Here is a 49,117-nt window from a genome sequence, read left to right as displayed (position 1 = left end):
GATTGTCCCATCGCGGCCTGTCGGCCGTATTCACTCGTCGCCTTGGGGAGCGATTCGATGGTGCGGGATACCTGCCCTGTAGGAGCGACGTCAGTCGCTACCGCTCTGCGGTGGGCCAATCTTCGAAAAGCGGTCGCGACTGACGTCGCTCCTACAACGTCTTCCCGCGGTTGTAGGAGCGACGTCAGTCGCGACCGGCAGCGCACCAACGGTTCCGGCGAAACACCACGAAAAAAGCCCCGCCAAGGCGGGGCTTTTCCGTTCGCGACGGCCACGGCGCGGCAGCTCAGCCCAGGCGCTGGCGCACCGCCTCGAACAGGCTCACGCCGGCGGCCACCGACACGTTGAGGCTCTCGATCTCGCCCGGCATCGGGATCTTCGCCAGGCCGTCGCAATTCTCGCGGGTCAGCCGACGCAGGCCGTCGGCCTCCCCGCCCAGCACCAGCGCCACGTTGCCGCGCAGGTCCAGCGAATACAGCGAGGCCTCGGCTTCGCCGGCCAGCCCGTAGATCCACACGCCCTGCTTCTGCAGGTCCTTCAGGCAGCGCGACAGGTTGGTCACCGCCACCACCGGGATGCGGTCGGCGGCGCCGGCCGAAGTCTTGCGCACGGTGGCGTTGACCGAGGCCGACTTGTCCTTGGGAATGACCACCGCGGTGGCGCCCGCGGCGGCGGCGCTGCGCAGGCAGGCGCCGAGGTTGTGCGGGTCCTGCACTTCGTCCAGCACCAGCAGCAGCGCCTTGCCTTCGGCGCCGGCGACCAGCCCCTCCAGCTCGTTCTCGCTCCAGGTGCGGGCAGCGGCGTAGCGCGCGGCCACGCCCTGGTGGCGTACCGAACCGGCCACGCCGGCCAGCGCCTGGGCATTGACCTTGCGCACGTCGATGCCCTTGCGCCGCGCGTTCTCCTCGATCTCGACCAGTCGCGGATTCTTGGCGCCGGCCTCGACCAGCACCTCGCGCACGTTCTCGGCGTCGTTCTCGATGGAGGACGCGACGGCGTTGACGCCGACGATCCACTGGCTTTGCTTGCTCATTGCGCGAAACGCCGGAAAGGTGGGGAGGGAATGGTAGGCGCTGGCGCAGGTCCGGGCCAGCCTTGCGGGACCCCCCGTAGAGCCGAGCCCGCTCGGCCAGGGCCTTCCCGCCGCGTAGAGCCGAGCCCGCTCGGCTGGGGCCTCCCCGCCGCGTAGAGCCGAGCCCGCTCGGCCGGAGCCTCCCCGCCGTGTAGAGCCGAGCCCGCTCGGCCGGGGCCTCCCCGCCGCGTAGAGCCGAGCTCGCTCGGCTGGAGCCTCCCCGCCGTGTAGAGCCGAGCTCGCCCGGCTGGGGCGTTCCCGGCCAAAAGGCAGCCGAGCGAGCTCGGCTCTACAGCGACGACGACGGCCAACGGGCGGTGTCGTGGTCCGGGTGCTGGTTCGACTCGATCCGCGCCAGGAACTCCAGCGCCACCATGTCCTCCTCGGTGCGCGTGCCCGGCAGCGCGTGCAGCGCGTCGACGAACGGCAGCCTGGCCTCCAGCCCGTACTGCAGCGTCGGCGGCAACCGGGCCGGCTCGTCGAACGCGCCGGCCGCGATCGCCATGCCGTCAGGCGCCTCGTAGGTCAACGGCGTGCCGCACGCGGCGCAGAAGCCGCGCGCGACCAGGTTCGAGGAGGCATAGCGCGCCGGCTCGCCGCGGGTCCAGGCGAACTCGGCCCCGCGCACCGACACCAGCGGCGCGTAGTAGGCGCCGAACGCCTTCTGGCACATCCGGCAGTGGCAGATCGAGGCGCTCAGGCGGCCGCGCACGTGGAAACGCACCGCCCCGCACTGGCACCCGCCGCTGTATTCGTCCGCCATCGCCGCCTCCTCAATACTTGCGCTTGGGCCGCTTGGCCGGCTTGCCGCGCGGCGGCAGGTCGCCCTCGCCCGCGGCCTTGCCGTCCGCCTGCTCGACCAGCCGGAAGTCGATCTTGCGCTCCTCCATGCTCGCCTTGAGCACCAGGATGCGCACGCGGTCGCCGAGGCGGAACTCGCTGCCGCGGCGTTCGCCGGTCAGGGTCTTGCGCACCGCGTCGAAGTGGTAATAGTCGTGCGGCAACTGGGTGACGTGCACCAGGCCGTTGACCTTGGACTCGTCCAGCTCCACGAACAGGCCGAAACTGGTCACGCCGCTGATGACGCCGTCGAACTGGCCGCCGACGTGCTTTTCCATCCACGCCGCGCGGTAGCGCTCGTCGACCTCGCGCTCGGCCTCGTCGGCACGGCGTTCGCGTTCGGAGCACTGCAGCGCCAGCGCCGCCATCTGGCTCGGCGAGTACAGGTACTTCTCCGGCTTGCCGCCGGTCAGCACGTACTTCAGCGCGCGGTGCACCAGCAGGTCCGGGTAGCGGCGGATCGGCGAGGTGAAGTGGGCGTAGGCCTCCAGCGCCAGCCCGAAGTGGCCGGCGTTGTCCGGCGAATACACCGCCATGCTCTGGCTGCGCAGCAGCACCGATTCCAGCAGCGTCGCATCGGGGCGCTCGCGGATCTTCTTCAGCAACCGGGTGTAGTCGCCCGGCTGCACCTTGGCCCACGGCGGCAGGCTCAGCTTGAATTCCTTCAGGAACTCCAGCAGGTCCTCGAACTTGGACTCCGGCGGCTTCTCGTGGATGCGGTACGGCGCCGGCACGTGTGCGGCCAGCAGGTGGCGCGCGGCCTGCACGTTGGCGGCGATCATGCATTCCTCGATCAGCTTGTGCGCGTCGTTGCGCACCAGCATCCCGGCCTGGGTGACTTCGCCGCGGTTGTCCAGCACGAAGCGCACTTCGGAGGATTCGAACTCGATCGCGCCGCGGCGCGCGCGCGCCTTGGCCAGCACCTCGAACAGCTGGTGCAGGCGCTGCACCTGCGGCAGCAGCGCGCCGATCTCGGCCTGCGCCTGCGCATCGTCCTCGCCCACCGCCTTCCACACCTGGGTGTAGGTCAGCCGCGCGTGCGAGTTCATCACCGCCTCGTAGAAGCGCGAGCCGGTCACCTCGCCCTTGCGGTCCACCTGCATGTCGCAGACGAAGCACATGCGGTCGACCTTCGGCATCAGCGAGCAGATGCCGTTGGACAGCGTCTCCGGCAGCATCGGCACCACGAAGCCGGGGAAGTACACCGAGGTGGCGCGCCTGGCCGCCTCCTCGTCCAGCGGCGTGCCCGGACGCACGTAGTGCGACACGTCGGCGATGGCCACCACCAGGCGGAAACCGTCGCGGTTGGGTTCGCAGTACACCGCGTCGTCGAAGTCCTTGGCGTCCTCGCCGTCGATGGTCACCAGCGGCATCTGCCGCAGGTCGACGCGATTGCCGATCATCGCCGGCTCCACCGCCAGCGGCACCGCGGCGGCCTCGTCCAGCACCTCGCGCGGGAATTCGTGCGGCAGCTCGTGGCCGTGAATCGCGGTCTCCACCACCAGCGACGGCGTCAGCTTGTCGCCCAGTACCGCGATGATGCGGCCGATCGGCGGACGCCGCGAATCCGGCGCGTGCACCAGTTCGCACACCACCAGCTGGCCATCGCGCGCGCCGCCGGTCTGGTCCGGCGGCACCTGCACGTTGCGCTGCACGCGCTTGTCGTCGGGCACCACGAAGTTGATGCCCAGCTCGACGCTGAAACGGCCGATCAGCCGGTTCATGCCGCGCTCGAGCACGCGCGCGATGCTGCCCTCGCGGCGGCCGCGGCGGTCGATGCCGGTGACGTTGGCCAGCACCCGGTCGCCGTGCATGACCTTGCGCATCTCGTACGGCGGCAGGAACAGGTCGTCGCCGCCCTCGCTCGGGCGCAGGAAACCGAAGCCTTCCGGATTGGCGATGACGGTGCCGGGGATCAGGTTGGTGACCTGCACCGGGGCGAAGCCGCCGCGACGGTTCTGCACCAGTTGCCCATCGCGCACCATCGCGCCCAGGCGCTTGCCCAGCGCATCGGCGCGATCGGGTTCGGTCAGGCCCAGGTGCGCGGCGATCTCTTCGGCGGTCTGCGGGCCGTCGCAGCGGTCGAGCAGCTGCAGGATGGCTTCGCGGCTGGCGATGGGCTGCGCGTAGCGCTCGGCCTCGCGGGCGGCATAGGGATCGGTGAAATCGCGGTCTGCGGTCGGTGCCGGGCGCTTGCGGCGGCTTCCGGAACCGGCCGGGGCGGGCGCGGGGCCGGCTCCGCCGCGCTTGCCGGGTCGTGCCGGCGGCTGGGCCAGGCTTTCCGGCATCCATCCCGGCAGCTTCTTCTTTGCGGTGCGGGCCTTGCCCGGTGCCTGGACCGGCGCTTTGCCGGAAGAGGACTTGCGGGCCTTGTCGGCCCCATTGGGTGTTTTGTTTTTCATCGACCCCCATGGTACCCCCTGCCGCCGTATAGAAACGGTGGTGGGCATACCGCGGCGGGCCGCGGGTGGTCGTTGACAAACCCGCCGGCGATCCCCAGAATCGCCGGCTCGCAAGGCCCAGGTGGCGGAATTGGTAGACGCACTAGTTTCAGGTACTAGCGGGTAAAACCGTGGAGGTTCGAGTCCTCTCCTGGGCACCAAGCGAGATCGAAGCAGAAACCCGCGCAAGCGGGTTTCTTCGTTTCCGCCCACCGGCGAGCGGCGCCGCCGCTCCGCTCTTGCCGGAATCGGGCAAGGACGTTGACAAGCTGCCTGCGCACCGGCACAATTCCGCTCCTGAGTCGCCCAGGTGGCGGAATTGGTAGACGCACTAGCTTCAGGTGCTAGCGGGGGCAACTTCGTGGAGGTTCGAGTCCTCTCCTGGGCACCACGACTCAAGAAGAAACCCGCGAAAGCGGGTTTTTTCGTTTCTGCCCGTCGCACGCGATGCCGGCGACAACGCACCCGCACAAGCACGTTGACAGGCCCGATCCGCACCGGCACAATTCCGCTCCTGAGTCGCCCAGGTGGCGGAATTGGTAGACGCACTAGTTTCAGGTACTAGCGGGTAAAACCGTGGAGGTTCGAGTCCTCTCCTGGGCACCACGACTCAAACGAAACAGACCCGCGAAAGCGGGTTTTTTCATGTCCGGCACAACCGCCTGCACATGACGAAAACCCCGCCTCGCGGCGGGGTTTCGCGTTTGCGGCGACGACGCGGGCCTCAGTGCCCGCCGGCCGAGGCCGCGCTGCCGGCACCGGCGCCGAACGGCGGCCTGGCCAGCCACAGGAAGGCGATGATCGCCAGGAACACCCAGCCCAGCAGGTAGAAGATGTCGTTGAAGCCCATCTGCGAGGCCTGGTGATTGATCGTGGTGTTGAGCAAGGCCGCGCCGTGCTGCAGGTCGCCCTGCCCCATCGCCGCCACCTGGTCCTGCATGCCCGGCGTGTAGGCCGAGATGTGCTCGGTCAGGTGCGCGTGGTGCTCCTGGGTGCGGCGCGCCCACAGCCAGGTGGTCAACGAGGCGGCGAAGCTGCCGCCCAGCGTGCGCAGGAAGGTGGCCAGGCCGGAGCCGGCGGCGATCTCGCGCCCGTCCAGGTCCGACAGCAGGATCTGCAGCACCGGCATGAAGAACAGCGCCACGCCCACGCCCATCAGCAGCTGCACCCCGGCCACGTGCTGGAAGTCCACCTGCAGGTTGAAGCCCGAGCGCAGGAAGCTGGTCAGCGACAGGAACACGAAGGCGATGGACGCCAGCATGCGCATGTCGTAACGGCCGGCGTACTTGCCGACGAACGGGGTCAGGATCACCGGCAGGATGCCGATCGGCGCGGTCGCCAGGCCTGCCCAGATCGCGGTGTAGCCCATGTCGCGCTGCAGCCACAGCGGGATCAGCAGCGCCACGCTGAAGAACGCCGCGTAGGCCACCACCAGCGCCAGCGTGCCGGCGCGGAAGTTGCGGTGGCGGAACAGGCGCAGGTCGACGATGGGGTCCTTGTCGGTCAGCTCCCAGATCAGGAACACCGCCAGCGCCACCACCGACACGCAGCTGAGCATCACGATGGTCGGCGAGGAGAACCAGTCCTCGTCGTTGCCCAGGTCCAGCACCAGTTGCAATGCGCCGACGCCGATCACCAGGGTGACCAGGCCGACGTAGTCCATCTTCGGCCGCTCGGTGTGCTCGGGCCGGCCCTTGAGCTGGCTGCCCACCACCAGCGCGGCGAAAATGCCCAGCGGCACGTTGATCAGGAAGATCCATTCCCAGCTGTAGTTGTCGGTGATCCAGCCGCCGAGGATCGGCCCGGCGATCGGCGCGACCACGGTGACCATCGCCAGCAGCGCCAGCGCCTGCCCGCGTTTCTCGCGCGGGTAGATCGACACCAGCAGCGACTGGGTGATCGGGTACATCGGCCCGGCGACGAAGCCCTGCAGCGCGCGCGACACCACCAGCATGCCCATGCTCTGCGCCAGCCCGCACAGCAGCGAGGCGACGGTGAAGGCCAGCGTGGCCCACACGAACAAGCGGGTTTCGCCGAAGCGGCGGCTGAGCCAGCCGGTCAGCGGCAGGGCGATGGCGGTGCTGACCGCGAACGAGGTGATGACCCAGGTGGCCTGCTGCGAACTGGCGCCGAGGTTGCCGGAAATGGCCGGCAGCGAGACGTTGGCGATGGTGGTGTCGAGCACCTGCATGAACGAGGCCATCGCCAGGCCGATGGTGCACAGCGCCACGCTGGGCGGCGCGAAACCGGCGGCCGGCACCGCGGGCGCACCCGCGGCTGGAGCTTGAGCGGACATGGAGTGTTGCCTCAGCCGGCCCTGGCCTGCCGCGGCAGGTTGTCGTGGATGATGCGGCCGATCGCCGCGTCGGCGTCATGCAGCTGTTTCGCATAGACGTCGGTGTCGAACACGTTGCCCTCGGCCGGACGGGCCGGCAGCACTTCGCCGTTCTGGTCGCGCAGGCTGACCTCGGCCTTCATCGACAGGCCGATGCGCAGCGGGTGTTCGGCCAGCTGCTTTTCGTCGATGGCGATGCGCACCGGCACGCGCTGCACGATCTTGATCCAGTTGCCGCTGGCGTTCTGCGCCGGCAGCAGCGAGAACGCCGAGCCGGTGCCCAGCCCGAGGCTGGCGATGCGGCCCTTGTACTTCACCTCGCCGCCGTACAGGTCCGAGCGCAGTTCCACTTCCTGGCCCAGGCGCATGTGCCGCAGCTGGGTTTCCTTGAAGTTGGCCTCGACCCACATCTGCTCGGTCGGCACCACCGCCATCAGCGGGGTACCCGGCTGCACGCGCTGGCCGACCTGTACCGAACGCCGCGCGACGAAGCCTGCGACCGGCGCGACGATGCCGGCGCGGGCGTTGTTGAGCCACGCCTGGCGCAGCTGCGCGGCGGCGGCCTGCACGTCCGGCTGGGTCGCCACCACGGTGTCGTCGACCAGCGCACGGCTGCGCTCGAAGGTTTCGCGCGAACCGGCGACAGCGGCTTCGGCCGCGGCCAGCTCGTCGCGGGCGTGGGCCAGTTCCTCGTTGGAGATCGCGCCGGTGGCGGCCAGGTCCTTGCGCCGGGCGAAGTCGTCGCGGGCCCGCTTCAGGCTGACCTGGCGCGCGTTCAATTCAGCCTGCGCGCCTTCGACGCTGCGGTACAGGCCACGCACCTGGCGCACGGTGCGGGCCAGATTGGCCTCGGCCTGCTGCAACGCCACTTCGGTATCGGCCGGGTCGAGCTGCACCAGCAGCTGGCCCTGCTCCACGCGCATGCCGTCGTCGGCGGCGATGGCGACCACGGTGCCGGCCACCTGCGGGGTGATCTGCACCTGGTTGCCCTGCACGTAGGCGTCGTCGGTTTCCTCGAACCAGCGGCCGAAGGCGAAGTACCACAGTGCGAATGCCGCCAGCAGCAGCACGACGATGGCCAGCAGCCCGCGCAGCAGGCGGCCACGACGGCTGGGCGCGGCGGGGGCTTGGGGAGTTGCGGAGGTCTGAGTCATGGGGGAACTCTCAGGAATGCGGTGATACGGAGGAATGGGAAAGGCGTGCGTCGGCGGCCGGCTCGAAGCCGCCGCCCAGCGCCTGGCTCAGCCTTGCCGCGGCCAGCAGGCGCTGGGCATGCAGGCTGGCCTGCAGTTGTTGCGCGGCCAGCAACTGGGACTGCGCGCCCAGCACGTCCAGGTAGTTGCCGATGCCGGCGCGGTAGCGCTGGCTGGCCAGGTCGAAGGCCGCGCCGGCGGTATCCACCGCCTGCTGCTGCGACTGCACCTGCTGCTCCAGCGAGCGCACCGCGTTGATCTGGTCGGCCACCTCGTGCAGCGCATCGATCACGACCTGGTTGTAGCCGGCCACGGCCAGGTCGTACTGCGCGTCGGCGCCGGCCAGGTTGGCGCGCAGGCGGCCGCCGTCGAAGATCGGCAGGCTCAGCGCCGGTCCGAGGTAGGCGAAGGTGGAGCCGCTTTCGAGCAGGTCGCCGACGCCGGGGGCGACCACGCCGGCCAGTGCGGTGAGGTTGAAGCTGGGATAGAAGCGGGTCTGCGCCACCTTGACCTGCTTGCCGGCCGCTTCCACCCGCCAGCGCGCGGCCACCACGTCCGGGCGCCGGCCCAGCAGTTCGCTGGGCAGCACGCCGGGCAGTTGCAGCGCGGCGGCGTTCAACGCCTGCGGGCGCTCGATGCGCAGACCGCGGTCCGGCCCCTGCCCGAGCAATGCGGCCAGCGCGGTGCGGGCCGCGTCTATCTGCTGCTGCGCGGCCTGCAGCTGCTGCTGCGCCGCGGGGATGCGGGCTTCGGCCTGGCGCACCTGCAATTCGCTGTCGATGCCGGCGGCACGACGCTGGCGTACCAGCTGCAGCGTCTTCTGCGCACGTTCCAGCTCCTGCTCGGCAACGTCGCTGGACTGCCAGGCACGGTCGAACTCGACATAGGCGCGGACGACGCCGGCCGACAGGTTCAGGCGCGCGGCCTGGGCATCGACGGCGGCGGCATGCACACCATCGACGGCCGCTTCCCAACTGGCGCGCTTGCCGCCCCACAGGTCGAAGCCGTAGCTGAAATCGAAGGCGACCTGGCCACTGCCCGTGTAATGGCCGCCCATCTCCTCGCCGACCATCGACTCGGGCAGGCGCATGCCGGTATAGCCGCCGGACACGGACAGACCGGGCAGGCGGTCGGCACGGGCCACGCCGGCCTGTGCCTGCGCCTGGCGCAGGCGCGCATCGGCCGCGTCCAGGCTGGGGTGGCCGGCCAGCGCCTCGGCGACGAGCGCATCGAGCTGCGGGTCGCCAAGGCCACGCCACCAATCGCTGGCCGGGAAGCTGGACACGGCCAGGTCGCTGGCGGCCAGGGTGCGTTCGCTGTGCAGGCTGCCGGCATCGAGCAGCCGGCCCTGCGGTTGCAGGCCGCCGCTGCTGGCGCAGGCGGCCAGCGCCAGTACCAGTGCCGACGGCAGCAACGACCGGGCACGGCGCAGGGAGTGGAATCGGGAAGAGGAGATCATGGGAGCGTCAGGGAATCGCGGATCCGGGTAAGAAGGGACATCAGCAGCGCGCGCTCTTCGGGGCTCAGGTCACGCATGGCGTAATCCATCACCGTGTCGCCGCGCTTCTTCAGCCGCGCGCACAGCTCGCGGCCCTGCTCGGTCAGCACGATCTGCAGGGCGCGCCGGTCCTGCGCATGCGGCTCGCGGCGCACGCAGCCCAGCGCTTCGAACTTGTCGAGCAGGCGGGTGACCGCGCTGGGCACCTGGTCCAATGCCTGCGCCAACTCGTTGGCGGTGCACGGGGCCATGTGCGCCAGCGTTTTCAGGCCCACGAAGTGGGTGAAGCCGATGCCGAGGTCTTCCTCGGCCATCGACGCATCGAGCTGGCGGGCCAGGCCGTCGCGCACCTGGCGCAGCAGCAGGCCGAAGCTGGGGGGATTGGCGGTGGCACAGATCATGGCCGCGCATTCTCCTTTCACGAGGAATATTTCTCAATGGAAATATTCTATCTGGAATAAAATGCAGCGTTGCAGCCGTGGATCGCTGCCGGACATGGCGGCTTGGCATCCCCGACCGCATCCGGATAATCACCCGTTTGCGGAAGCGACGGTCGTCGTCGCTCCCCAGCCACAGGTAACAACCCCGCATGACCGATCTCGCCCGCCCCGCGTTCCACGGCTTCGAACAGTTGCCGTTGCGCGAATACGCCGAACGCGCGTACCTCGACTACTCCATGTACGTGGTGCTGGACCGTGCCCTGCCGTTCATCGGCGACGGCCTCAAGCCGGTGCAGCGCCGCATCATCTACGCGATGAGCGAACTGGGGCTCAACGCCTCGGCCAAGCCGAAGAAATCGGCGCGCACCGTCGGCGACGTCATCGGCAAATACCACCCGCACGGCGACAGCGCCTGCTACGAGGCGCTGGTGCTGATGGCGCAGCCGTTCTCCTACCGCTATCCGCTGATCGAGGGCCAGGGCAACTTCGGTTCCACCGACGATCCCAAGTCGTTCGCGGCGATGCGCTACACCGAGTCCAAGCTGACCCCGATCGCCGAGGTCCTGCTCGGCGAACTGGGCCACGGCACCACCGACTGGACCCCGAACTTCGACGGCACCCTGGAAGAGCCCACCTGGATGCCGGCGCGGCTGCCGCACCTGCTGCTCAACGGCACCACCGGCATCGCCGTGGGCATGGCCACCGACGTGCCGCCGCACAACCTCAACGAGATCGTCAACGCGCTGATCCACCTGCTCGACCACCCGGAAGCGACGGTGACCGAGCTGTGCGAATACGTGCAGGGCCCCGACTACCCGAGCAGCGCCGAGATCATCACCCCGCTGGCCGACCTGCGGAACATGTACGAGACCGGCAACGGCAGCGTGCGCGCGCGCTCCACCTTCCAGAAGGAAGCCGGCAACATCGTCGTCACCGCCCTGCCCTACCAGGTGTCGCCGTCGAAGGTGATCGAGCAGATCGCCGCGCAGATGCGCGCCAAGAAGCTGCCGTGGCTGGAGGACATCCGCGACGAGTCCGACCACGCCAATCCGGTGCGGGTGGTGCTGGTGCCGCGCTCCAACCGCGTCGACGCCGAGCAGCTGATGGGCCACCTGTTCGCCACCACCGACCTGGAGCGCAGCTACCGGGTCAACCTCAACGTCATCGGCCTGGACGGCCGCCCGCAGGTGAAGAACCTCAAGACGCTGCTGGCCGAGTGGCTGCAGTTCCGCGGCACCACCGTCACCCGGCGCCTGAACCACCGCCTGCAGAAGGTCGAGCGCCGCCTGCACCTGCTGGAAGGCCTGCTGGTGGCGTTCCTCAACCTGGACGAGGTGATCCGCATCATCCGCACCGAGGACGATGCCAAGGGCGCGCTGATCGCGCGCTTCGCGCTGAGCGAGGAACAGGCCGACTACATCCTCGACACCCGGCTGAAGCAGCTGGCGCGGCTTGAGGAAATGAAGATCCGCGGCGAGCAGGACGAACTGGCCGCCGAGCGCGAGAAGATCCTGGCCATCCTCGACAGCAAGACCAAGCTGCGCAAGCTGATCAAGGACGAGCTGATCGCCGACGCGCGCAAGTTCGGCGACGACCGCCGCTCGCCGCTGGTGCAGCGCGCCGCGGCCCAGGCCATCGACGAAACCGAGCTGGTGCCCAGCGAACCGATGACCGTGGTGCTGTCGGAGAAGGGCTGGATCCGCGCCGCCAAGGGCCACGACGTGGACGCGGCCGGCCTGTCCTACCGCGAAGGCGACAGCCTGCTCGGTGCGGTACGCGCGCGCAGCACCCAGCAGGTGGCCTTCCTCGATTCGGAAGGCCGCGCCTACTCCACCCTGGTGCACACCCTGCCCTCGGCGCGCGGCAACGGCGAACCGCTGACCGGCCGCTTCTCGCCGGCCTCGGGCAGTTCGTTCCAGGCGCTGGCCAGCGGCGAGAACGACACCCGCTTCGTGCTGGCGTCGTCGCACGGCTACGGCTTCGTCACCCGCTTCGAGAACCTCACCGGCCGCAACAAGGCCGGCAAGGCCATGCTCAACCTGACCGCCGGCTCGCGCGTGCTGCCGCCGGCGATGGTGGCCAACCCGCAGACCGACCGCATCGTTGCCGTCACCAGCGCCGGCAACCTGCTGGCGATCCCGGCCGGCGAACTGCCGGAACTGGACAAGGGCAAGGGCAACAAGATCATCGACATCCCCAAGGCCAAGCTGGCCACCGAGCGCGTGGTGGCGGTGGCCGCGGTGTCGCCGGGCAACACCCTGCTGGTGCGCAGCGGCCAGCGCACGATGAACCTGTCGTTCAAGGACCTGGATGCCTATGTGGGTACGCGGGCGACGCGCGGGCATTTGCTGCCGCGGGGGTGGCAGAAGGTGGATGGGTTGGACGTCCAGTAACCGCCACGCCCCACCGCGGACGCATCGACAACCCGTTGGAGAGACCCCGTGCAACACGACTTCTGGCTGCAACGCTGGCAACAGGGAAGGATCGGCTTCCACCGCAGCGAGGTGATGCCGCTGCTGGAACAGTACTGGCCGTCGCTGCAGCTGCAGGCCGGCAGCCGGGTGCTGGTGCCGTTGTGCGGCAAGACCCTGGACATGCACTGGCTGGCCGCGCAGGGCCACCGGGTGCTGGGCGTGGAGCTGTCGCCGCTGGCGGTGGAGCAGTTCTTCGAGGAGGCCGGCCTGGTGCCCGAAAGGCGCACCGGCGCCTGCGGCGAGCATTACCTGGCCGGGCCGATCGAGATCGTCCGCGGCGATGCGTTCGCGCTCGACGAGGCATTGTGGGCCGACGTGGCCGGGGTCTACGACCGCGCCGCGCTGATCGCGCTGCCGCCGGCGCTGCGCCGGCGCTACCTCGATACGCTCTATGCGCGGCTGCCGTCCGGCTGCCGCGGCCTGCTGCTCACCCTGGAATATCCGCAGGCGGAAAAGGCCGGCCCGCCGTTTTCGGTGGACCAGGACGAGGTCGAGGCCCTGTTCCTGCCATCCTGGCAGGTGGAGTTCGTGGAACGGCGCGACATCCTCGCGCAGGAGCCCGGCTTCCGCGCCGAGGGCGTCACCGCGCTGTCCACCGCGGTCTACCGGCTGCACCGCGACTGACCGTCGCACGGCCGCGCAAGCGCGCCATACCGGCAGCGCGACGGCGGGGATGCCGGAAACGGAACGGTCCTTCGCCCACCAGCGGGAGGAGCACGCTCCAGGCCCTGTCCGAAAAGCTCGCGACCGACGCCGGTCGCGATGGCCTGGAATCCGGCCGGGCCGATCGTGTTCCTGCTCCCGCGGCTGGACGAAGAACCAACGCAAAGGCCGGGGAATCCCCGGCCTTTCTACATGCGGTCGTCGGCTGGCTGGCGGCGGAGCGGCTGGCGATGGCTGGCAGGCTCCGGGGCGGGCGGGCGACGAACGGATGGACTCAGTGCGCCGGTGCGCCCTTGGCGTCGATCTTGCTGGTCTGGTACAGCTCCAGGCCGATGCGCTTGATCAGGCCCAGCTGCTGCTCCAGCCACCAGGCGTGGTCTTCCTCGGTGTCCTTGAGCTGCGCCAGCAGGATGTCGCGGCTCACGTAGTCCTGGTGCTGCTCGCACAGCTTCATGCCGGCGGCCAGGTTGGCGCGCACCGAATACTCGGTCTGCAGGTCCTTCTCCAGCATCTCCAGCACGGTGACGCCCGGCTCGAAGGCGTGCGGACGCATGTCCGGGTTGCCTTCCAGGAACAGGATGCGGCGCAGCAGCGCGTCGGCGTGCTGGGTCTCCTCTTCCATCTCGTGGTTGATGCGCTCGTACAGCGCCTGCAACCCCTGGTCCTCGTAGCGGCGGGAATGGATGAAGTACTGGTCGCGGGCCGCCAGCTCGCCGCGCAGCAGTTCTTTCAGGCATTCAACAACGTCGGGATGGCCTTTCATGGGGGGGCTCCTTGCAGGTCGATGGCGTACATGGTGCCGCATCTTCGCCGGCCGCGATCTAATCGGAATCACTTGCAGTCGCGCTTGCAGCTGGCGCCCCGGGTCGGCGTCCCCGCAGCCGCTACAATCGCCGCTTCGTCCACGGGGGATTGCGCATGCGGCGTTGGCTCAAGCGGTTGCTGTGGCTGGTGGCGGGAATGGCGCTGCTGCTCGTGCTGGGCGTGACCTGGCTGCTGCGCGGCAGCCTGCCGGCGCTCGACGGCGAGGCAGCGTTGCCGGGCCTGTCGGCCGCGGTCGGCATCGAGCGCGACGCGCTCGGCGTGGTCACCGTCGATGCCGGGAACGAGGCCGATGCCATGCGTGCGCTGGGCTACGTGCACGCGCAGGAGCGCTATTTCGAGATGGACCTGATGCGACGGGCGGCCGCCGGCGAGCTGGCCGAACTGTTCGGCCCCAAGGCGGTCGAGATGGACCGCGGCAACCGGGTGCATCGGCTGCGGGCACGGGCGCGCGCCCATCTGGAGACCGCCGCCGGCGACAAGCTGCCGGTGCTGCAGGCCTATCGCGACGGCGTCAACGCCGGCCTGGCCGACCTGCGGGCAAGGCCATGGCCCTACCTGCTGCTGCGCCAGCGCCCGCAACCGTGGGAACTGGAGGATTCGGTGCTGGCCGGGCTGTCGATGTACGCCGACCTGCAGGATGCCGGCAACCGCAACGAACTGGCGATGGCCCGCATCCGCGGCGTACTCCCGGCCCCGCTGCTCGCCCTGCTGGAACACGACGGCAGCCAATGGGATGCGCCGCTGTTCGGGCCGCCGCGCGGCGATGCGGTGCTGCCCGATGCCGCCACGCTGGACCTGCGCCAGCTGCCCGCCGGCACCGCCGATACCGCCACCCCGCCGTTGCCCGAAACGGACGTGGTGGGCAGCAACAATTTCGCCGTGGCCGGCGCGCTGACCGCCGACGGCCGCGCCATCCTCGCCGACGACATGCACCTGGGCCTGCGCGCGCCCAACATCTGGTTCCGCGCCCGCCTGCGCTATGCCGACACCGACGCACCCGGCGGCAAGGTGGACGTCGCCGGCTTCACCCTGCCCGGGCTGCCGGCGGTGATCGTCGGCAGCAACGGCCACGTCGCCTGGGGCTTCACCAACGCCTATATCGACAACGCCGATTTCGCCCGCATCCCGCCCGCCGCGCCGGGGCGAAGGCAGGACGTCCTCACCCGTCGGGAAACGATCCGCGTGGCCGGCGCCGCGCCGGTCCCGTTCGAGGTGCGCGAAACCGCCTGGGGCCCGGTGCTGCACGAGGAAGCCGACGGCAGCCTGCTGGCCCTGCGCTGGAGCGCGCAGCTGCCGGGCGCGGTGAAGCTGGATTTCGCCGACATGGCCCGGGCGGCCGACCTGGATGCGGCCCTGGCCGTGGCCGACCGCGCCGGCATCCCCGCGCAGAACCTGCTGCTGGCCGACCGCAACGGCCGCATCGCCTGGCGCATCATCGGCGCCCGCCCCGACCGCCAGGGCAGCTGTACCGCCGACGGCATCGCCAATACCGCGGACTCCGCCGCGGAGGCGGCGGCCGGCACGGTCGCCGATCCCGTCCAACCCTGCCTTCCCTGGTCGCTGCGCAGCGACCGCGCGCCCGCGCTGATCGACCCGCCCGAGCATCGCCTGTGGACCGCCAACAACCGCGTCGTCGACGGCCAGGTGCTGCAGCAGCTGGGCAATGCCGGCTACGACCTCGGCGCGCGCGGCCGGCAGATCCGCGACGCGCTGTACGCCCGCGAGCGCTTCACCGAGCAGGACCTGCTGGCGATCCAGCTCGACGATCGTGCGCTGCTGCTGGAACGCTGGTGGCAACTGCTGCGGCAGACGGTGGAACACGGCGACGATCCGGCGCTGCGCCGGCTCGAGGCCGCCAGCCGCGACTGGGACGGCCATGCGGCGGTCGATTCGGTGAGTTACCGGCTGGCGCGCGGCTTCCGCGGCATCGTCCTGGACACGCTGGAAGCCGGGCTGCTGGCACCGGCGCAGGCGGCGCTGGGCGAGGACTACCTGCCGCCGAAGCTGCCGCAACTGGAAGGCATCGCCTGGCCCCTGCTGCAGCAGCGCCCCGCGCACCTGCTGCCGCCGCCATTCGCCAGCTGGGACGAGCTGCTCGCCGACAGCGCGCGCCGGCTCGAAGCCGATCTTTCCGCACAGGGCGGCGACCTCGGCCAGCGCACCTGGGGCGAGCGCAATACCGCCGCGATCTGCCACCCGGTCGCCCGCGCCCTGCCCGGCCTGGCGAAACGCTGGCTGTGCGCGCCGGCGCAGCCGCTGCCGGGCGACCGCGACATGCCGCGCGTGCAGGCCCCTGCCTTCGGCGCGTCGCAACGCATGGTGGTCGCTCCCGGCCACGAGCAGGACGGCATCGTGCACATGCCCGGCGGCCAGAGCGGGCACCCGCTGTCGCCGTTCTGGAACGCAGGCCACCGCGACTGGGTGGAAGGCCGACCGACGCCGTTCCTGCCGGGGACGGCGCAGCACACGCTGCGCCTGCAGCCGCGCTAGCGCATTCGAATCAGGGGCCGCCATCGCGCCTGCGAGGCGCTTTCAACTGCCGGGATTCTGTTCAACCGCCGGGGATAAGCTCCGCAACAGCGCAAAGCGCCGGTCGCCCAGCGACTTTCGACGGGATCGCCGTGCAAGCCACCGGGCTCCCGCCCCCGCCTTCGCCGGGGCAGGTTCTGCGCGAAAGCGACGATGGCTGTCGGCAGCCGGAGCAGGATGCCCCAGTTCGGCAGCCATCATCTCCACGCGGGCGGCAGCAGCCGGCACATCACGCCAGCCGGCGCCGCTCCCAGCGGTCCAGCAGCGACAGCAGCGGCCCGGTCATCGCCGTGGTCGCCAGCGCCATGATCACCATCACCGCGAACAGGCGCGGGCCGATCAATCCCAGCTCGTAGCCGAGGTTGAGCACGATCAGCTCCATCAGCCCGCGGGTGTTCATCAATGCGCCCAGCCGCCAGGCCTCGAAGTTGGGAACACCGGCGCTGCGCGCCGTGCCCCAGGTCCCCACCAGCTTGCCCAGGGTGGCGACCGCGATCACCACCGCGCACAGCAGCAGGTCGGTGGTCTGCAGCGCATCGGCCTGCAGCCGCAGGCCGGTCATGGCGAAGAACAGCGGCAGCAGCAGGGTGATCGCGAACGGTTCCACCTTCTCCATCACCAGCTTCTGCAGCGACGCATTGCCGGAAATGGCCACGCCGGCGGCGAACGCGCCGAACAGGGCATGGATGCCCAGCGTCTCGGTGACCAGGGCACAGGCCAGCGCCGTCACCAGCACCGCGATCAGCCAGCGCCCCTCGCTTCCCGGCGCGATGCTCCGGCGCGAGAACCACGGCCGCATCACGCCCAGCACCAGCCCGGCGAAGACCACCACGCACAGCAGGTTGAGGCTGGCCGGCAGCCAGCCCTGCGCCTGTACCCCGGCCACGATCAGCGCCAGCAGGCACCAGGCGCTGGCATCGCCCAGCGCGGCGCAGGCGATGGCGGTCTGGCCCAGCGGCGTGCGGGTCAGGCCGCGGTCGGCCAGGATCCGCAGCAGCACCGGGAACGCGGTGACGCTCAGCGAGATGCCGATGAACAGCGCGAAGCTGCCGAAGCCGATGCCTTCCGGCCCATGCTGCGGGTACAGCCAGATCGCCAGCAGCACGCCCAGCAGGAACGGGACGGCGATGCCGGCATGGCTGACCAGGAAGGCGAAGCGGCGGCGGCCGCGCAGCCCGGCCAGGTTCAACTCGGCGCCGGCCACCATCAGGAACAACAGCACGCCCAGCTGGCTGAGCAGGCCCAGCGTTCCCAGCGACGCCGGCGGGAACAACCAGCCCTGCGCCTGCGGCCACAACGCCCCGAACAGCAGCGGCCCCATCATCAGCCCCGCCGCCATCTCGCCGATCACCGCCGGCTGGCCGAAGCGGCGGAACAACCAGCCCATGCCCTTGGCCACCAGCAGCAGTACCAGCAGCTGCAGCAGGAACATCGCCAGCGGTCCGGACAGGTGATGCAGCCAGCCGTCGGCCACGCCGGTCGCTTCGCCGGACGCGGCGGCCGGCGCCGCTACCGGCCCGAAGAAACGCGCCAGCAGCAAGGCCGCGGCCAGCGGAAGCAAGGTCCACGCTGCATAGCGATGTGCCATCCCCACTCTCCGGCTCGAGTCGCCGTCTCCGGCAGGCACTGAATCCATTCGACGTTCCCCATGATCGATCGCCTGCGATTCTAGGGCCTGCAGGCGACGGCAGGCACCCACCGCATCGCGGATGCCATCAGCATGTCCGTGCATGGCGTGGCCATCGCACCGCCAGGCGCCCGGGCAGCCGCCGTGCCACAGGCGCGCATTTGACAACCGGCCTGACCCCGAATGAACTGTGCACGCCCGGACCCGCTTCCGGCGCCCTCCCTTTCTCCATGGAACATCCGGATGACCTCACGCTGGCGCGATACGCCGGAACGCTACGGCCTGACCACACGCCTGCTGCACTGGAGCATGGCCGCCCTGTTCGCCTGGCAGTTCTTCGGCATGGGCGTGAAGCTGGTGCTCGGCCGTCACGCGTTCACCGCGTTCATGGTCGGGACGCACAAGCCGGTCGGCACCGTGCTGATGCTGCTGATCCTGCTGCGCGGCGCCTGGGGCCTGTCGCAATGGCGCCGCCGGCCGCCGCATCCCGCCAGCTGGATCGGCCGCATGGCCGCGGCCGGGCATGCCCTGCTGTATGCGCTGATGCTCTACGTCCCGGCGGTGGCGCTGCTGCGCGAATACGGCTCGGGGCGCGGTTTCGCGCCGTGGGGCATCCCGCTGTTCCCGGCGACCGGCGAGAAGCTCGCCTGGCTGATGACGCCGGCCAACCTGTCGCACGGCGTGCTGGCCTGGACATTGCTGGCGCTGGTCGCCGGCCACGTGCTGATGGTGGCGCTGCACCACTGGTGGTGGCGCGACACCACGCTGGCGCGGATGGCCGGCCGCCTCTGAGCGGCCGCCCCGCCGCGCGCCGTCGTCCATGACGACACGCGGACATCTTCCGGGACGGATAAAGCGTCAGGCCGCCACGGCCGCGTTGTGCACGCCCGCCACCGCGCGCCCCGAGGGATCGGCGGCGTTGGCGAACGCCGCGTCCCAGGCGATGGCCGCCGGCGACGAACAGGCGATCGACTTGCCGCCGGGCACCGTCTCGGCGGCGGCCGGGGTCGGGAAGAACTGCTCGAACAGCATGCGGTAGTAGTACGCCTCCTTGGTCAGCGGCGGGTTGACCGGGAAGCGCTTGTCGGCGGCGGCCAGCTCGCGGTCGCTGACCTGCGCCTCGGCATGCGCCTTCAACCCGTCGATCCAGCCATAGCCGACGCCGTCGCTGAACTGCTCCTTCTGCCGCCACAGGATCTGCTCCGGCAGGTAGCCGTCGAAGGCGTCGCGCAGCACGCCCTTCTCCATCCGCTGCGCCCCGGCCGACGCCTTGTCGATCATCTTGTACTGCGCGTCCATGCGCATCGCCACGTCCAGGAACTCGCGGTCCAGGAACGGCACCCGCGGCTCCACGCCCCAGGCCATCATCGACTTGTTGGCGCGCAGGCAGTCGTAGTTGTTGAGCGCGTCGAGCTTGCGCACCAGCTCCTCGTGGAACTCGCGCGCGTCGGGCGCCTTGTGGAAGTACAGGTAGCCGCCGAAGATCTCGTCGCTGCCCTCGCCGGACAGCACCATCTTCACCCCCATCGCCTTGATCCGCCGCGCCAGCAGGAACATCGGCGTGGAGGCGCGGATGGTGGTGACGTCGTAGGTCTCGATGTGGCGGATCACCTCCGGCAGCGCATCCAGCCCCTCCTCGAAGGTGTATTCGAAGCCGTGGTGCACCGTGCCCAGCGACTCGGCCGCCACCGCGGCGGCGGCCAGGTCGGGCGAGCCCTTCAGGCCGATGGCGAAGGAATGCAGGCGCGGCCACCAGGCCTCGGTCTGGTCGTTCTCCTCGATGCGATGGCGCGCATAGCGCGCGGCCACCGCCGCCACCAGCGACGAATCCAGCCCGCCGGACAACAGCACGCCATAGGGCACGTCGGTCATCAGCTGGCGATGCACCGCGCGTTCGAACGCCTCGCGCAGTTCCTGCCTCGACACTTCCACGCCCTGCACCGCGTCGTAGTCGCGCCACGGCCGCTGGTAGTACCGACGCAGAGCGGAGCTGGCCCCGCTGCCGTCATCGAGCGAACTGTCGTACCAGTGTCCCGGCGGGAACTGCGCGGCATCGGCGCAGCTGTCGGCGATCGACTTCAGTTCCGAGGCCACCCGCAGCCGGCCCTGGGCGTCGTGGCCCCAGTACAGCGGTACCACCCCGATCGGGTCGCGGGCGATCAGGACGCGGCCGGCGGCCTTGTCCCACAGCGCGAAGGCGAAGATGCCGTTGAGGCGGTTGAGGAACGAGCCCGGCTCGTCCTCGCGGTACAGCGCGTTGATCACCTCGCAGTCCGAACCGGTCTGGAAGGCATACGGCTGCTTGAGTTCGTTCTTCAGCTCGCGGTGGTTGTAGATCTCGCCGTTGACCGCCAGCGCCAGGCCGCCGTCCTCGGACAGCAGCGGCTGCGAGCCGCCGGCCGGGTCGACGATGGCCAGCCGCTCGTGCACCAGGATCGCGCCGTCGTCGGCGTACACGCCGCTCCAGTCCGGGCCGCGGTGGCGCTGGCGCCGGGAACATTCCAGCGCCTGCCGTCGCAGCGCCTGCAGGTCGTCGCCGGGTTGCAGGCCGAAGATGCCGAAGATCGAACACATGGGAAAGACTCCTGGATTTGTGGGGAAGGACACGTGCAGCGAAGGATCTTCCGGCCAACCGCGACCGGCCGTCGCCGGCGCCCGGGCACAAAAAAACCCGCATCGGCCGATGCGGGTTTCCTGGTGACCTGGCGCTTGTTCCGTTCTTTACGCCTGGTCGCGGACCCGCATCGGCCGCGCGCGATTGTTCGCACGCAGGTTATTGCGGTTGGCGTTGTTGGCGTTGGCACGGAACGGCGACATGTGGCCGACACTAGCGCGGCGCGCGGGGCGGCGCAACTGTTGCAAGCGAAACGACGCTGCCCGGAACGGCGATAATGGCGCATCACCGGAACGGACTTCTGCATGCCCCCCATTTCCCTGCGCAAGGCCGCGATGCGCGCCCTGCTCCTCGCCGGCTGCCTGCTCGCCGGCGGCTGCACCACCCTGCCGCGCTCGCAGCTGCCGGCCGCCGAACGCGCCGAACTGGACGCGCGCTTCGACGGCAGCCAGGCCTCCGCGTACCAGGTCGGCGAAGCCTATCGCCGGCGCGGCGACTGGACCGCGCTGCGCTGGTACGAACGCGCGGCCGCCCTGCACAGCGCCGCCGCCGAGGAGCAGCTGGGCTCGATCCATGCCAGCGGCCGGCTCGACGGCGACGGCGAGGCCGCCGCGCAGATCAAACCGCATCCGCGCCGGGCGCACTACTGGTACCGGCGCAGCGCCTACCACGGCTCGCCGTATGCGATGCAGGCGCTGGTCCGCTGGCACGACCAGCAGGACGACACCGATGGCATGCTGCGCTGGGCGATGCGGCGCGCGGTCTACCATCGCCATCTGTACCGGCTGGCGGGCGACCGCCTCGCGCCGCCGCCGGGCATGGCCGACCCGTTCGCGGCCATCCGCCGCCAGGCCGAACGCGGCGATGCCGAGGCGCTGGTCGACCTGGGCGCGATGTACGAAGGCGGCATCGGCGTGCCGCGCGACCCGGCCGCGGCGATGGACTGCTACCGCCGCGCCGGCGAACAGGGCAACGTGTTCGGCCAGTACTTCGCCGGCCTGTTGCTCGGCCGCGGCCCCAAGGGCGTCACCCGCGACGAGGACGAGGCCGCACGCTGGTTCGCCCGTGCCGAGGCGCAGCATTTCTACCTGGCCGGCGAATCCTACTGGCGCGAGGCGATCAAGCCGGTGCACTTCACCTTCGAGTGAGCGCCGCCGTGGACCGGCACGGCATCGCGGCGGACGGACGCCTCAACGGGCGCCGTCGTCGAGCAGCCCGGCGATCAACGCCCGGTACAGTCCGGGCAACGCTTCCAGGTCGGCCACGCGCACGTTCTCGTCCACCTGGTGGATGCTGGCGTTGACCGGTCCGACCTCGATGCACTGCGCGCCCAGCGGCGCGATGAAGCGCGCGTCGGAGGTGCCGCCGCCGGTGCTTTCCTCCGGCGGGGCGCCGGCGAACCCGGCCAGCACCGCGCGCGCGACGCTGCGCAAACGGCCTTCCGGGGTGTAGAACGGCTCGCCGCTGCGGTGCCAGCGCAGCGCGTAGTCGAGCTGGTGCGCCTCCAGCAACGCGGCGATTTCCGCCTCCAGCTTCGGCGCGTCCCAGTGCGGGTTGTAGCGCAGGTTGAAGGCCACCTGCAGTTCGCCCGGGATCACGTTGTTGGCGCCGGTGCCGGCGTGGATGTTGGAGACCTGCAGGCTGGTCGGCGGGAAGCTCTCGTAGCCGTCGTCCCAGTGCCGCGCGCACAGCTCGGCCAACGCGGCGGCGGCCAGGTGGATCGGGTTGCGCGCCTTGTGCGGATAGGCCACGTGCCCCTGCACGCCCCTGACCGTCAGGTAGCCGGACAGGCTGCCGCGGCGGCCGACCCGCAGCAGGTCGCCCAGCGTCGCGGTCGAGGACGGCTCGCCGGTGATGCACCAGTCGATCGCCTGCCCGCGCTCGCGGAACAGTTCGGCGACGCGGCGCACGCCGTCGATGGCGTCGCCTTCCTCGTCGCTGGTCAGCAGCAGCGCCAGCGTGCCCGGATGGTCCGGGTGCGCGGCGACGAACTGCTCGGCGGCGACCACGAACGCGGCCACGCTGCCCTTCATGTCGGCGGCGCCGCGCCCGTACAGCACGCCGTCGCGGATCTCCGGCAGGAACGGATCGCTGCTCCAGGCCTCGCGCGGGCCGGGTGGCACCACGTCGGTATGTCCCAGCAGCACCAGCACCGGCGAGCCGCTGCCGTGGGTGGCCCACAGGTTGTCGACCTGGCCCAGCCGCAGCCTTTCGCAGGCGAACCCGGACGTCTCCAGCCGCGCGGCGACCAGCGCCTGGCAGCCGGCATCGTCCGGCGTCACCGACGGCCGCGCGATCAGTTCGCAGGTCAGCCCGACCACGTCGCTCATGCAATTCTCCATCGTTGTCGCGATACGCAGGATATGCAGGAGCGACGCCAGTCGCTCCCGCACCGTTGCCTTTCCGCCTTCAGGCGATGCCGAAGCGCTGCTTGAAACCGTTGTCGGAGAAACCCTGGGTCATGGCGCCGTCGTCGCTCACCACCACCGGTCGCCGGATCAGCTGCGGGTATTCGCGCAGCAGCAGCTTCCACTCGGCGTCGGAAGCGGCTGCCTTGCGGTTGTCCGGCAGCTGCCGCCAGGTGGTGGAGGACTTGTTGACCAGTGCGGCGAAACCGCCGGCCTGCGCGGCCCAGTCGACCAGCGTTTCCGGCGCGGGCTTGTGGTCGCGGTAGTCGACGAAGGTGTAGGCCACGCCGAAGCGGTCCAGCCATTTGCTCGCCTTCTTGCAGGTGTCGCAGTTCTTCAATCCGTACAACGTGGTGCCCATGCGTGTTTTCCTGTGTGGGCCGCGCGCCCGGCGCGCGGCACCGGCGGTCGGCGCAGCGGGTGCGCTTCCACGCCCTCGTGGGTGATCTTCACCGGCAGGATATGGCCCTGCGCGTCGAAGTACATGCGGTCGATCGACGTCACCCGGTGGTTGGGATCGGTCTCGCCCAGCGGGCGACGATGGTAGACGATGTACCAGCTGTCGTCGTCGGGCGCATGGATCAGCGAGTGATGACCGGCGCCGGTGGCGATCGCCGGGTCCTGCTGCAGGACCTTGCCGATGCGCTCGAACGGGCCGGTCGGCTTGTCGGCGATGGCATAGGCCACCGAGTAGTCCGGGCCGCCCCAGCCACCCTCCGACCACATGTAGTAGTAACGGCCATCGCGCTTGAACATCAGCGAGCCCTCCACGTACTCCGGCGCCGGGGTGATCTCCTTGAACACGGTGCCGTCGGCCATCGGCTCGACGCCGCTGAAGTCGTCCTTCAGCTTGACGATGTTGGCGTGCTTCCAGCCGCCATAGACCATGTACCAGCTGCCGTCGTCGTCCTCGAACACGAACTGGTCGATCGGCTGTGCGCCGTTGTGGAACCTGTCGATCAGCGGCTTGCCGAGCAGGTCGCGGTACGGCCCCTGCGGCCTGTCGGCCACCGCCACGCCGATGCCGCCGACCTCGTCGTCGCTCTGGATGTCGTTGGCCGAGAAGAACAGGTGGTACCTGCCGTCCTTCTCCACCACCGCTGGCGCCCACAGCGCCTGCCTGGCCCAGGCCACCGCCTCGATCCGCAGCGCGTCGGGGTGCCGGGTCCAGTGCACCAGGTCCGGCGAGGAGAACGCGTCGAAGCCGCGCTGCTGCGCATAGGGCCGCGAGGTCGTCGGGAAGATCCAGTAGCGGTCGCCGAACAGCGCGGCCTCGGGATCAGCATACCAGCCCGGCAGGATCGGATTGCCCGACATCGGCGCAGCCGGCGGGGCGGCCTGGGCGGCAAGCGCCATCCAGGCCATGGCCGCTGCGGCCAGCCACCGCATCGTGGTTCCGCACGGTTTCATCGTCGCTCCCCATCCGGGTTCCGGGAACGATCTTAAATCGATTCAAACCGGGGCGCAGGCGGCTGCCGTCACGGGGATGGAAGCGGACGGAGCCAGGGCTGCCCGGCAAGATGCCGGCCCGCGAAGGCCGGCACCGGGCGCGATCAGCGCGCGACCACCGGCAGTTCGATGTAGCTGGCCGCGTCGGCCGAATGATGCAGGGCGTTGTCGGCCACCACCGGCGTGGCCTCGCTCTCGTTCGGGCCGCCGGTGTTGAGGTTGCGCGCGAACTTGGGGAAATTCGAGCTGGTCACCTCGACCCGGATCCGGTGGCCCTTGCCGAACTGGATCGAGGTCGTGATCGGGGTCGGTTTCAGCGTGTAGACCTGCCCCGGCTGCATCGGCTGCGGCGTGGCGTAGCCGTCGCGGTAGCGCGCGCGCAGGATGGTGTCGCCGACGATCCAGGCGGTGCCGTCCGGGGCCACGTCCACCAGCTTGAGCGCGAAGTCGGTATCGCGCGCGCTGGAGGACACCTTCAGCACCGCGTCGACGAAGCCGGACACTTCCAGCGGCTCCTCCAGCGCGTCGCTGGTGTACACCAGCACATCGTGCCGGGCCTCGATCTGGCGCTGGTCGAACGCGCCGGCAGTCACCAGGCCGCCGTTGCAGCAGTCGCCGCCGCCGATGGTCTGCACCGGGTTGGCCGGGTCGTAGCGGTAGGCGTCCTTCGGCTCGTCGGCTGCCGGCGCCTCGAACGACAGGCGGCCATCGCCGTACACGGAATTGGCGTTGCCACCCGAGCGCAGGTACATGCGCACCGGCCTGGCGGCCTTCGGCGGCCACTGCGCGTCGGACTGCCAGCGGTTGGCGCCCATCGTGAAATAGCGCACGTGCGGGGTGGAGGCCGGGAACGCCTTCGGCTGGCCCTTCAGCCAGCGGTCGAAGAACGCCCAGATCTGCTCGCCCACCGGGAAGCTCGCATCGCCCATGCCGCGCTCGCCGACCTTGTAGTCCTTGTCCAGCTTCCAGAACTGGCAATGCGGGTTCGGGCCGATCACCGCGTACTGGTTGGCGCTGGCCTCGCGGTCGGAATCCACCGTGCGCGCGTGGTTGAACAGCGCCATGTTCGGGCCGATCGAGACGTCGTACCAGCTGTTGAACCACAGCGCCGGCACGCCCCAGCCCATCGAATCGCGGTACAGCCCGCCCTGCTCCCAGAACGGGTCGGCCGGGCCGCGCCCGATCATCGACTCGAACGTCGCCGGCGGCTCGTCCAGCGAGGACAGCAGCTCGGCGTACGGCAGGTGCCAGATGTGCCTGGCCCATTCGACCTTGGGCTTGCTCGCGTCCAGGTCGTTGTACCGGGCCACGCGCGCGCGCAGCGGCCCGTTCAGGTCCTGCGGCAGCTGCGCGCGCAGGGGATTGTCCACGCCGTACATCCACACCGCGAACAGCGTGCGCGGCACGCCGCCGGTATAGAAGTTGCCCTGCTCCCAGAACGGGCCGACCTTGCCGATGCCCGCGCCGGCCGCCATCGGCACCATCGCCGCGTGCGCCGGGTGGTCCATCGCCGCCAGCGCCAGCTGCCATTCGGCCGAGGACGAGCAGCCCAGCGTGCCGACCTTGCCGTTGGACCACGGCTGCTGCGCGATCCAGCTCAGCGCGTCGTAGCCGTCGGTCTGCGGATGACCGAGGATCTGGTACTCGCCCTGGCTGAAATAGCGGCCACGCTCGTTCTGCACCGCGAAGGCATAGCCGTGGCGCACCGCCTCGACCGCCAGCCGCGCGGTGGTGCCGCGCAGGTTGTGCTCGTTGTACGGGGTCTTCCACAGCACCGTCGGCAGCTTGCCGGTGGCGCCCTTGGGCCGCCAGATGTTGGTGGACAACCCGACGCCGTCGCGCATCGGCACCAGCACCGCGGTGTCGGCATCGGCGATGCTCGCCAGTTCGGCGCGCAGGCCGTCCTCGCTGTAGCGGCTCAGGTCCTGCGCCGACGCCGCCGACACCAGCGTCAGCGCGGCGGCAAGCAGCGGGGCGAGCAGGCGCCCCCGTGCGGAACGTGTCTTCATCGCAATCCCCCTCCCCTCTTGAGTCGTTCGTGCCCGGTCAGTCGGCCAGCCCGCGCAGCAGGTCGTTGACGCTGGTCTTGCTGCGGGTCTTCGCGTCCACCTGCTTGACGATCACCGCGCAGTACAGCGAATGCGTGCCGTCCCTGGACGGCAGCTGGCCGGACACCACCACGCTGTACGGCGGCACGTAGCCGTAGCTGATCTCGCCGGTGGCGCGGTTGTAGATGCGGGTGCTCTGGCCGAGGAACACCCCCATGCCGATCACGCTGTGGTGGCCGACGACGACGCCCTCCACCACTTCCGAACGCGCGCCGATGAAGCAGTGGTCCTCGATGATGGTGGGGCTGGCCTGCAGCGGCTCCAGCACGCCGCCGATGCCGGCGCCGCCGGACAGGTGGCAGTGCTTGCCGATCTGCGCGCACGAGCCGACCGTGGCCCAGGTGTCGACCATGGTGCCCTCGCCGACATGGGCGCCGATGTTGGTGAAGCTGGGCATCAGCACCACGTCCTTTCCGAAATAGCTGCCGCGGCGGGCGATGGCGCCGGGCACCACGCGCACCCCGGCCTGGCGGAAGCGGCTTTCGTCGTAGCCGGCGAAACGCGACTCGACCTTGTCCCAGAACGGCGCCGGGCGGCCGTCCACCACCGCCATGTCGTTGACCCGGAAGTACAGCAGCACCGCCTTCTTCAGCCACTCGTTGACCTTCCAGCCGCCGTGGCCGTCGGGCTCGGCGACGCGGAACTCGCCCGACTCCAGCCCGTCGATCACACGGTTGACCAGCAGCTTGGTCGAGCCTTCCACCTCGTCCATGGTCAGCATCGCGCGGCGCTCGAACGCGCTCTCGATGCTGAACTTCAGTTCCTCCACCCCGGCGGCCTGCGGCTTGCGCAGGCTCTTGCGGGCGATCGTCTCGGCACTGGCGCGTACCGGGGCCGGCTTCTTTTCCGGCAGCTTCTTCGCCACTGCCTTCTTCGCCACCGCCTTCTTCGGTGCGACCTTCTTCGCGGCGGCCGTCTTCGCTGGCGCCTTGGCGGGTACGGGCTTGCGGGCGGCGGACTTCTTCGGGGCTGGCTTGGTCGCCATCAGTGGGGGTCTCCGTTCTTTCTGTCGGGTTCCAGGCAGATCAACAGCGCTTCGCGCAGCGCCTGCCGGGAAGTTTCGGTAAGGGGATTGTCGTGCTGGTCGGTGAGCTGGAACTGGTCCTCGGCGCGCTCGCCGAAGGTGGCGATGCGCGCGTCCTGCACCCGCAGCCGCTGGCCGCGCAGCACCTGCGCCACATCCGCCAGCAGGCCGGGCCGATCCGGCGCCACCAGGTTCAGCAGGGTGCGGCCCTGCCCGGCCACTTCCAGGAATTCGATGCGCGGGGCGAAGCGGAAATGCCGCAGCTGCCGCGGCATCACCCGCCGCGCCGGGCGCAGCCGCGCCAGGTCGCCGGCCAGCGCCTCGCGCAGCGCCGCTTCCAGCTTCGCGGTGTCGCCGTCGGCGAAGGCGTCGGCCGGGGTCACCTCGAAGGTGTCGAAGATGGTGCCGTTGGGGCCGTCGAGCACGCGCGCGCGGTGGATGCCGTAGCCCTTGCGGTCCAGCGTCATCACGATCGCGGCGAACAGGCCGTCGCGGTCGGGCGAATGCACGAACACTTCCAGCGCATCGCCGTCGGGAGTGATGCGCCGCACCTTGACCAGGGTGTCGCCGGCCTGCACCTCGACCAGCGCCGCCGCCTGCCAGGCCTGCTGCTCCGGACGGAAGCGCATGAAGCCCTCGTCGGGCATCGCCGCGAACTGGCGGTCGATGGTGGCGTCGTCATAGCCCTGCGCCCGCAGCTGTTCGCGCACGCTGTCGCGCGCCTCCTGCACCCGTTCCGCTTCCGGCATCGGATGCTCCAGGCCCTCGCGCAGCGCGCGCCGCGCGGCGAAGTACAGGTCGGCCAGCAGCCGGTCCTTCCACGCGTTCCACAGCTTGGGGCTGGTGCCGGCGATGTCGGCGCAGGTCAGCAGGTACAGGTAGTCCAGCCGCTCGCGGGTAGCCACCAGGCTGGCGAAGGCATGGATCACCTCCGGGTCGGCGATGTCCTGCTTCTGCGCGGTCACCGACATGCGCAGGTGCTGCTCCACCAGCCACGCCACCAGATCGGTGTCGGCCGCGCTCAGCCCGTGCGCCTGGCAGAACGCGCGCGCATCCACCGCGCCGAGTTCGGAATGGTCGCCGCCGCGGCCCTTGGCGATGTCGTGGAACAGGCCGGCCAGCAGCAGCAGCTCCGGCTTGCGCAGCCGCGGCCATACTTCGTGGGCGATGGAAAAGCGGTCGTCGACGCGCGCGCCGGCGAAGATGCCGATGTTCCGCAGCACCATCAGCGTGTGCTGATCGACGGTGTAGACGTGGAACAGGTCGAACTGCATGCGCCCGGACACCTGCGCGAACGCCGGGATCCACTGCCCCAGCACGCCCAGCCGCGCCATGCGCGCCAGCGAGTCGACCCCGCCGGGGCCGCGCATCAGCGCCATGAAGCGGTCGCGCACCGGCTGCTCCACCGCCGTGTAGGCGGGAATCTCGTCCAGCATTTCGGCCACCGCGCGCGCGGTCAGCGAATGCAGGCCGCGCACGTCCGCGGTCGCCGCCCAGCAGGCGAACAGTTCCAGCAACTGCGCCATGTCGCCGTGCGGCCACTGCGGGTCGTCGGCGGCCAGATAGCCGCGCCGCAGCGAGAACCCGCCGCCTAGCGGCACCGGCACCACCTCGCCGTCGAACTGCTCCTCGAAGCGCTGCAGCAGGCGGTCGCTGATCCGCCGCACCACCGCGGCGCTGCGGTAGAAGCCCTGCATCATCTTCTCGACCGCCAGGCTCTCGGCGTCGTCCTCGAAGCCCAGCCGTTGCGCCAGCGTCTTCTGGTAGTCGAAACGCAGCCGTTCTTCCGGCCGCCCCGCCACCAGGTGCAGGCCGAAGCGCAGCCGCGCCAGCTGCCGCCGTTCGCGCTCCAGCGCCGCGGCCTCGTCGATGCCGAGGTGGCCCAGCCCGACCAGCGCTTCCAGGTCGCGCACGCCGAACGCGCGCAACGCCATCCAGCCCAGGGTGTTGAGATCGCGCAGGCCGCCCGGGCCGTCCTTGATGTCCGGCTCCAGGTTGTCGGCGGTGTCGCCGAAGCGCCGGTGCCGTGCCAGCAGCTCCTCGCGCTTGGCCAGGAAGAAGTCGCGCGCCGGCCAGATCCGCCCCGGCACGATCGCCTGCGCCAGCGCCTTCTGCGCGGCGCCATCGGCGCACAGCGCGCGGGCCTCGATCAACGCGGTGAGCACGCTCTGGTCGGTCGCGGCCTCGGTGCACTGCGCCGGCGAACGCACCGCGTGGCTGGCCGGCAGCCCGGCATGCCACAGCAGCGCGAACAGGCGCGACAGCGGTTCCTCGTGCTGCTGCAGGTCCGGGCCGTCGGCCAGCACCAGCAGGTCGATGTCCGAGCGCGGGAACAGTTCGCCGCGGCCGTAGCCGCCCACCGCGAACAGCGCCAGCCCGGCCCCGGGAGGGATGCAGCGCTGCCACGCCAGCCGGATCAGGTGGTCGGCCGCGCGCGCGCGCAGCGCCAGCAGCCGCTCGATGTTGTCGCCCTGGTCGAAGCGCCGGTACAGGCGCACATCGGCCTGCGCCAGCGCCTGGCGCGCGGCCGCGGCCCAGTCGCCGTCGCCGGCGGAATCGGCCGGCGTGTCCGGAATCGGGCTCGCCGGCAGCATGCTCATGCCTGGGGCATCGTTTCGCCCGGCGCCAGGGTCAGCACATCCACGCCGTCCTCGGTGACGGCGATCATGTGCTCCCACTGCGCCGAGAGCTTGCGGTCCTTGGTGACCACGGTCCAGCCGTCGGGCAGCACCCGGGTATAGCGGGTGCCTTCGTTGATCATCGGCTCGATGGTGAAGGTCATGCCCGGCTTGAGCACCAGTCCCTGCCCCGGGCGCCCGTAATGCAGCACCTGCGGCTCGTCGTGGTAGACCGTGCCGATGCCGTGGCCGCAGTACTCGCGCACCACCGAGAAGCGCTCGGCCTCGGCGTACTGCTGGATCGCATGGCCGATGTCGCCCAGGGTCGCCCCCGGCTTCACCGCGCGGATGCCGCGCCACATGGCTTCGTAGGTGGTCTCGACCAGGCGCTTGGCCATCACCGACGGGGTGCCGACGTAGTACATGCGGCTGGTATCGCCGTGCCAGCCGTCCTTGATCACGGTGACGTCGATGTTGACGATGTCGCCGTCCTTCAGCACCTTGGCCTCGCTGGGGATGCCGTGGCAGATGACGTTGTTGACCGAGGTGCACACCGTCTTGGGGAATCCCCGGTAGCCGACGTTGGCCGGGACGGCCTTCTGCACGTTGATGATGTGGTCGTGGCAGATGCGGTCCAGTTCCTCGGTGGTCACGCCCGGCTTCACATGCGGTGCGACGACATCGAGCACCTCGGCGGCCAGGCGGCCGGCCACGCGCATCAGTTCGATTTCCTGCGGGGTTTTAAGATTCACGCTCATGGCGGCCATTATCACCCATCAGGCCCCTGCCTGAACGCGCCGCGTCCACCGCCGGCAAAGGCTTCCAGGCCGGCCATTTGCGCCGGACAGGCCAGCCCCCTATAATTCCGCGGCTTGCTGTCCCGCCCTGCCGGGTACAGGCCGTCAACGCCGGACGTCACCGGTGAATCCACACCTGCCGCCCATATCCGTGCCGGGGTGCCCCTCAAGGGGTTCGGCCACGGAAGCGTCGGGGAAGCCCAACCCCGGAACCACCCGCCTCGCGGCGGACCGCCCATCCCTTGTCCGTGGCGGCCGGTTCCCCATCAGGAGTATTGCAATGCCCCAGGTCACCATGCGTCAGATGCTGGAAGCCGGCGTCCACTTCGGCCACCAGACCCGCTACTGGAACCCCAAGATGGGCCCGTACATCTTCGGCGCCCGCGGCAAGATCCACATCATCAACCTGGAAAAGACCGTTCCGCTGTTCAACGACGCGATGAACTTCATTTCCAGCGTCGCCCAGAAGCGCGGCACCATCCTGTTCCTGGGCACCAAGCGCAGCGCCCGCGAAGCGATCAAGGAAGAAGCCGAGCGTTGCGGCATGCCGTTCATGAACCAGCGTTGGCTGGGCGGCACCCTGACCAACTTCCGCACCGTGAAGCAGTCGGTGGCGCGCCTGAAGGAGCTGGAAGCCGGCGAGACCGACGGCAGCTTCGACCGCCTGGTCAAGCACGAAGTGCTGGGCCTGCGCCGCGAGCGCGACAAGCTGGAAGCCTCGCTGGGCGGCATCAAGGAGATGAACCGCCTGCCCGACGCCATCTTCGTCATCGACATCGGCCATGAAGACATCGCCATCAAGGAAGCCAAGAAGCTCGGCATCCCGGTGATCGCGGTGGTCGACACCAACTACGACCCCAACCTGGTCGATTACGCCATCCCGGGCAACGACGACGCCATCCGCGCCGTGCAGCTGTACGCCCGCGCCGCCGCCGACGCCGTGCTGGAAGGCAAGGCCGCCGCCCCGAACTCCGCCGCCGTGCGCGAGGAAGAGTTCGCCGACGCCGCTGCCGGCGACGAAGCCAAGCCGGCCCGTCGCGCCCCGGCCAAGAAGGGCGCCAAGAAGGGCGACGAAGCCTCGGCCTGACCCGGCCTCGTGGGCGCGCCTGCCGCGCCCACTCCCCTGCGCCAGCGCCCCGAGGGCGCCTGCCGCTGACAGGGCCACGTAACAACGGCCGGCAACCATTGCCGGCCTATCCCTTTCTATTCGTGAGGTAATTCCATGGAAATCACTGCTTCCCTGGTCAAGGAACTGCGCGAGCGCACCGGCGCCGGCATGATGGAGTGCAAGAAGGCGCTGACCGAGAACGCCGGCAACATCGACGCCGCCGCCGAGTGGCTGCGCAAGTCGGGCCTGGCCAAGGCCGACAAGAAGGCTGACCGCGTGACCGCCGAAGGCCGCATCGCGGCCGCCCAGGACGGCGGCAAGGCCGTGCTGGTCGAGATCAACTCCGAGACCGACTTCGTCGCCAAGGACGAGAACTTCCTGAAGTTCACCGACACCGTCGCCCAGGCCGCCCTGGCCGCCGGCGCCGCCGACGTCGAGGCGCTGAAGTCCGCCAAGCTGCCGACCGGCGAGACCGTCGAGGAAGCCCGCGCCGCGGCGATCGCCAAGCTCGGCGAGAACATCCAGATCCGTCGCCTGGTCCGCCTGGACACCACCAACAACGTCGCCGCCTACGTGCACGGCGGCCGCATCGGCGTGCTGGTCGAACTGGCCGGCGGCAACGAAGAGCTGGCCCGCGGCCTGGCCATGCACGTGGCCGCGATGAACCCGCCGCACAACAAGGCCGCCGACGTGCCGGCCGAGTTCGTGGCCAAGGAAAAGGAAATCGAGCTGGCCAAGATGTCCGAGAAGGACAAGGCCAAGCCGGCCGACATCCTGGAGAAGATCATCAGCGGCAAGATCGCCAAGATCGTCAACGAAGTGACCCTGTACGGCCAGCCGTACGTGCTGGACACCAACCAGAGCGTCGAGCAGGTGGTCAAGGCCGCCGGCGCCGACGTGGTCGGCTTCCAGCGCCTGGCCGTGGGCGAAGGCATCGAGAAGGTGGTCGAGGACTACGCCGCCGAAGTGGCCAAGGCCATGCAGGTCTGATCCTCGCCATCGGCAGGACACGAAGAAGCCGCGGACATCCGCGGCTTCTTTTTTTGGGGTTCGCCCGCCCCGGGGCGCCCCTGTCGCGACTGACGTCACTCCTGCCAAAAGGCAGGAAGACGCTGGACGTCGGCCGCGAGCTCTCCGGGCAGGGACGGGACACTCCCGCGAGACGGGAGAAGGGCGGAACCCGCCCATCCGCACAAGCCGATTTCACGAACATGCGCAAGCGGCGAAAACCAAATCCGTGACGTCGATGTATCCTTGCTCGGATTACACCCGCAGCCCAGACATGTCTCCCGAGTTGATCAATGCGCTGGCCCTGTGCCGCAACCTCCCTTCGCCCCCCGGCATCGCCCTGCGCGTGATCGAGCTGGCGCAGGACCCGGAAGCCGACCTCGCCACCGCCGCCGAGGTGATCGCCATGGACATGGCCCTGAGCGCGCGCATGCTGCGGATCGCCAACTCGCCGCTGTACGCCAGCCGCAGGCGGATCAACAACCTCGGCCAGGCGCTGACCATGCTCGGCCTGAACGCGACGCTGCAGCTGGCGCTGGGTTTCTCCATCGCACAGGGACTGCAGGGCCAGGGCGACGGCCGGGCCGCGGACATGTCCGGCCGGATCTGGCACCGCAGCGTGCTCGCCGCGCTGTCCGCACGCCTGCTGGGCCAGGCCAGCGGAGTGCGCAAGGCCGAGGAACTGATGCTGGCCGGCCTGCTGCAGGACATCGGCATCCTGGCGCTGATCCAGGCCCAGCCCGACGCCTACCCCTCGCTGCTGCGGCAGGCCGACTCCAACCCCGCCCTGCTGGCACTGGAGCAGCGCTACCTGGGAATCACCCACGCCGATGCCGGCGCCGCCGTGGCCCGCGAGTGGAACCTGCCGCACTACCTGGTGGAAGCCATCGCCGCCAGCGAACCGCCGGCCGCACCGCAGGAGCCGTTCCAGGCCTGCGTCGCCCTGTCCGGCTGCGTGGCCGACATCTGGCTGGCCGACGACACCGACGCCGCCCGCGAGCAGGCGCTGCAGCAGGTGCATGCCCGGCTGCAGCTGGACAGCACGCAGTTCGACCAGGTTCTGGCGCAGATCGGCGAACTTCTGCCCGATATCGGCGCATTGTTCGAGGTGCAGATCCTCTCCCCGGCACGGGTGACGGACCTGATCGAGCATGCCCGCGAGCTGGCCACGCTGCGCAACCTGCGCGAACAGCAGGATGCCGCGCTGGCGCACCAGCGCGCGGACGAATCCGAATCCCGCGCCAACCGCCTGGCCGAACTGGCCCACCGCGACGCCCTCACCGGCGTGCTCAACCGGCGCCAGCTCGAAGCGGTGCTGGAGCAGGAGTTCTCCCGCGCCACCCGCCACGACTGGCCGCTGTCGGTGGCCTTCATCGACCTGGACGACTTCAAGAAGATCAACGACATCCACGGCCACCTGATCGGCGACCAGGTGCTGCGCGCGTTCGCCGGCAAGCTGCAGGAGCTGCTGCGCGGCACCGACACGGTGGCCCGCTTCGGCGGCGAGGAGTTCATCGTCCTGTTCCCCAACACCCCCGAGGCGGTGGCGTTGGAGGTGATCCGGCGGCTGCTGGCCACCATTTCCGCCACGCCGATGGCCGAGGTGGACGGCAACCGGCTGCACGTGACCTTCTCCGCCGGCGTGGCCGCGCATGGCGGCTACGAACGCTTCGCCGACGTGCAGGAACTGCTCAAGGCCGCCGACGACGTGCTGTACCGCTCCAAGAGCCTGGGCCGCAACCGCGTGATCGCGCGCGCGCCGCAGCGCGAGCCGACCCAGTGCTGAACCGGGCCGGCCAGGCTGAACCGCGGCTGCGGCACGCGCGGCGCCGACGCTGCAATGCAGCAGATTTTCTGCTCGCCGACACCGCCTTCCGCTAGAATTCCCGCGTTTTCCACGCACCCAGAGGCCGCCATGTCCAAGCTCACCTATCGCCGCATCCTTCTGAAACTTTCCGGGGAGGCGCTGATGGGAGACGAGGACTATGGCATCGACCCCAAGGTCATCAACCGCCTGGCCCGTGAAGTGATCGAGGCCCAGCAGGCCGGCGCCGAGGTGGCGCTGGTGATCGGCGGCGGCAACATCTTCCGCGGCGCCGGCCTGGCCGCCGGCGGCATGGACCGGGTCACCGGCGACCAGATGGGCATGCTGGCCACGGTGATCAACGCCCTGGCCATGCAGGACGCGCTGGAAAAGCTCGGCGCCAAGGCCCGGGTGATGAGCGCGATCAAGATCAACGACGTGTGCGAGGACTACATCCGCCGCCGCGCCATCCGCCACCTGGAGAAGGGCCGGCTGGTGATCTTCGCCGCCGGCGTCGGCAGCCCGTTCTTCACCACCGACTCGGGCGCCGCGCTGCGCGCCATCGAGATCGGCGCCGACCTGCTGCTCAAGGCCACCAAGGTCGACGGCGTCTACGACAAGGACCCGAACAAGCACGCCGATGCGGTCCGCTTCGACACCCTCACCTACGACGAAGTCATCAGCCGCGGCCTGGAAGTGATGGACACCGCCGCCTTCGCCCTGGCGCGCGACAGCGACCTGCCGCTGCGCGTGTTCGATATGGGCCAGCCCGGCGAGCTGCTGAAGATCCTTCACGGCGAGAACATCGGCACCCTGGTGCAGGGCCGCGACGGCCACTGACGGCCCCCTGTCCCGGTCCGGCGGTTGCGCGTATTCGCCTATAATCGACCGATTCCAGATACACCCAGGATTCCGGCGATGATCAACGACATCAAGCAAGACGCGCAGACGCGCATGGCCAAGAGCATCGATGCCCTGCGCCACACCCTCACCACGATCCGTACCGGCCGCGCCTCGCCGGCGCTGCTGGACGGCATCAAGGTCAAGGCCTACGGCACCGACACGCCGCTGAACCAGGTGGCGAGCATCAGCGTGTCCGAAGGCCGCTCGCTGGTCATCACGCTGTTCGATAAGGGCATGATCAAGGAAGTCGAGAAGGCCATCTACGCCTCCGACATCGGCATCACCCCGACGGTAATGGGCACGGTGATCCGCCTCAACCTGCCGCCGCTCACCGAGGAGCGCCGCAAGGAGCTGGCCAAGTCGGTGCACAAGGAAGGCGAGGACGCCAAGGTCGCCATCCGCAACGTCCGCCGCGACGCCAACCAGGAAGTGCAGAAGCTGCTCAAGGACAAGAGCATCACCGAGGACGAGGTGCGCCGCGGCGAAGACGACATCCAGAAGCTGACCGACAAGGCGATCAAGGACGTCGACGAGGTGGTCAAGTCGAAGGAACAGGAATTGATGGCGGTCTGAGCCGGTGCCATCGGCCATGTCCAGCGGCCCTGCCCCGGCCCTGCCGCGCCATGTCGCCATCATCATGGATGGCAACGGGCGCTGGGCACAGCGGCGGCGGCGGCCACGCATCATCGGCCACCGGGCCGGTGCGCGCGCAGTCAACCGCACCATCGACTTCTGCCTGGAGCGCGGCATCGCCGCGCTGACCCTGTTCGCGTTCTCCAGCGAGAACTGGGGGCGTCCGCAGGAGGAGGTCGATGCGCTGATGAAGCTGTTCCTCAATGCGCTCGACCGCGAGGTCGACGAGCTGCATCGCCGCGGCGTGCGCGTGCGCTTCATCGGCGAACGCGAACGTTTCGGCGCCGGCATCGTCAGCCGCATGCAGCTGGCCGAGCAGCGCACCGCGCACAACGCCACGATGACCCTGAGCATCGCCGCCAGCTATGGCGGCCGCCAGGACATCGCCCGCGCCGCGCGCGAGCTGGCGCAGGAAGTCGCCGCCGGCCGCCTGCAGCCGGAAGCGATCGACGAGGCGATGATCGCCAGCCGCGTCGCGCTGGCCGACCTGCCGGCGCCGGACCTGTTCATCCGCACCGGCGGCGACACCCGCATCAGCAACTTCCTGCTCTGGCAGCTGGCCTACACCGAACTCTGGTTCACCGAGATCCTGTGGCCGGAATTCGACGCCAACGTGCTGCAACAGGCGCTGGACGACTATGCACGGCGCGAACGCCGCTTCGGCCTGACCAGCGCCCAGATCGCCGCCACCGCGGCCGAGACCCCATCCCCATGACCAAGACCCGAGTCATCGCCGCGCTGATCATGGCCCCGGCGGCCATCTGCGCCATCCTGCTGCTGCCCACGCAATGGCTGGCCGCCCTCGCCGCGCTGGTGTTCCTCACCGGCCTGTGGGAATGGCTGAAGCTGTCCGACGTGGAAGGCCTGCCGCGCACCATCCTGCTGGCGCTGAACCTGGTGCTGATGGTGCTGCTGGTCTGGGCCTCGGCCGGCACCCTGGTGCTGTTCCAGCTGACCACGCTGATCGGCGTCGCCGCCTGGCTGCTGGGGCTGCTGTGGCTGCGCTTCTTCAATTTCGGCGCCAGTCCGGGCAGCCCTGCGCGGGTGCTCAAGCTGGCCGCCGGCACCCTGGCCATCGTCCCGGCCTGGGCGGCGCTGGTACTGATCCACGCCGGCGGGGACAACGGCCACCGCTGGCTGCTGGCGGCGCTGGCCATCGTCTGGGCCGCCGACTCCGGCGCCTATTTCGCAGGCCGCAGCTTCGGCAAGCACAAGCTCGCACCGCGGATCAGCCCCAACAAGACCATCGAAGGCCTGCTCGGCGGCCTGCTGGCCGGCCTGCTGGCGGCCCTGCTGTTCGGCGGGTACGCCGGCGTCGACGGCGCGCACGTGGGCTGGCTGCTGCTGGTGGCCGCCGTCGCGGTGCTGGCCTCGGTGCTCGGCGACCTGTTCGAAAGCCTGCTCAAGCGCCATGCCGGCGCCAAGGACTCGGGCAACGTGATTCCCGGCCACGGCGGCGTGCTCGACCGCATCGACGGCGTGCTGGCGGCCTTGCCGGTGTTCGCGCTGGGCAAGGAAATCTTCGGTTTCTGACCATGTCCGTCCTGTCTTCCCCGCGTCGGATCGCGGTCTTCGGTGCCACCGGCTCGATCGGCGCCTCGGCGCTGGACGTGATCGCCCGCCATCCCGAACAGCTGCACGCCAGCGTGCTGGCGGCCGGGCGCGACGTGGCCGGGCTGCTGGCGCTGTGCGTGCGCCACCGGCCGGCGCATGCGGCGATCGCCGACCCGGCACTGTTCGCCGCACTGCGCGACGGCCTGCGTGACGCCGGGCTGGCCACCGAGGCCCATGCCGGCGCCGCCGCCATCGATGCGCTGGCCGGCAGCGACCAGTGCGACACCGTGGTGGCCGCCATCGTCGGCGCCGCCGGGCTGTCCTCGACCCTGGCCGCCGCCCGTGCCGGCAAGCGCCTGCTGCTGGCCAACAAGGAATCGCTGGTGTTGGCCGGCGAGCTGCTGACCCGCGAGGCGGCCACCGCCGGCGCCGAGATCATCCCGATCGACAGCGAGCACAACGCGATCTTCCAGTGCCTGCGCTCGCGCGACGCCAGCGTGGACGGTGCCGGCGTCCGCCGCATCATCCTCACCGCCTCCGGCGGCCCGTTCCGCGGCCGCAGCCGCGCCGAACTGGCCGCGGTGACTCCGGCGCAGGCGGTGGCGCACCCGAAGTGGTCGATGGGGCCGAAGATCTCGGTCGATTCGGCCACGCTGATGAACAAGGGGCTGGAGGTGATCGAGGCCCACCACCTGTTCGGCGTCCCCGGCCAGCGCATCGAGGTGGCGGTGCACCCGCAGAGCCTGGTGCACTCGCTGGTGGAGTTCATCGACGGTTCCACCCTGGCCCAGCTGGGCCTGCCGGACATGCGCACCACCCTGGCGGTGGGCCTGGGCTGGCCGCGGCGGATCGAATCCGGCGTTTCCGGACTGGACCTGCTCACCCAGGGACGACTGGACTTCGAGGCCCCCGACCACGACGCCTTCCCCTGCCTGCAACTGGCCTGGCGCGCGATGGAGGCCGGCGGCAGCGCCCCGGCCATCCTGAACGCCGCCAACGAAGTGGCCGTTTCAGCCTTTCTTCAGGGCCGCATCGGTTTCCTGTCGATCCCTGCGCTGGTCGAACACGCCCTGGCCTCCCTGCCCGGAGCGGCTGCCGATACACTGGATGCCCTGCTGGCGGCGGATACGCAATCACGTCAGATCACCGAGACCGCCATCGCCCGATCCCCGCATGCCTGACCCCGTCCCTCAACCGAGCCGCATACATGGGTGACTTCATCGGATCCGTCTGGTGGATGATCGTCAGCCTGGGCGTGCTGGTGACGTTCCACGAGTTCGGCCATTACTGGGTGGCGCGACGCTGCGGGGTGAAGGTGCTGCGCTTCTCGGTCGGCTTCGGTCGCCCGCTGTGGTCGCGCCGCAACCGCGCCGGGACCGAATTCGCCATCGCCGCGATCCCGCTGGGCGGCTACGTGAAGATGCTCGACGAGCGCGAGGGCGACGTGCACCCGGCCGAGCGCGCGCACGCGTTCAACCACAAGACCGTATGGCAGCGCATCGCCATCGTCGCCGCCGGCCCGGCCGCCAACCTGGTGCTGTGCCTGGCGCTGTTGTGGGCGATGTTCGTGATCGGCAAGCAGGACTACTCGGCCACCATCGGCCGTACCGCGGACATGGCCGCCAGCGCCGGCTTCGCCGCGGGCGACCGCGTGCTGAAGGTCGGCGAGCGCGAAGTCTCGACCTGGGCCGAGGCCAGCATGGCGCTGACCACCACGGCGATGGACCGCCTCGACGCCCGCGTCGAGGTCCTCGACGCCAACGACCAGCTGCGCACCCGCATCCTGCCGCTGTCGCAGCTGCCCGCCGGCTTCGACGAGCGCCAGGTGCCGGTGCTGGCCGGCATCCGCTGGCAGTTCTGGCTGCAGCCGGCGCTGGTCGAGAAGGTCCGGCCGCAATCGCCCGCAGCCGGCGTGCTGCAGCCCGGCGACCGCATCCTCGCCATCGATGGCCGCCAGGTGGATGGCGCCGACCAGGTCCCGGCGCAGATCCAGCAGTTGGGCGAGCGCGGCGGCACCGGCATGATCGAGGTCGAGCGCGATGGCGAGCGGCTGGCGCTGGAAATCGTCCTCCGCGCCGATCCGGACGCCGCCGCCGAGCAGCGCTGGCTGCTCGGCATCAATTTCGTCACCGGGCAGATGCCGCCCTACGACGCCCGCCGGCAGTACGGCCCATTCGCGGCAGTGCCGGCAGCGATCAAGGAAACCGGCAAGCTGGCCCGCGACTCGCTGGGCATGATGCGGCGGATGCTGACCGGCCACGCCTCGGTGCAGAACATTTCCGGCCCGGTCACCATCGCCCGGGTCGCCAACGCCTCGGCCCAGCGCGGACCGGACTGGTTCCTCTACTTCCTGGCGCTGCTGTCGCTGAGCCTGTGCATCATCAACCTGCTGCCGATCCCGATCTTGGACGGCGGACACCTGCTGTATTACCTTATCGAGTTGGTCAAGGGCAGCCCGCTCAGCGAGCGGGCCGTCATCGCCGGCCAGTACATCGGCCTGGCGCTGCTGGCCGGGCTGATGGGGTTGGCGTTCTACAACGACTTCCTCGGCCTGATCCCGCGATGAACTTTTCCATGCTGTCGTCGTCATACGCCGGCATCCACGCACTATCGAAATCGACTCCAACCGGACGTGACATGACGCGACTTCCCAATCGCCGCCTGCTAGCCCTTGCCCTCGCTGCCGGCCTCGGCGCCCCTGCCCTGGCGCAGGCGGCCGAGCCGTTCACCGTCAGCGACATCCGCGTCGACGGCCTGCAGCGCATCTCCTCCGGCACCGTATTCACCTACCTGCCGGTGGAACGCGGCGACACGGTCGACGACGGCAAGGCCGGCGACACCATCCGCGCCCTGTACCGGACCGGCTTCTTCGAGGACGTGCAGCTCGACCGCCAGGGCGACATCCTGGTGGTGACGGTCAAGGAGCGCCCGGCGATCAACAAGCTCACCGTCACCGGCAACAAGGACATCAAGAGCGAGCAGCTGCTCAAGGGCCTGAGCGACATCGGCCTGAGCGAGGGCGGCACCTTCGACCGCCTGAGCCTGGACCGCGTGACCCAGGAACTGCGCCGCCAGTACAACGACCGCGGCAAGTACACCGTGGAGATCACCCCGACCGTCAGCCCGCTGGACCGCAACCGCGTGGACATCGCCATCGCGATCAAGGAAGGCAAGGCGGCCAAGATCCGCCACATCAACCTGGTGGGCACCGAGAAATTCCCGGCCGAGGACATCCTCGACATCTGGGAATCGAAGGAACACAACTGGGCCTCGTGGTACCGCCGCGACGACCAGTACTCCAAGGAAAAGATGTCCGGCGACCTGGAGAAGCTCAACTCCTGGTACCTGGACCGCGGCTACGTGGACTTCAGCATCGACTCCACCCAGGTGTCGATCAGCCCCGACAAGCGCGACATGTTCATCACCGCCGGCGTCACCGAAGGCGAGCAGTACACGATCTCCGAGATCAAGGTCACCGGCGATACCGTGCTGCCGCAGGAGGACGTGGAGCGGATGGTGTTCCAGAAGGCCGGCGACACCTTCTCGCGCGCGCTGCTGGAATTCAGCGCCGACGCCATCACCAACAGCCTGTCCAACATCGGCTACGCCTTCGCCAAGGTCAACCCGATCCCGACCAGCAACCGCGAGGAGCGCACGGTCGCGATCAACATGCAGGTGGTGCCGGGCCCGCGCGTGGCCGTGCGCCGCATCGTCTTCCAGGGCAACACCCGCACCTCCGACGAGGTGCTGCGCCGCGAGATGCGCCAGTTCGAGAACAGCTGGTATTCGCAGGCGGCGATCGATCGCTCCAAGATCCGCCTGCAGCGCCTGGGCTACTTCGAGTCGGTGGACGTGGAAACCCCCGCCGTCACCGGCAGCAACGACCAGGTGGACGTGGTCTACAACGTCAAGGAAACCACTTCGGGCAGCTTCGTGTTCGGCCTGGGCTACTCGCAGTCCTACGGCATGACCACCTCGGTGCAGCTGTCGCAGAACAACTTCCTCGGCGGCGGCAACCGGGTGTCGGTGGAGGCCTCGCGCAGCAGCTACCTGCAGCGCTACGGCTTCTCCTACATGAACCCGTACTTCACCGACGACGGCGTGTCGCTGGGCTACAACCTGTCCTGGCGCGAACTGGACTACTCGGACTTCAACACCGCCCAGTACAACAGCACCAACGGTGCCGCGCAGATGGTGTTCGGCGTGCCGATCACCGAGAACGACACCGTCTCGGTGATGTTCGGCATCGACAGCAACCAGATCACCACCTACCGCGGCTACACCCCGCAGGCGATCATCGACTACATCGATGCCGTCGGCCAGCGCACCTTCCATTCCTGGCGCACCGAGCTGGGCTGGGCGCGCGATACCCGCAACGACTACTTCATGCCCACCCGCGGCACCTACCAGCGCGTGGGCCTGGAAGTCGCCCTGCCCGGCTCCACGGTCGAGTACTACAAGCTCAATTACCAGATCTCCAAGTACTGGCCGATCATGCCGTCGCTGGTGATCAATACCCGCGTCGAGCTGGGGTATGGCGATTCCTACGGCAGCGACAAGGTCCGCGACATCTGCTGGGTCGATGTCCCGGCCACCGATACGTCTTACGCGACCACCGAAGTGGTGGACTGCGCGACCAATCCGACCGCCAACCACCGCCAGGTGAAGGCGTCCGGCCTGCCGTTCTTCGAGAACTTCTACGCCGGCGGCACCAACTCGGTGCGCGGCTTCGAGGACAACACCCTGGGCCCGCGCTCGGAAGCCATCGGCGGCTACGTCAACGGCCAGCCGCTGGGCGGTTCGCTGAAGACCGTGGGTTCGATCGAAGCCTACTTCCCGAAGCTGTTCGACAGCCCGTCGGCACGCGTATCGGCCTTCATCGACGTCGGCAACGTCTACAACGGCACCGACAACTTCAAGGCCAACGAACTGCGCGCCTCGGCCGGCGTGGCCCTGCTGTGGCGTGCCCCGGTCGGCCCGATCTCGATCAGCTATGCGTTCCCGTTGAAGAAGGAAGACGGCGACGAGATCGAGCGGTTGCAGTTCACCTTTGGCGGGCAGTTCTGACGAACTGCCCGCACGCCCAAGGCAAAGCCTTGGGCACCCCTGGTTTCGCCATGCGAAACCAGGGGCCGCGCTCCTGCCTTCCGATCCCCCCGCCTTCGGCGCGCCCCCTTACCAAGGGGGCTCTCCTCCAGAACGATTCCAGCGCCGTGGCCGACGCCGGCGCGCGTGCAGGGCTTGCTCGCACGCATGCCGCATGACCGCGCCACCGCCAGACGGTAAACTCCCGGCGTGAATACTCCGACTTATACCGCCCAGGAACTGGCCGACCGCTTCGGATTGCAGGTGCACGGCGCTCCCGGCACCGCCATCCACGGCGTCGCCACCCTCGCCCACGCCGGCTCCGGCCAGCTCACCTTCCTCGCCAATCCGCGCTATCGCCCGCAGCTGGCCGACAGCCGCGCCTCGATCGTGGTGCTGCGCGCCGACGATGCCGAGGCCGCGCCCGGCACCGCGCTGGTCGCCAAGGATCCCTACACCACGTTCGCCAAGATCGCCGCGCTGTTCGACGTGGCGCCGGCGCGCGCCCCGGGCATCCATCCCAGCGCCTGCATCGACCCGGAAGCCACGGTCTCGGCGAGCGCCCACATCGGCCCGTTCGTCACCATCGGTGCCCGCAGCGTGGTCGGCGACAACTGCATCGTCGGCCCCGGCAGCGTGATCGGCGAGGACTGCAGCCTGGACACCGGCTGCGAGCTGATCGCCCGCGTCACCCTGGTCACCCGCGTCAAGCTGGGCAAGCGCGTGCGCATCCATCCCGGCGCGGTACTCGGCGCCGACGGCTTCGGCCTGGCGATGGACGGCGGCCGCTGGATCAAGGTGCCGCAGCTGGGCGGCGTGCGCATCGGCGACGACTGCGAGATCGGCGCCAACACCTGCGTCGACCGCGGTGCGCTGGAAGACACCGTGCTGGAAGAAGACGTACGCCTGGACAACCTGGTGCAGATCGCGCACAACGTGCAGATCGGCGCGCATTCGGCCATCGCCGGCAGCACCGGCATCGCCGGCAGCGCCAAGATCGGCCGCTACTGCCTGCTCGGCGGTGCGGTCGGCGTGGTCGGCCACCTGGAAATCTGCGACAAGGTCGTGATCACCGGCCGCTCGGTGGTCCGCAACTCCATCCATGAGCCGGGCGAGTATTCGTCCGGCACCCCGTTGACCGACAACCGCACGTGGCGCAAGAACGCCGCGCGCTTCAAGCAGCTGGACAGCCTGGCAAGGCGCATCCTGGCTGTGAGCAAGGAGAAGGAATGAACGCAAGCCTGCAGCTGCCCATCGACGTCCGCACCATCCAGGCGCTGATCCCCCACCGCTACCCGTTCCTGCTGGTGGACAAGGTGGTCGAGCTCGATGTCGAGGGCAAACGCATCGTCGCGCACAAGAACGTGTCCATCAACGAGCCGTTCTTCCAGGGGCACTTCCCCTCCCAGCCGATCATGCCCGGGGTGCTGATCATCGAGGCGCTGGCCCAGGCCGGCGGCGTGCTCACCCAGCTTTCGCTGGGCCGCGACGCGCAGTCCAAGCTGTTCTACATGGTCAAGGTCGACAACGCCCGCTTCAGCAAGCAGGTGGTGCCGGGCGACGTGCTGGAGCTGCACGTGCAGGTCAAGCGCGTGATCCGCAACATGGCGGTGTACTACGGCGAGGCCAAGGTGGACGGCGAAATCGTCGCCTGCGCCGAGGTGCTGTGCGCCGGCACCCGCGATTGACCCGGGACGGAGGACACGATGAGTGACAACACGCCCCTGATCCACCCCACCGCGGTCGTCGATCCGTCGGCGAAGCTGGCAGCGGACGTACGCGTCGGCGCCTTCAGCCTGATCGGCGCGGACGTGGAGATCGGCGAAGGCACCGTCGTCGGCCCCCATTGCAGCATCCACGGGCCGACCCGGATCGGCCGCGGCAACCGCTTCATCGGCCATGCCGCCATCGGCGGCGAGCCGCAGGACAAGAAGTTCGCCGGCGAACGCACCGAGCTGGTGATCGGCGACCGCAACGTGATCCGCGAGTTCGTCACCATCAACCGCGGCACCGGCGGCGGCGGCGGCATCACCACCGTCGGCGACGACAACTGGATGCTGGCCTATACCCACGTGGCGCACGACTGCCACGTGGGCAACCACTGCGTGTTCTCCAACAACACCACCCTGGCCGGGCACGTCAGCGTCGGCGACTACGTGATCATCAGCGGCTTCGCCGGCGCCCACCAGTTCTGCCGGATCGGTGCGCACGCCTTCCTCGGCATGGGCGCGCTGACCAACGGCGACGTACCGCCGTTCACCATGGTCGGCAGCGACTCGCTGGGGCGCCCGCGCGGCATCAACAGCGAAGGGCTCAAGCGCCGCGGCTTCGACCCCGCGCGCATCGCCGCGATCAAGCGCGCCTACCGCACGCTGTACGTGGCCGGCCTGCCGCTGGCCGAGGCCAAGCAGCAGCTGGCCGAACAGGCGCAGTCCAGCGACGACGTGCGCGACCTGCTGGCATTCATCGACAGCGCCGAGAGGCCGCTGTTGCGATGACCGCGACGACCGGACAGCCGCGGACCACGCCGTTGGCCGGCGACGCACCGGTCGCCGTACCGCTGCCGGCCAGGCAACCGCAGCCGACCGGCAGCGAGCGGCCGTTGCGCATCGCCCTGGTCGCCGGCGAGGCCTCCGGCGATGGCCTCGGTGCCGGCCTGATCGACGAGTTGCGGCGCCGCTTCCCGGATGCCGAGTTCAGCGGCATCGGCGGCGACGCCATGCGCAACAGCGGCTGCCAGACCTGGTTCGATGCCAGCGAGCTGGCGCTGATGGGCCTGGCCGAAATCCTGCGCCACCTGCCGCGGCTGCTGAAGCTGCGCCGCGAATTCCGCGAGCGCGTGCTCGCATGGCAACCGGACGTGTTCATCGGCATCGACGCCCCCGACTTCAACCTGGGCGTGGAGAAGTGGCTGAAACAGCGCGGCATCCGCACCGTGCACTACGTCAGCCCCTCGGTCTGGGCCTGGCGCGAGAAGCGCGCCGAGAAGATCGGCGCCAGCGCCGACATGGTGCTGTGCCTGTTCCCGATGGAGCCGCCGATCTATGCCCGCCACGGCATCGACGCGCGCTTCGTCGGCCATCCGATGGCCGACGAGATTCCCGCCTGCTGCGACCGCGAGCAGGCCCGCGCCGAGCTGGGCCTGTCCTCCGCCGCCAAGGTGCTGGCGGTGCTGCCGGGCAGCCGCCTGGGCGAGGTCGGCCGGCTGGGCGGCAACTTCTTCGAGGCCGCCTGGCAGGTGTCCGAGCGCATCCCCGGCCTGCACGTAGTGGTGCCGGCCGCGAACGACGCATGCAGGCGGCTGATTTCCGAACAGTTGTCGGCCTCGGCGTTGCCGGTGGCCTATTCGCACCTGCTCGACGGCAACGCGCGCACCGCGATGGTCGCCGCCGACGTGGTGCTGCTCGCCTCGGGCACCGCGACGCTGGAAACCATGCTGGTCAAGCGGCCGATGGTGGTCGGCTACCGCGTGGCCGAACTCACCTATCGCATCGTCAAGGCGCTGGGGCTGCTGAAGGTGGATCGCTACGCCCTGCCCAACATCCTGGCCGGGCAGGACCTGGCGCCGGAACTGATGCAGCACGACTGCACGCCGGACAAGCTGGCCGCCGCAGTCCTGCGCTGGTTCGACGAGCCGCAGCTGGCCGCCGCGCTGCAGCCGGTCTACCAGCGGCTGCACGACGAGCTGCGCTGCGACGCCTCCGCGCGCGCCGCCGAGGCCATCGCCGAACTGCTGGCCAGGCCGGCCGCCGCCGGCGCCACGCCGTGAACGCCCGCCGCAGGCCGCGCGGCGCCGGCAACGCCTCGCTGGCGCTGTTCGACGACGCGGCATTGCCGGGCACCGTGCCGGGTTTCGTGGCCGGCGTGGACGAGGCCGGCCGCGGGCCGCTCGCCGGCCCCGTCGCGGTGGCGGCGGTGGTGTTCGATCCGGCGCGCCCGCGGATCAACGGCCTGGACGACTCCAAGCAGCTCACCGCGGCCCGCCGCGAAGTGCTGTACGAACGCATCGTCGAGCGCGCCCTGGCCTGGCACGTGGTGCTGATGGAGGTCGAGGAGATCGACCGCCTCAACATCTACCAGGCCACGATGGAAGGCATGCGCCGCGCGGTGGAAGGCGTGGCCCACGTCGCCCGGTTCGCCCGCATCGACGGCAACAAGGTGCCCAAGGGCCTGCCCTGCGCCGCCGAGGCGCTGGTCGGCGGCGATGCGCTGGACCGCTCGATCATGGCCGCCTCGATCGTCGCCAAGGTCACCCGCGACCGCATCATGCTGGCGCTGCACCAGCAGCACCCCGAGTACGGCTTCGACCTGCACAAGGGCTATGGCACCCCGGCGCACCTGGCGGCGCTGCGCACGCACGGCCCCTGTCCGCACCACCGGCGCAGCTTCGCGCCGGTACGGGCCAGCCTTGCCGGCGGAACCGGCGTCCCCGGCTGAGCCGGTGCCGGACGCTCAGCGCGGCACGATCTTGATCCCGGGATCGCCGGCCATCGCGCCCAGCACGATGTCGTAGTTGATCGGCGTCTCGCTGCCGACCTCCTTGGCGATGATGCCCACCTGCTGGCGCCCGTCCTGCCGGTGCGAGGGGAACTGCCTGGGCGCGGCCAGCCGTTCGCGCTCGCCGGCCGCGGCGGCGGCATGCCCCGGGCTGTCGGCGAACACCAGCTTGAACGCGGTGGCGTCCTGCTCGGCCGTACGCCACACGATCTCCATGCCGCTGCGCACCACGCACAGGCGCGGCCGCGCATCCGGACGGCCATGGGTGAGGACGATGTCCACGTGGACCCGGTCGATGCCGGGAGCCGGCTTGCTGGTGGTGCACTGGGCCGTGCCCGCGGGTGGCGGTTCGCGCACCACGCAGGCGGTGGCGGCGAGGCACAGCGACAACGGCAGCAGCATTCGGATCTTCATGGCGACGCACTCCTGGTTGAGGTCCGCCGCCACGGACAGGAACGGGACTTCAGCTTCCCCCTTCTTCCTCGATGCCCGCGACGGCGAAACCCCGCACCGCCAGCAGCGCCAGCACCCGCTGGCGCGGGATTCCACGCTCCAGCGCGGTGGCCACGCAATCCTGCGCGCCGGCCGGGTCGTCCAGCAGCGACAGGACCTGGGCGCACCACAGCGCCACCTCGCCCGGTTGGCTGCCCAGCGCCTGCGCCTTTTCAAGGTCGTCGCGCGCCTGCCGGTGCTCGCCGAGATTGGCCCGGTACCAGGCCAGCGCTCCCAGCGCATAGGCATCGTTGTTCTTCACCTCGACGTAGCGCTGCGCCAGTTCCGCCGCGCGCCGGTACGGCGGTTGCGCCCGCCCGGCAGTGGCCGGCAACGCCGCCAGCGCATCGCCCAGGTTGCCCCAGTGCAGGTAGTCGTCCGGCTGCAGGTCGGCGGCGCGCTGGAACATGTCGGCCGCGCCATGGTAGTCGCCGGCATCGAACTTCATCGCCCCGAGATTGGTCAAGGCGCCGGCATTGGGCTCGATCGACAGCGACATGTTGAAGGCGCGCGCGGCCTGCTCGGTATCGCCGCCGGCCAGGTACAGCCCGCCCAGGCTGCTCCACAGCCGGCTGTCGTCGGGCTGTACCCAGGTGGCATGGGTGTAGGCGGCGATGGCCTGGTCCACGCGTCCGCGCAGCCAGTGGTGGTAGCCCAGCGCCTTGTAGATCTGCCCGTCGCCGGGCCGTACCGCCAGGGCCTGGGTGAAATGCTCCAGCGCCTGCGGTTCGTTCCCCAGCGCGCCGAGGCTGCGGGCCATGCCGACCTCGGCGTCGGCCCGCAGCGCCGGATCGGCCGCGGCCTGCCGGTACAGCGCCAGCGCCCCGGAGGGATCCCCGCCGACCCGCGCGATGTCGGCCATCGCCAGCCGGACCTCGAGCAGGTCCGGCCCCATCTCCGCTGCGCGGGTGCAGGCCAGCCGTGCGCGCTGGAAGGCCTCGGCATCGCTCACCGTCTCCAGCCGCGCGATCTCGGCACGACAGATGCCGGCCTGCGCGCGGGCGAAGCCCGGGTCCTTGGCCAATGCGCGCCGGAAGTACTCCAGCGCGCGGGCGTGGCTGCCCTCGCCGCTCGGCCG

General features: G+C 69.8%; 39 protein-coding genes and 3 tRNA genes (1 of these 42 cut by a window edge). 23 read left to right on the top strand and 19 right to left on the bottom strand.

Translation table 11 applies throughout. The annotated features are described in order from the left end of the window. Positions 1-286 precede the first annotated feature (286 nt). The 3 genes from rlmB to rnr form a co-directional block, all read right to left on the bottom strand. Entirely contained in the window at positions 287-1,033 is a 747-nt protein-coding gene (gene rlmB, locus OK345_RS07575) for a 23S rRNA (guanosine(2251)-2'-O)-methyltransferase RlmB (protein WP_265127308.1), read from the bottom strand. 328 nt (positions 1,034-1,361) lie between these two features. Beyond that, positions 1,362-1,835 carry a GFA family protein gene (locus tag OK345_RS07570; protein WP_265127307.1) on the bottom strand — a complete coding sequence of 158 codons (474 nt, stop codon included), beginning with the start codon at positions 1,833-1,835 and terminating at the stop codon, positions 1,362-1,364. Between the two features lie 10 nt (positions 1,836-1,845). Continuing rightward, the gene (rnr, locus tag OK345_RS07565) at positions 1,846-4,314 is read right to left on the bottom strand and encodes a ribonuclease R (protein ID WP_265154746.1); all 2,469 of its coding nucleotides are present in this window, start codon (positions 4,312-4,314) and stop codon (positions 1,846-1,848) included. A gap of 115 nt (positions 4,315-4,429) precedes the next feature. Between rnr and OK345_RS07560 the strand changes: the two genes are divergently transcribed. The 3 genes from OK345_RS07560 (at position 4,430) to OK345_RS07550 (ending at position 4,959) form a co-directional block, all read left to right on the top strand. Further along, positions 4,430-4,514: transfer RNA gene (locus tag OK345_RS07560), tRNA-Leu, on the top strand. Positions 4,515-4,657: 143 nt separating this feature from the next. Next, positions 4,658-4,744: transfer RNA gene (locus tag OK345_RS07555), tRNA-Leu, on the top strand. Positions 4,745-4,874: 130 nt separating this feature from the next. Continuing rightward, positions 4,875-4,959: transfer RNA gene (locus OK345_RS07550), tRNA-Leu, on the top strand. A 118-nt stretch (positions 4,960-5,077) separates the two neighbouring features. On the opposite strand, the gene OK345_RS07545 is transcribed toward OK345_RS07550, so the two are convergent. From OK345_RS07545 to OK345_RS07530, 4 genes are read right to left on the bottom strand one after another with little or no spacing between them, the layout of a single operon-like run. Continuing rightward, positions 5,078-6,649: a DHA2 family efflux MFS transporter permease subunit gene (locus OK345_RS07545; protein WP_265127306.1), complete on the bottom strand. Its 1,572-nt coding sequence runs from the start codon at positions 6,647-6,649 to the stop codon at positions 5,078-5,080. Between the two features lie 11 nt (positions 6,650-6,660). After that, positions 6,661-7,842, bottom strand: coding sequence for an HlyD family secretion protein (locus OK345_RS07540; RefSeq protein WP_265127305.1), 1,182 nt, complete (start codon positions 7,840-7,842; stop codon positions 6,661-6,663). 10 nt (positions 7,843-7,852) lie between these two features. After that, the gene (locus OK345_RS07535) at positions 7,853-9,340 is read right to left on the bottom strand and encodes an efflux transporter outer membrane subunit (protein WP_265127304.1); all 1,488 of its coding nucleotides are present in this window, start codon (positions 9,338-9,340) and stop codon (positions 7,853-7,855) included. Continuing rightward, a complete protein-coding gene (locus OK345_RS07530; protein ID WP_265127303.1) occupies positions 9,337-9,780 on the bottom strand; it encodes a MarR family winged helix-turn-helix transcriptional regulator in 444 nt (147 codons plus the stop codon). Before OK345_RS07530 ends, OK345_RS07535 begins: the two co-directional genes overlap by 4 nt. 188 nt (positions 9,781-9,968) lie before the next feature. Between OK345_RS07530 and parC the strand changes: the two genes are divergently transcribed. Both parC and OK345_RS07520 read left to right on the top strand, forming a co-directional pair. Then, complete coding sequence (gene parC / locus OK345_RS07525; RefSeq protein ID WP_265127302.1) at positions 9,969-12,212, top strand: DNA topoisomerase IV subunit A; 2,244 nt, start codon at positions 9,969-9,971, stop codon at positions 12,210-12,212. A 48-nt stretch (positions 12,213-12,260) separates the two neighbouring features. Beyond that, positions 12,261-12,917, top strand: a complete 657-nt coding sequence (locus OK345_RS07520; RefSeq protein ID WP_265127301.1) for a thiopurine S-methyltransferase — start codon at positions 12,261-12,263, stop codon at positions 12,915-12,917. A gap of 313 nt (positions 12,918-13,230) precedes the next feature. On the opposite strand, the gene bfr is transcribed toward OK345_RS07520, so the two are convergent. After that, positions 13,231-13,719 (bottom strand): bacterioferritin, encoded by a 489-nt coding sequence (gene bfr, locus OK345_RS07515; protein WP_265127300.1) that lies wholly within the window; start codon positions 13,717-13,719, stop codon positions 13,231-13,233. Positions 13,720-13,874: 155 nt separating this feature from the next. Between bfr and OK345_RS07510 the strand changes: the two genes are divergently transcribed. Further along, positions 13,875-16,271: a penicillin acylase family protein gene (locus OK345_RS07510; protein WP_265127299.1), complete on the top strand. Its 2,397-nt coding sequence runs from the start codon at positions 13,875-13,877 to the stop codon at positions 16,269-16,271. A 268-nt stretch (positions 16,272-16,539) separates the two neighbouring features. Here the strand turns inward: OK345_RS07510 and OK345_RS07505 are convergent, their stop codons facing one another. Beyond that, positions 16,540-17,898, bottom strand: coding sequence for a cation:proton antiporter (locus tag OK345_RS07505; RefSeq protein ID WP_265127298.1), 1,359 nt, complete (start codon positions 17,896-17,898; stop codon positions 16,540-16,542). 282 nt (positions 17,899-18,180) lie between these two features. On the opposite strand from OK345_RS07505, the gene OK345_RS07500 reads away from it, so the two are divergent. After that, on the top strand, positions 18,181-18,729 hold the full coding sequence (locus tag OK345_RS07500) for a cytochrome b (RefSeq protein WP_265127297.1): 549 nt from the start codon (positions 18,181-18,183) through the stop codon (positions 18,727-18,729). A 66-nt stretch (positions 18,730-18,795) separates the two neighbouring features. On the opposite strand, the gene asnB is transcribed toward OK345_RS07500, so the two are convergent. After that, positions 18,796-20,511, bottom strand: a complete 1,716-nt coding sequence (gene asnB, locus OK345_RS07495) for an asparagine synthase B (RefSeq protein ID WP_265127296.1) — start codon at positions 20,509-20,511, stop codon at positions 18,796-18,798. A gap of 345 nt (positions 20,512-20,856) precedes the next feature. Between asnB and OK345_RS07490 the strand changes: the two genes are divergently transcribed. Continuing rightward, a complete protein-coding gene (locus OK345_RS07490) occupies positions 20,857-21,699 on the top strand; it encodes a tetratricopeptide repeat protein (RefSeq protein WP_265127295.1) in 843 nt (280 codons plus the stop codon). 42 nt (positions 21,700-21,741) lie between these two features. Here OK345_RS07490 and dapE read toward each other — a convergent pair whose 3' ends face one another. From dapE to map, 7 genes are all read right to left on the bottom strand, one after another. Further along, positions 21,742-22,881, bottom strand: a complete 1,140-nt coding sequence (dapE, locus tag OK345_RS07485; protein ID WP_265127294.1) for a succinyl-diaminopimelate desuccinylase — start codon at positions 22,879-22,881, stop codon at positions 21,742-21,744. A gap of 79 nt (positions 22,882-22,960) precedes the next feature. Further along, entirely contained in the window at positions 22,961-23,320 is a 360-nt protein-coding gene (locus tag OK345_RS07480) for an arsenate reductase (RefSeq protein WP_265127293.1), read from the bottom strand. After that, complete coding sequence (locus OK345_RS07475; protein WP_265127292.1) at positions 23,296-24,348, bottom strand: glycoside hydrolase family 43 protein; 1,053 nt, start codon at positions 24,346-24,348, stop codon at positions 23,296-23,298. Before OK345_RS07475 ends, OK345_RS07480 begins: the two co-directional genes overlap by 25 nt. Before the next feature lie 164 nt (positions 24,349-24,512). Then, positions 24,513-26,417, bottom strand: a complete 1,905-nt coding sequence (locus OK345_RS07470) for a CocE/NonD family hydrolase (protein ID WP_265127291.1) — start codon at positions 26,415-26,417, stop codon at positions 24,513-24,515. 37 nt (positions 26,418-26,454) lie between these two features. Then, the gene (gene dapD, locus OK345_RS07465; RefSeq protein WP_265127290.1) at positions 26,455-27,501 is read right to left on the bottom strand and encodes a 2,3,4,5-tetrahydropyridine-2,6-dicarboxylate N-succinyltransferase; all 1,047 of its coding nucleotides are present in this window, start codon (positions 27,499-27,501) and stop codon (positions 26,455-26,457) included. Then, positions 27,501-30,116 (bottom strand): [protein-PII] uridylyltransferase, encoded by a 2,616-nt coding sequence (locus OK345_RS07460; protein WP_425510957.1) that lies wholly within the window; start codon positions 30,114-30,116, stop codon positions 27,501-27,503. The genes dapD and OK345_RS07460 overlap by 1 nt, the downstream gene beginning before the upstream one ends. 20 nt (positions 30,117-30,136) lie before the next feature. Continuing rightward, positions 30,137-30,916 carry a type I methionyl aminopeptidase gene (gene map, locus OK345_RS07455; RefSeq protein WP_265127289.1) on the bottom strand — a complete coding sequence of 260 codons (780 nt, stop codon included), beginning with the start codon at positions 30,914-30,916 and terminating at the stop codon, positions 30,137-30,139. Positions 30,917-31,235: 319 nt separating this feature from the next. On the opposite strand from map, the gene rpsB reads away from it, so the two are divergent. The 15 genes from rpsB (at position 31,236) to rnhB (ending at position 47,487) form a co-directional block, all read left to right on the top strand. Next, on the top strand, positions 31,236-32,042 hold the full coding sequence (gene rpsB / locus OK345_RS07450) for a 30S ribosomal protein S2 (protein WP_265127288.1): 807 nt from the start codon (positions 31,236-31,238) through the stop codon (positions 32,040-32,042). Between the two features lie 135 nt (positions 32,043-32,177). After that, entirely contained in the window at positions 32,178-33,053 is an 876-nt protein-coding gene (gene tsf / locus OK345_RS07445; RefSeq protein ID WP_265127287.1) for a translation elongation factor Ts, read from the top strand. A gap of 292 nt (positions 33,054-33,345) precedes the next feature. Continuing rightward, positions 33,346-34,857 (top strand): GGDEF domain-containing protein, encoded by a 1,512-nt coding sequence (locus tag OK345_RS07440; RefSeq protein ID WP_265127286.1) that lies wholly within the window; start codon positions 33,346-33,348, stop codon positions 34,855-34,857. Between the two features lie 129 nt (positions 34,858-34,986). Continuing rightward, positions 34,987-35,715 carry a UMP kinase gene (gene pyrH, locus OK345_RS07435; RefSeq protein WP_265127285.1) on the top strand — a complete coding sequence of 243 codons (729 nt, stop codon included), beginning with the start codon at positions 34,987-34,989 and terminating at the stop codon, positions 35,713-35,715. Positions 35,716-35,793: 78 nt separating this feature from the next. Beyond that, the gene (gene frr, locus OK345_RS07430) at positions 35,794-36,351 is read left to right on the top strand and encodes a ribosome recycling factor (RefSeq protein ID WP_265127284.1); all 558 of its coding nucleotides are present in this window, start codon (positions 35,794-35,796) and stop codon (positions 36,349-36,351) included. 16 nt (positions 36,352-36,367) lie between these two features. Further along, positions 36,368-37,126: a polyprenyl diphosphate synthase gene (gene uppS / locus OK345_RS07425; protein ID WP_265127283.1), complete on the top strand. Its 759-nt coding sequence runs from the start codon at positions 36,368-36,370 to the stop codon at positions 37,124-37,126. Next, a complete protein-coding gene (locus tag OK345_RS07420; RefSeq protein ID WP_265127282.1) occupies positions 37,123-37,944 on the top strand; it encodes a phosphatidate cytidylyltransferase in 822 nt (273 codons plus the stop codon). Before uppS ends, OK345_RS07420 begins: the two co-directional genes overlap by 4 nt. A 2-nt stretch (positions 37,945-37,946) precedes the next feature. Then, positions 37,947-39,146 (top strand): 1-deoxy-D-xylulose-5-phosphate reductoisomerase, encoded by a 1,200-nt coding sequence (dxr, locus tag OK345_RS07415; protein WP_265127281.1) that lies wholly within the window; start codon positions 37,947-37,949, stop codon positions 39,144-39,146. A gap of 26 nt (positions 39,147-39,172) precedes the next feature. Then, a complete protein-coding gene (gene rseP / locus OK345_RS07410) occupies positions 39,173-40,531 on the top strand; it encodes an RIP metalloprotease RseP (protein ID WP_265127280.1) in 1,359 nt (452 codons plus the stop codon). Positions 40,532-40,602: 71 nt separating this feature from the next. Next, positions 40,603-43,032, top strand: a complete 2,430-nt coding sequence (gene bamA / locus OK345_RS07405) for an outer membrane protein assembly factor BamA (protein ID WP_265127279.1) — start codon at positions 40,603-40,605, stop codon at positions 43,030-43,032. A gap of 228 nt (positions 43,033-43,260) precedes the next feature. Then, positions 43,261-44,283, top strand: coding sequence for a UDP-3-O-(3-hydroxymyristoyl)glucosamine N-acyltransferase (gene lpxD, locus OK345_RS07400; protein WP_265127278.1), 1,023 nt, complete (start codon positions 43,261-43,263; stop codon positions 44,281-44,283). Beyond that, complete coding sequence (gene fabZ, locus OK345_RS07395; RefSeq protein ID WP_265127277.1) at positions 44,280-44,738, top strand: 3-hydroxyacyl-ACP dehydratase FabZ; 459 nt, start codon at positions 44,280-44,282, stop codon at positions 44,736-44,738. The genes lpxD and fabZ overlap by 4 nt, the downstream gene beginning before the upstream one ends. Positions 44,739-44,756: 18 nt before the next feature. Further along, a complete protein-coding gene (gene lpxA / locus OK345_RS07390) occupies positions 44,757-45,548 on the top strand; it encodes an acyl-ACP--UDP-N-acetylglucosamine O-acyltransferase (RefSeq protein WP_265127276.1) in 792 nt (263 codons plus the stop codon). After that, complete coding sequence (gene lpxB / locus OK345_RS07385; RefSeq protein ID WP_265127275.1) at positions 45,545-46,819, top strand: lipid-A-disaccharide synthase; 1,275 nt, start codon at positions 45,545-45,547, stop codon at positions 46,817-46,819. The genes lpxA and lpxB overlap by 4 nt, the downstream gene beginning before the upstream one ends. Before the next feature lie 38 nt (positions 46,820-46,857). After that, a complete protein-coding gene (gene rnhB, locus OK345_RS07380; RefSeq protein ID WP_265127323.1) occupies positions 46,858-47,487 on the top strand; it encodes a ribonuclease HII in 630 nt (209 codons plus the stop codon). Between the two features lie 15 nt (positions 47,488-47,502). Here the strand turns inward: rnhB and OK345_RS07375 are convergent, their stop codons facing one another. Together OK345_RS07375 and OK345_RS07370 are read right to left on the bottom strand one after the other, a co-directional pair. Beyond that, positions 47,503-47,961, bottom strand: a complete 459-nt coding sequence (locus OK345_RS07375) for a hypothetical protein (RefSeq protein WP_265127274.1) — start codon at positions 47,959-47,961, stop codon at positions 47,503-47,505. 49 nt (positions 47,962-48,010) lie between these two features. Continuing rightward, positions 48,011-49,117 carry the 3' portion of a winged helix-turn-helix domain-containing protein gene (locus OK345_RS07370; protein WP_265127273.1) on the bottom strand. Its footprint extends 1,026 nt past the window's final position, so only the last 1,107 of its 2,133 coding nucleotides appear in the window; its start codon lies off the right edge, out of view; it ends in the stop codon at positions 48,011-48,013.

Source organism: Xanthomonas chitinilytica (assembly GCF_026107455.2).
In the GTDB taxonomy this organism is placed as follows: domain Bacteria; phylum Pseudomonadota; class Gammaproteobacteria; order Xanthomonadales; family Xanthomonadaceae; genus Stenotrophomonas; species Stenotrophomonas chitinilytica.
The sequence above is the reverse complement of the archived record's forward strand: the minus strand, read 5'-3'. Positions and strand labels throughout refer to the sequence as shown.

Coding starts and splice junctions, on each gene's coding strand:
- dxr (WP_265127281.1), top strand. CDS start 37,947: ATGTCCGTCCTGTCTTCCCCGCGTCGGATCGCGGTCTTCGGTGCCACC.
- OK345_RS07500 (WP_265127297.1), top strand. CDS start 18,181: ATGACCTCACGCTGGCGCGATACGCCGGAACGCTACGGCCTGACCACA.
- OK345_RS07480 (WP_265127293.1), bottom strand. CDS start 23,320: ATGGGCACCACGTTGTACGGATTGAAGAACTGCGACACCTGCAAGAAG.
- rnr (WP_265154746.1), bottom strand. CDS start 4,314: ATGAAAAACAAAACACCCAATGGGGCCGACAAGGCCCGCAAGTCCTCT.
- OK345_RS07475 (WP_265127292.1), bottom strand. CDS start 24,348: ATGCGGTGGCTGGCCGCAGCGGCCATGGCCTGGATGGCGCTTGCCGCC.
- OK345_RS07570 (WP_265127307.1), bottom strand. CDS start 1,835: ATGGCGGACGAATACAGCGGCGGGTGCCAGTGCGGGGCGGTGCGTTTC.
- dapD (WP_265127290.1), bottom strand. CDS start 27,501: ATGGCGACCAAGCCAGCCCCGAAGAAGTCCGCCGCCCGCAAGCCCGTA.
- lpxB (WP_265127275.1), top strand. CDS start 45,545: ATGACCGCGACGACCGGACAGCCGCGGACCACGCCGTTGGCCGGCGAC.
- bamA (WP_265127279.1), top strand. CDS start 40,603: ATGACGCGACTTCCCAATCGCCGCCTGCTAGCCCTTGCCCTCGCTGCC.
- OK345_RS07440 (WP_265127286.1), top strand. CDS start 33,346: ATGTCTCCCGAGTTGATCAATGCGCTGGCCCTGTGCCGCAACCTCCCT.
- dapE (WP_265127294.1), bottom strand. CDS start 22,881: ATGAGCGACGTGGTCGGGCTGACCTGCGAACTGATCGCGCGGCCGTCG.
- OK345_RS07420 (WP_265127282.1), top strand. CDS start 37,123: ATGACCAAGACCCGAGTCATCGCCGCGCTGATCATGGCCCCGGCGGCC.
- OK345_RS07505 (WP_265127298.1), bottom strand. CDS start 17,898: ATGGCACATCGCTATGCAGCGTGGACCTTGCTTCCGCTGGCCGCGGCC.
- rseP (WP_265127280.1), top strand. CDS start 39,173: ATGGGTGACTTCATCGGATCCGTCTGGTGGATGATCGTCAGCCTGGGC.
- uppS (WP_265127283.1), top strand. CDS start 36,368: ATGTCCAGCGGCCCTGCCCCGGCCCTGCCGCGCCATGTCGCCATCATC.
- tsf (WP_265127287.1), top strand. CDS start 32,178: ATGGAAATCACTGCTTCCCTGGTCAAGGAACTGCGCGAGCGCACCGGC.
- lpxA (WP_265127276.1), top strand. CDS start 44,757: ATGAGTGACAACACGCCCCTGATCCACCCCACCGCGGTCGTCGATCCG.
- OK345_RS07490 (WP_265127295.1), top strand. CDS start 20,857: ATGCCCCCCATTTCCCTGCGCAAGGCCGCGATGCGCGCCCTGCTCCTC.
- rpsB (WP_265127288.1), top strand. CDS start 31,236: ATGCCCCAGGTCACCATGCGTCAGATGCTGGAAGCCGGCGTCCACTTC.
- OK345_RS07540 (WP_265127305.1), bottom strand. CDS start 7,842: ATGACTCAGACCTCCGCAACTCCCCAAGCCCCCGCCGCGCCCAGCCGT.
- bfr (WP_265127300.1), bottom strand. CDS start 13,719: ATGAAAGGCCATCCCGACGTTGTTGAATGCCTGAAAGAACTGCTGCGC.
- OK345_RS07470 (WP_265127291.1), bottom strand. CDS start 26,417: ATGAAGACACGTTCCGCACGGGGGCGCCTGCTCGCCCCGCTGCTTGCC.
- parC (WP_265127302.1), top strand. CDS start 9,969: ATGACCGATCTCGCCCGCCCCGCGTTCCACGGCTTCGAACAGTTGCCG.
- pyrH (WP_265127285.1), top strand. CDS start 34,987: ATGTCCAAGCTCACCTATCGCCGCATCCTTCTGAAACTTTCCGGGGAG.
- OK345_RS07510 (WP_265127299.1), top strand. CDS start 13,875: ATGCGGCGTTGGCTCAAGCGGTTGCTGTGGCTGGTGGCGGGAATGGCG.
- rlmB (WP_265127308.1), bottom strand. CDS start 1,033: ATGAGCAAGCAAAGCCAGTGGATCGTCGGCGTCAACGCCGTCGCGTCC.
- fabZ (WP_265127277.1), top strand. CDS start 44,280: ATGAACGCAAGCCTGCAGCTGCCCATCGACGTCCGCACCATCCAGGCG.
- map (WP_265127289.1), bottom strand. CDS start 30,916: ATGAGCGTGAATCTTAAAACCCCGCAGGAAATCGAACTGATGCGCGTG.
- OK345_RS07535 (WP_265127304.1), bottom strand. CDS start 9,340: ATGATCTCCTCTTCCCGATTCCACTCCCTGCGCCGTGCCCGGTCGTTG.
- OK345_RS07530 (WP_265127303.1), bottom strand. CDS start 9,780: ATGATCTGTGCCACCGCCAATCCCCCCAGCTTCGGCCTGCTGCTGCGC.
- asnB (WP_265127296.1), bottom strand. CDS start 20,511: ATGTGTTCGATCTTCGGCATCTTCGGCCTGCAACCCGGCGACGACCTG.
- OK345_RS07545 (WP_265127306.1), bottom strand. CDS start 6,649: ATGTCCGCTCAAGCTCCAGCCGCGGGTGCGCCCGCGGTGCCGGCCGCC.
- frr (WP_265127284.1), top strand. CDS start 35,794: ATGATCAACGACATCAAGCAAGACGCGCAGACGCGCATGGCCAAGAGC.
- OK345_RS07375 (WP_265127274.1), bottom strand. CDS start 47,961: ATGAAGATCCGAATGCTGCTGCCGTTGTCGCTGTGCCTCGCCGCCACC.